The 57,671-nt window shown below is 40.0% G+C and carries 56 protein-coding genes and 1 pseudogene (1 of these 57 only partly in view); 21 read left to right on the forward strand and 36 right to left on the reverse strand.

Annotation, left to right across the window (positions count from 1 at the left end; all coding sequences use genetic code 11):
- Positions 1 to 65: 65 nt before the first annotated feature.
- The 6 genes from C7B62_RS00245 to C7B62_RS00270 all read left to right on the forward strand — a co-directional run bounded on the left by C7B62_RS00245 (position 66) and on the right by C7B62_RS00270 (position 8,453).
- On the forward strand, positions 66 to 1,538 hold the full coding sequence (locus C7B62_RS00245) for a leucyl aminopeptidase (RefSeq protein WP_106232593.1): 1,473 nt from the start codon (positions 66 to 68) through the stop codon (positions 1,536 to 1,538).
- Between the two features lie 212 nt (positions 1,539 to 1,750).
- Complete coding sequence (locus tag C7B62_RS00250; RefSeq protein WP_106232594.1) at positions 1,751 to 3,406, forward strand: iron uptake porin; 1,656 nt, start codon at positions 1,751 to 1,753, stop codon at positions 3,404 to 3,406.
- 247 nt (positions 3,407 to 3,653) lie between these two features.
- Positions 3,654 to 4,844: a methyltransferase domain-containing protein gene (locus tag C7B62_RS00255; protein ID WP_106232668.1), complete on the forward strand. Its 1,191-nt coding sequence runs from the start codon at positions 3,654 to 3,656 to the stop codon at positions 4,842 to 4,844.
- A gap of 42 nt (positions 4,845 to 4,886) precedes the next feature.
- The gene (locus tag C7B62_RS00260; RefSeq protein ID WP_106232595.1) at positions 4,887 to 5,987 is read left to right on the forward strand and encodes an inorganic phosphate transporter; all 1,101 of its coding nucleotides are present in this window, start codon (positions 4,887 to 4,889) and stop codon (positions 5,985 to 5,987) included.
- A gap of 47 nt (positions 5,988 to 6,034) precedes the next feature.
- Positions 6,035 to 7,027: an arsenosugar biosynthesis radical SAM (seleno)protein ArsS gene (gene arsS, locus C7B62_RS00265; RefSeq protein ID WP_106232596.1), complete on the forward strand. Its 993-nt coding sequence runs from the start codon at positions 6,035 to 6,037 to the stop codon at positions 7,025 to 7,027.
- 103 nt (positions 7,028 to 7,130) lie between these two features.
- Entirely contained in the window at positions 7,131 to 8,453 is a 1,323-nt protein-coding gene (locus C7B62_RS00270) for an ABC transporter substrate-binding protein (protein WP_106232597.1), read from the forward strand.
- 87 nt (positions 8,454 to 8,540) lie between these two features.
- Here the strand turns inward: C7B62_RS00270 and C7B62_RS00275 are convergent, their stop codons facing one another.
- The 3 genes from C7B62_RS00275 to C7B62_RS00285 form a co-directional block, all read right to left on the reverse strand.
- On the reverse strand, positions 8,541 to 9,068 hold the full coding sequence (locus C7B62_RS00275) for a late competence development ComFB family protein (protein ID WP_106232598.1): 528 nt from the start codon (positions 9,066 to 9,068) through the stop codon (positions 8,541 to 8,543).
- Positions 9,069 to 9,364: 296 nt separating this feature from the next.
- Positions 9,365 to 11,995 carry a cyanophycin synthetase gene (cphA, locus tag C7B62_RS00280; protein ID WP_106232599.1) on the reverse strand — a complete coding sequence of 877 codons (2,631 nt, stop codon included), beginning with the start codon at positions 11,993 to 11,995 and terminating at the stop codon, positions 9,365 to 9,367.
- 271 nt (positions 11,996 to 12,266) lie between these two features.
- Complete coding sequence (locus C7B62_RS00285) at positions 12,267 to 13,109, reverse strand: cyanophycinase (RefSeq protein WP_106232600.1); 843 nt, start codon at positions 13,107 to 13,109, stop codon at positions 12,267 to 12,269.
- 151 nt (positions 13,110 to 13,260) lie between these two features.
- On the opposite strand from C7B62_RS00285, the gene trmD reads away from it, so the two are divergent.
- Positions 13,261 to 13,965 carry a tRNA (guanosine(37)-N1)-methyltransferase TrmD gene (gene trmD, locus C7B62_RS00290; protein WP_106232601.1) on the forward strand — a complete coding sequence of 235 codons (705 nt, stop codon included), beginning with the start codon at positions 13,261 to 13,263 and terminating at the stop codon, positions 13,963 to 13,965.
- Between the two features lie 179 nt (positions 13,966 to 14,144).
- Here trmD and C7B62_RS00295 read toward each other — a convergent pair whose 3' ends face one another.
- The 3 genes from C7B62_RS00295 to C7B62_RS00305 form a co-directional block, all read right to left on the reverse strand.
- Positions 14,145 to 14,786 (reverse strand): class I SAM-dependent methyltransferase, encoded by a 642-nt coding sequence (locus C7B62_RS00295; protein WP_106232602.1) that lies wholly within the window; start codon positions 14,784 to 14,786, stop codon positions 14,145 to 14,147.
- Positions 14,787 to 14,839: 53 nt separating this feature from the next.
- Positions 14,840 to 15,160, reverse strand: coding sequence for a hypothetical protein (locus C7B62_RS00300; protein ID WP_106232603.1), 321 nt, complete (start codon positions 15,158 to 15,160; stop codon positions 14,840 to 14,842).
- Positions 15,161 to 15,318: 158 nt separating this feature from the next.
- Positions 15,319 to 15,735, reverse strand: coding sequence for a VOC family protein (locus C7B62_RS00305; protein ID WP_106232604.1), 417 nt, complete (start codon positions 15,733 to 15,735; stop codon positions 15,319 to 15,321).
- A 144-nt stretch (positions 15,736 to 15,879) separates the two neighbouring features.
- On the opposite strand from C7B62_RS00305, the gene C7B62_RS00310 reads away from it, so the two are divergent.
- The 3 genes from C7B62_RS00310 to C7B62_RS00320 all read left to right on the forward strand — a co-directional run bounded on the left by C7B62_RS00310 (position 15,880) and on the right by C7B62_RS00320 (position 18,465).
- A complete protein-coding gene (locus C7B62_RS00310; protein ID WP_106232605.1) occupies positions 15,880 to 16,359 on the forward strand; it encodes a GNAT family N-acetyltransferase in 480 nt (159 codons plus the stop codon).
- Positions 16,360 to 16,475: 116 nt separating this feature from the next.
- Complete coding sequence (locus C7B62_RS00315) at positions 16,476 to 17,408, forward strand: bifunctional riboflavin kinase/FAD synthetase (protein ID WP_106232606.1); 933 nt, start codon at positions 16,476 to 16,478, stop codon at positions 17,406 to 17,408.
- A gap of 127 nt (positions 17,409 to 17,535) precedes the next feature.
- A complete protein-coding gene (locus C7B62_RS00320; protein WP_106232607.1) occupies positions 17,536 to 18,465 on the forward strand; it encodes a phosphorylase in 930 nt (309 codons plus the stop codon).
- 115 nt (positions 18,466 to 18,580) lie between these two features.
- Here C7B62_RS00320 and C7B62_RS00325 read toward each other — a convergent pair whose 3' ends face one another.
- From C7B62_RS00325 to csaB, 7 genes are all read right to left on the reverse strand, one after another.
- Positions 18,581 to 18,760 carry a hypothetical protein gene (locus C7B62_RS00325; RefSeq protein ID WP_106232608.1) on the reverse strand — a complete coding sequence of 60 codons (180 nt, stop codon included), beginning with the start codon at positions 18,758 to 18,760 and terminating at the stop codon, positions 18,581 to 18,583.
- 101 nt (positions 18,761 to 18,861) lie between these two features.
- Positions 18,862 to 19,149 carry an RNA-binding protein gene (locus C7B62_RS00330; protein WP_106232609.1) on the reverse strand — a complete coding sequence of 96 codons (288 nt, stop codon included), beginning with the start codon at positions 19,147 to 19,149 and terminating at the stop codon, positions 18,862 to 18,864.
- A 220-nt stretch (positions 19,150 to 19,369) separates the two neighbouring features.
- Positions 19,370 to 19,909: a methylmalonic aciduria and homocystinuria type D protein gene (locus C7B62_RS00335; RefSeq protein ID WP_106232610.1), complete on the reverse strand. Its 540-nt coding sequence runs from the start codon at positions 19,907 to 19,909 to the stop codon at positions 19,370 to 19,372.
- 30 nt (positions 19,910 to 19,939) lie between these two features.
- Positions 19,940 to 21,019 carry an anthranilate phosphoribosyltransferase family protein gene (locus tag C7B62_RS00340; RefSeq protein WP_106232611.1) on the reverse strand — a complete coding sequence of 360 codons (1,080 nt, stop codon included), beginning with the start codon at positions 21,017 to 21,019 and terminating at the stop codon, positions 19,940 to 19,942.
- Positions 21,020 to 21,050: 31 nt separating this feature from the next.
- Positions 21,051 to 22,019 (reverse strand): LysR family transcriptional regulator, encoded by a 969-nt coding sequence (locus tag C7B62_RS00345; RefSeq protein ID WP_106232612.1) that lies wholly within the window; start codon positions 22,017 to 22,019, stop codon positions 21,051 to 21,053.
- A 469-nt stretch (positions 22,020 to 22,488) separates the two neighbouring features.
- On the reverse strand, positions 22,489 to 23,433 hold the full coding sequence (locus C7B62_RS00350) for a hypothetical protein (RefSeq protein WP_106232613.1): 945 nt from the start codon (positions 23,431 to 23,433) through the stop codon (positions 22,489 to 22,491).
- 242 nt (positions 23,434 to 23,675) lie between these two features.
- Complete coding sequence (gene csaB / locus C7B62_RS00355; RefSeq protein WP_106232614.1) at positions 23,676 to 24,722, reverse strand: polysaccharide pyruvyl transferase CsaB; 1,047 nt, start codon at positions 24,720 to 24,722, stop codon at positions 23,676 to 23,678.
- Between the two features lie 125 nt (positions 24,723 to 24,847).
- Between csaB and C7B62_RS00360 the strand changes: the two genes are divergently transcribed.
- On the forward strand, positions 24,848 to 26,554 hold the full coding sequence (locus tag C7B62_RS00360) for a dynamin family protein (protein WP_106232615.1): 1,707 nt from the start codon (positions 24,848 to 24,850) through the stop codon (positions 26,552 to 26,554).
- A 132-nt stretch (positions 26,555 to 26,686) separates the two neighbouring features.
- Positions 26,687 to 28,198 (forward strand): threonine ammonia-lyase, biosynthetic, encoded by a 1,512-nt coding sequence (gene ilvA, locus C7B62_RS00365; protein ID WP_106232616.1) that lies wholly within the window; start codon positions 26,687 to 26,689, stop codon positions 28,196 to 28,198.
- Between the two features lie 24 nt (positions 28,199 to 28,222).
- On the opposite strand, the gene C7B62_RS00370 is transcribed toward ilvA, so the two are convergent.
- From C7B62_RS00370 to C7B62_RS00430, 13 genes and pseudogenes are all read right to left on the reverse strand, one after another.
- On the reverse strand, positions 28,223 to 30,109 hold the full coding sequence (locus tag C7B62_RS00370) for a response regulator (RefSeq protein WP_106232617.1): 1,887 nt from the start codon (positions 30,107 to 30,109) through the stop codon (positions 28,223 to 28,225).
- A 198-nt stretch (positions 30,110 to 30,307) separates the two neighbouring features.
- The gene (locus C7B62_RS00375) at positions 30,308 to 30,688 is read right to left on the reverse strand and encodes a response regulator (protein WP_106232618.1); all 381 of its coding nucleotides are present in this window, start codon (positions 30,686 to 30,688) and stop codon (positions 30,308 to 30,310) included.
- Between the two features lie 13 nt (positions 30,689 to 30,701).
- Positions 30,702 to 32,873: a PAS domain S-box protein gene (locus C7B62_RS00380; RefSeq protein WP_106232619.1), complete on the reverse strand. Its 2,172-nt coding sequence runs from the start codon at positions 32,871 to 32,873 to the stop codon at positions 30,702 to 30,704.
- Between the two features lie 496 nt (positions 32,874 to 33,369).
- Complete coding sequence (locus tag C7B62_RS00385; protein ID WP_106232620.1) at positions 33,370 to 33,891, reverse strand: hypothetical protein; 522 nt, start codon at positions 33,889 to 33,891, stop codon at positions 33,370 to 33,372.
- 83 nt (positions 33,892 to 33,974) lie between these two features.
- A complete protein-coding gene (locus C7B62_RS00390; RefSeq protein WP_106232621.1) occupies positions 33,975 to 34,460 on the reverse strand; it encodes an allophycocyanin subunit beta in 486 nt (161 codons plus the stop codon).
- Positions 34,461 to 34,595: 135 nt separating this feature from the next.
- A complete protein-coding gene (gene apcD, locus C7B62_RS00395; RefSeq protein ID WP_106232622.1) occupies positions 34,596 to 35,069 on the reverse strand; it encodes an allophycocyanin subunit alpha-B in 474 nt (157 codons plus the stop codon).
- Between the two features lie 619 nt (positions 35,070 to 35,688).
- Positions 35,689 to 35,907, reverse strand: a pseudogene (locus C7B62_RS00400) (phycocyanobilin:ferredoxin oxidoreductase); the annotation flags it as partial.
- A 156-nt stretch (positions 35,908 to 36,063) separates the two neighbouring features.
- A complete protein-coding gene (locus C7B62_RS00405; protein WP_106232623.1) occupies positions 36,064 to 36,393 on the reverse strand; it encodes a phycobilisome linker polypeptide in 330 nt (109 codons plus the stop codon).
- Positions 36,394 to 36,406: 13 nt separating this feature from the next.
- Complete coding sequence (locus tag C7B62_RS00410) at positions 36,407 to 37,267, reverse strand: phycobilisome linker polypeptide (protein ID WP_106232624.1); 861 nt, start codon at positions 37,265 to 37,267, stop codon at positions 36,407 to 36,409.
- A gap of 28 nt (positions 37,268 to 37,295) precedes the next feature.
- Positions 37,296 to 38,111, reverse strand: coding sequence for a phycobilisome linker polypeptide (locus tag C7B62_RS00415; protein WP_106232625.1), 816 nt, complete (start codon positions 38,109 to 38,111; stop codon positions 37,296 to 37,298).
- A gap of 121 nt (positions 38,112 to 38,232) precedes the next feature.
- Entirely contained in the window at positions 38,233 to 38,721 is a 489-nt protein-coding gene (gene cpcA, locus C7B62_RS00420) for a phycocyanin subunit alpha (protein WP_106232626.1), read from the reverse strand.
- Positions 38,722 to 38,789: 68 nt separating this feature from the next.
- Complete coding sequence (locus tag C7B62_RS00425) at positions 38,790 to 39,308, reverse strand: phycocyanin subunit beta (protein WP_106232627.1); 519 nt, start codon at positions 39,306 to 39,308, stop codon at positions 38,790 to 38,792.
- A 388-nt stretch (positions 39,309 to 39,696) separates the two neighbouring features.
- Positions 39,697 to 39,924 (reverse strand): hypothetical protein, encoded by a 228-nt coding sequence (locus tag C7B62_RS00430; RefSeq protein WP_106232628.1) that lies wholly within the window; start codon positions 39,922 to 39,924, stop codon positions 39,697 to 39,699.
- 172 nt (positions 39,925 to 40,096) lie between these two features.
- Between C7B62_RS00430 and C7B62_RS00435 the strand changes: the two genes are divergently transcribed.
- The 3 genes from C7B62_RS00435 (at position 40,097) to C7B62_RS00445 (ending at position 41,571) form a co-directional block, all read left to right on the forward strand.
- Positions 40,097 to 40,705 (forward strand): hypothetical protein, encoded by a 609-nt coding sequence (locus C7B62_RS00435; protein ID WP_106232629.1) that lies wholly within the window; start codon positions 40,097 to 40,099, stop codon positions 40,703 to 40,705.
- A 56-nt stretch (positions 40,706 to 40,761) separates the two neighbouring features.
- Positions 40,762 to 41,076: a BMC domain-containing protein gene (locus tag C7B62_RS00440; protein WP_106232630.1), complete on the forward strand. Its 315-nt coding sequence runs from the start codon at positions 40,762 to 40,764 to the stop codon at positions 41,074 to 41,076.
- 141 nt (positions 41,077 to 41,217) lie between these two features.
- Positions 41,218 to 41,571 carry a carbon dioxide-concentrating mechanism protein CcmK gene (locus C7B62_RS00445; protein ID WP_106232631.1) on the forward strand — a complete coding sequence of 118 codons (354 nt, stop codon included), beginning with the start codon at positions 41,218 to 41,220 and terminating at the stop codon, positions 41,569 to 41,571.
- Positions 41,572 to 41,726: 155 nt separating this feature from the next.
- Here the strand turns inward: C7B62_RS00445 and C7B62_RS00450 are convergent, their stop codons facing one another.
- The 4 genes from C7B62_RS00450 to C7B62_RS00460 form a co-directional block, all read right to left on the reverse strand.
- Positions 41,727 to 42,275: a hypothetical protein gene (locus C7B62_RS00450; RefSeq protein ID WP_106232632.1), complete on the reverse strand. Its 549-nt coding sequence runs from the start codon at positions 42,273 to 42,275 to the stop codon at positions 41,727 to 41,729.
- Entirely contained in the window at positions 42,268 to 42,426 is a 159-nt protein-coding gene (locus C7B62_RS25545) for a hypothetical protein (protein ID WP_158260607.1), read from the reverse strand. Before C7B62_RS25545 ends, C7B62_RS00450 begins: the two co-directional genes overlap by 8 nt.
- 122 nt (positions 42,427 to 42,548) lie before the next feature.
- Entirely contained in the window at positions 42,549 to 43,010 is a 462-nt protein-coding gene (locus C7B62_RS00455; RefSeq protein WP_106232633.1) for a hypothetical protein, read from the reverse strand.
- A 119-nt stretch (positions 43,011 to 43,129) separates the two neighbouring features.
- Positions 43,130 to 44,848 carry an ABC-F family ATP-binding cassette domain-containing protein gene (locus C7B62_RS00460; protein ID WP_106232634.1) on the reverse strand — a complete coding sequence of 573 codons (1,719 nt, stop codon included), beginning with the start codon at positions 44,846 to 44,848 and terminating at the stop codon, positions 43,130 to 43,132.
- Between the two features lie 486 nt (positions 44,849 to 45,334).
- On the opposite strand from C7B62_RS00460, the gene C7B62_RS00465 reads away from it, so the two are divergent.
- Positions 45,335 to 46,156, forward strand: a complete 822-nt coding sequence (locus C7B62_RS00465; protein WP_106232635.1) for a response regulator transcription factor — start codon at positions 45,335 to 45,337, stop codon at positions 46,154 to 46,156.
- Positions 46,157 to 46,202: 46 nt separating this feature from the next.
- Here C7B62_RS00465 and C7B62_RS00470 read toward each other — a convergent pair whose 3' ends face one another.
- The 3 genes from C7B62_RS00470 to C7B62_RS00480 form a co-directional block, all read right to left on the reverse strand.
- The gene (locus tag C7B62_RS00470) at positions 46,203 to 46,646 is read right to left on the reverse strand and encodes a VOC family protein (RefSeq protein WP_233219741.1); all 444 of its coding nucleotides are present in this window, start codon (positions 46,644 to 46,646) and stop codon (positions 46,203 to 46,205) included.
- Positions 46,647 to 46,771: 125 nt separating this feature from the next.
- On the reverse strand, positions 46,772 to 47,533 hold the full coding sequence (locus C7B62_RS00475) for a DUF2232 domain-containing protein (RefSeq protein ID WP_106232637.1): 762 nt from the start codon (positions 47,531 to 47,533) through the stop codon (positions 46,772 to 46,774).
- Positions 47,534 to 47,580: 47 nt separating this feature from the next.
- Positions 47,581 to 48,288 (reverse strand): Crp/Fnr family transcriptional regulator, encoded by a 708-nt coding sequence (locus C7B62_RS00480; protein ID WP_106232638.1) that lies wholly within the window; start codon positions 48,286 to 48,288, stop codon positions 47,581 to 47,583.
- 425 nt (positions 48,289 to 48,713) lie between these two features.
- Between C7B62_RS00480 and C7B62_RS00485 the strand changes: the two genes are divergently transcribed.
- Together C7B62_RS00485 and pgsA are read left to right on the forward strand one after the other, a co-directional pair.
- Positions 48,714 to 49,394, forward strand: coding sequence for a sugar transferase (locus tag C7B62_RS00485; RefSeq protein ID WP_106232639.1), 681 nt, complete (start codon positions 48,714 to 48,716; stop codon positions 49,392 to 49,394).
- A 65-nt stretch (positions 49,395 to 49,459) separates the two neighbouring features.
- On the forward strand, positions 49,460 to 50,008 hold the full coding sequence (gene pgsA / locus C7B62_RS00490; RefSeq protein WP_106232640.1) for a CDP-diacylglycerol--glycerol-3-phosphate 3-phosphatidyltransferase: 549 nt from the start codon (positions 49,460 to 49,462) through the stop codon (positions 50,006 to 50,008).
- Here the strand turns inward: pgsA and C7B62_RS00495 are convergent.
- The 3 genes from C7B62_RS00495 to C7B62_RS00505 form a co-directional block, all read right to left on the reverse strand.
- On the reverse strand, positions 49,957 to 50,892 hold the full coding sequence (locus tag C7B62_RS00495; RefSeq protein WP_106232641.1) for an NAD-dependent epimerase/dehydratase family protein: 936 nt from the start codon (positions 50,890 to 50,892) through the stop codon (positions 49,957 to 49,959). The two genes, pgsA and C7B62_RS00495, sit on opposite strands and share 52 nt — an antisense overlap.
- Before the next feature lie 437 nt (positions 50,893 to 51,329).
- Positions 51,330 to 53,597, reverse strand: coding sequence for a PBP1A family penicillin-binding protein (locus tag C7B62_RS00500; RefSeq protein ID WP_106232642.1), 2,268 nt, complete (start codon positions 53,595 to 53,597; stop codon positions 51,330 to 51,332).
- Between the two features lie 136 nt (positions 53,598 to 53,733).
- A complete protein-coding gene (locus C7B62_RS00505) occupies positions 53,734 to 54,084 on the reverse strand; it encodes a ferredoxin (RefSeq protein ID WP_106232643.1) in 351 nt (116 codons plus the stop codon).
- 345 nt (positions 54,085 to 54,429) lie between these two features.
- Here C7B62_RS00505 and C7B62_RS00510 point away from each other — a divergent pair, with 345 nt between their 5' ends.
- The 3 genes from C7B62_RS00510 to C7B62_RS00520 form a co-directional block, all read left to right on the forward strand.
- A complete protein-coding gene (locus C7B62_RS00510; RefSeq protein WP_370303690.1) occupies positions 54,430 to 55,554 on the forward strand; it encodes a ferrochelatase in 1,125 nt (374 codons plus the stop codon).
- 246 nt (positions 55,555 to 55,800) lie between these two features.
- A complete protein-coding gene (menH, locus tag C7B62_RS00515; protein ID WP_255413968.1) occupies positions 55,801 to 56,553 on the forward strand; it encodes a 2-succinyl-6-hydroxy-2,4-cyclohexadiene-1-carboxylate synthase in 753 nt (250 codons plus the stop codon).
- A gap of 274 nt (positions 56,554 to 56,827) precedes the next feature.
- On the forward strand, positions 56,828 to 57,671 hold the 5' portion of the coding sequence (locus C7B62_RS00520) for a GAF domain-containing protein (RefSeq protein ID WP_106232646.1). 614 nt of this gene lie beyond the right edge of the window; 844 of the gene's 1,458 nt are visible here — the first part of the coding sequence; the start codon lies at positions 56,828 to 56,830; its stop codon lies off the right edge, out of view.

A 57,671-nucleotide genomic window follows, 5' to 3' on the forward strand; every position in this document is an offset into this window, starting at 1 on the left:
CGATCCCTGTTTATAGATAAACTTAAGTAATAGTTATTTCATACCAAGGATTGATTACAAAGAGGATGCAAATCAAAGCAACTGAGCAAGCATTATTAGACTGGACTGGAGATCTGCTAGCAGTGGGTATTACTGAGGGTGAAACAAAGCTCACAGGAGATTTGGCAACCCTCGATGAAAAATTAGCAGGGACAATTGCTGATTTAATTGCTGAAGATGAGTTTGAAGGTAAATCTGGCACTACCGTAGTTGGTCGTGTGGGTGGTAAAAATACCGTGCGTAAAATTGCTTTAATTGGTTTAGGCAAAGCAGAGGATTTAACTATCAATAGCTGGCGCAATGCTGCTGCGGAAATCGCCCGTTTAGCTAAGAAAGAAAAAACGTTGGGGATTAGTCTACCCCTTGGTTCAGCATCCGCTCCAGATGTCGCTCAGGCAATGACTGAAGCAATTATTTTAGCACTTCATGAAGACAATCGCTTTAAGTCTGAACCAGAATCAAAAAAACCAAAACTAGAGACTGTCGAACTAATTGGTTTAGCAGGACAAGACGAGGCGATTAGTCGAGGTTCAACCATCGCCGATGGCGTGATCTTAGCTAGGGAATTAGTTAATGCTCCAGCCAACGAAGTTACCCCTGTAACTATGGCCCAAACAGCGCAACAGTTAGCCACAGACTATGGTTTAGAAATTAAGATTTTAGAAGCAGCCGACTGCGCTCAGTTTGAACAGGGGATGGGGGCATATCTTGGGGTAGGACAAGCTTCAGAAATTCCCCCCAAGTTTATTCATCTGATTTATAAGCCTCAAGGAACAGCAAAACGCAAGGTAGCGATTGTGGGTAAGAGTCTCACCTTTGATTCTGGTGGTTTAAACCTCAAGCCTAGCGGTAGCGGTATCGAAACCATGAAGATGGATATGGGTGGCGGTGCTGCTACTCTGGGGGCAGCTAAAGCGATCGCGCAACTTAAACCAGATACCGAGGTTCACTTTATCTGTGCAGCGACAGAAAATATGATTAGCGGCAAGGCAATGCACCCAGGAGATATCCTCAAAGCTGCTAACGGCAAGACAATTGAGGTTAACAATACTGATGCTGAGGGCAGATTAACCCTAGCCGATGCCTTGATCTACGCTGAAACTTTAGAAGTAGATGCGATCGTCGATCTGGCTACTCTTACAGGTGCTTGCATTGTCGCTTTAGGTAACGATATTGCTGGGTTGTGGAGTACTGATGATGCTTTGACAGCAGAAATGAAAGCGGCTGCGGAATCAGCAGGAGAAAAATTCTGGCAGTTGCCCATGGAAGAGAAATATTTTGAAGGCTTAAAGTCGCAAATTGCTGACATGAAAAATACTGGACCTCGTGCGGGTGGCTCAATTACGGCAGCACTATTTCTCAAGCAGTTTATCAAGGATACACCTTGGATGCATTTAGACGTGGCAGGTCCAGTTTGGGCAGAGTCTTCTGGAGGGATTAATAATAAAGGAGCCACTGGTTTCCCTGTAAGAACTTTAGTTAATTGGGTGAGCAACTAAATTAACCCTGCTTGGTAGACACAGCAGATCTAGATTGGTAAGTTGACAATTTCCACAACTCCTGACACCATTGTGTCCATGTATCTAAAGATACAAAAATAATGCCATATCGTTGTTAACTTTAAGATTGTTCTGTGTGTTAACTAAGCAGTTAATAATAGAGCGATCGCATTGATAATACGAGCTAATTTTCTTTTTTAGGTGTGAGGAAAATGTCTAAATTAATCCGTAACTTATTGCTGGTTTCTCCAGCAATGCTTTGTTTTGTGCTAGGTTCTCAACTGCAAGCTTCTGCTCAAGCAACTTCAGGTGCAGACAGCAATTTTACTAGTAATTCTCCATTACTTAATCAGATTAATAATTATAGTCAGGAAGGCACAAGCAATTCGAGTAATCAGGTGACCAATGTTAACCAATTACGAGACGTATCTCCTACTGACTGGGCTTATGAAGCACTCCGTAGCTTAGTAGATCGCTATGGCTGTATTGCTGGTTTCCCCAATCAAACTTACCGTGGCAGTCAACCTTTGACACGTTATGAGTTTGCTGCTGGTTTAAACTCTTGTTTGAATCAAATTGAGCGTTTAATCGCTTCTCAAGATTCTGTATCTTCTGAAGACTTAGAAACCATAAGTCGTTTAAATCAAGAGTTTCAAGCCGAATTGGCAACTCTTGGTGGTCGCGTAGACGAAATTGAAACTCGCACTGCTGCTTTAGAAGATAGTCAGTTTTCTACTACTACTAAATTACAAGGAGAAGCTGTCTTTGGGATTAGCAATGAGTTCAATAACTCCGACTTGAATGAAGTAGTATTTCAAGACCGAGTACGTTTGAATTTTGTTTCTAGTTTCTTTGGCGAAGACTCTCTTTATACTCGTTTAGATGCAAGTAATGCAGCAGATTCTGGTTTTCAAACTACCAGCAATGAAGGCGAAGCGAATGAAGTGGCAGCGCCTTTAGATACTGGTGCTTTAACTTACCAAACTGGCCCAACTGACGGGAATAATGTAGTTCTCGGCTGGTTGGCTTATTACTTCCCTATCGGTGACAAAGTCGATGTTTATCTGCCTGCTGCTTTTCCTCTGTGGCAAGATTTTGTTCCTACTCTCAGCCCTTACTTAGACACCTTTACTGGTGCAACGGGTTCTCTCTCTAGCTTTGCTGAATCTAGCCCCATTTATAAAATTGGTCTTGCCAGCGGTGGTGGTGTTGGTTTCAATTTTAACCCCACAGATTTTGTTACTGTTAGTGCTGGTTATTTTGGCGGTGACTCTGCCAATCCGTTTGAGGCTGAGGACGGCGGTCTTTTCAACGAAGAATACTCTGCCTTAGGTCAAGTTACCCTAAGTTTCTTAGATGATAAGCTTCAGCTTGCTGGTACTTATGTATTAGGTAAGTTTGGTGCATCAGACAACACTATCTATGACTTAGGAGTTGGTACTGGCGATGCCAGACAACCTTTTGGCGAGAATGGAGGGGAAGTTTCCACTAACTCTTATGGTTTAGAGGCAGCTTTTCAACTTGGCGATCGCATTGCCTTAAATGCTTTTGGCATGTTAACCAAGGCTCAACAGTCTGACGGTCCTGATGATGCTGATATTTATTCCTATGGTGGAGGTGTGTCATTCCCCGATTTAGGTAAAGAAGGTAACTTAGCTTCCTTGTTTGTGGGTGCAGAACCATATGTTGATTCTGCTTCAAATGGTGCTGGTGAAGACGCGCCAATTCATATTGAAGGTTTGTATAAGTATCAGTTCAACGACAATATTTCGCTCACTCCAGGTGTTGTCTATGTCATCAATCCCAATGGTTCATCTGATGACGAAGATGCCTTAATTGGTGTAATGAGAACTACCTTTACGTTCTAAGACTCAAGGCGATATTCAAAGCGATCGCCAATTGATAATTTGCCAGATTTTGCCAGACTGTAGCTTAAACTATGGTCTTTTTTTTGCCAAAATATAAGATCTGGAGATTATTGAAGATTACTAAAGATTAAATCATCTAGAAGTGTTTTTTTGTTGAGTAAAAATCACTCTTATACTCTAGTAATTATTCAATTAACCTGTAAACAGACATAATTTAAATAAAAGGAATTAATTATCTGTGACTGAGATTGCAACTAGCCAGCCAAGCACGTCGCCAGTAGATTACGATATTGAATCGACAGTACTATCAAGATATCAAGAAGGTGCTAGAGAACAGCAGCCAAGTTTATGTTGTCCGACGGAATATGCAGGTAACTATACGGAAAATTTGCCAGCAGAAATTATTGCTAAAGACTATGGTTGTGGAGATCCTACCCGCTATGTTAATGAGGGAGAAATTGTCGTTGATTTAGGTTCAGGGGCGGGAAAAAACTGCTATATTTTGGCGCAAAAAGTAGGGGAGTTGGGGAAAATCATCGGTGTAGATTTTAATGATGAGATGCTGAATTTAGCGCGCAAGTATCAGCAAGAAATGGCGGATAAGCTAGGCTATGGCAACACTGAGTTTGTTAAGGGAAAAATTCAGGATTTAAAATTACCTTTAGATCAACTAGAAACCTGGTTACAGAATAATCCGGTAACATCAGTAGACCAGATGGTTGCCTATGAAGTAGAGTGCGATCGCCTCAGACAAGAACAGCCTTTAATTGCCGAAAATAGCGTTGATGTAGTAATTTCTAACTGTGTTCTCAACTTAGTTCGTCCTCAAGACAAACAGCAACTATTTAAAGAGATCTTCCGCGTACTCAAACGAGGTGGTAGAGCAGTTATTTCTGATATCGTCTGTGACGAAGATCCCACTTCTAAAATCATGCAAGATGCCGATCTGTGGAGTGGCTGCATTGCAGGGGCATTTAGAGAAGATTTGTTCTTGAAAATGTTTGAAGATGCTGGGTTTTATGGGGTAGAAATCCTGAAGCGAGAAGAAACTCCTTGGCAGGTAATTGATGGCGTTGAATTTCGTTCTATGACCGTCAGAGCCTACAAAGGCAAAGAAGGCATTTGCTTAGAAAGAAAGCAGTCTATTGTTTATAAAGGACCTTGGAAACAGGTAATAGATGATGATGGTCATGTTTTCTGTCGAGGAGAAAGAATGGCGGTTTGCGACAAGACCTATAACATTATGACTAGCTGCTGTAGTCCTTATCATAGCGATGTAATCGGGATCGAACCCTATGAGAATATTGCTTTAGAAGCAGCAGCAGAATTTAACTGTAAAACCAAAGCCATACGCCACGCTAGAGAAACTAAAGGTTTAGAATACAATCTAACCGAAACTAATAGTGATGACTGTTGTTCCCCTGGAACTTGCTGTTGATTAGTAATTAGTTAATAAGTAAGTAAGCAGTAATCAGTAATCATGTGGACTATAGCTATTTTTGCAGTCACGGTCTTTTTAGCCTACGCTAATGGTGCGAACGATAATTTTAAAGGGGTAGCAACTCTTTTTGGTAGTAAAACTACTAATTACAATGTTGCTATTTGGTGGGCGACGGCTACCACATTTGCGGGTTCACTCTGCTCGGTAATTCTTGCCAATGCCTTATTACAAAGCTTTTCAGGTAAAGGATTAGTGCCAGATGCGATCGCCGATACTAATTCTTTCCATTTAGCAGTTGCTTTCGGGGCAGCAGTTACCGTGATCTTGGCTACTGTTACAGGGTTTCCTATTTCTACCACCCACGGTATTACAGGGGCTTTAACGGGCGCTGGGTTAGCGGCAATTGGCACAGAATTAAACTTTGCTGCCTTGGGTAAATCCTTTTTTATTCCTCTGCTAATTAGTCCTCTAATGGCGATCGCTTTAGGAATAGGTATTTATAGTCTCTTGCATTATGGTCGCATTGTGTTGAAAATCGAAAAAGCTTGGTGTGTCTGTGTTGGTAGTAAACAAAAATTAGTGCCTGTTGGTAGTGAAAAACAATTCACCCAAACTTCAGAAATTACCCTTGATACAGTTGAAAACTGTAACCAGCATTATGTTGGTAATTTTTGGGGCATTAACAGTCAAAAGCTAGTGGATGGCTGTCACTTTTTGAGTGCAGGGGCAGTTAGTTTTGCTAGAGGTTTAAATGATACTCCCAAGATTGTCGCTCTACTATTAACGGTAACGGCTTTTTCGATTAAAGGAGGAATGTTAGCAGTGGGCTTAGGGATGGCAATAGGAGGCTTATTGAATGCTCGTAAAGTAGCAATGACTATGAGCAATAAGATCACTACTCTTAACCCAGGTAAAGGTTTAGCAGCCAACCTAGTTACAAGCTTTTTAGTTATTTTTGCTAGTCGCTTAGGTGTTCCCGTTTCTACAACTCATGTTTCTGTCGGTTCCATATTTGGCGTAGGGGTTGTCTCGCAAACTGCTAATTTGGGGGTATTTTCCAAGGTTTTAAGTTCATGGGTTTTAACCTTGCCGATCGCAGCTATTATCAGTGGGATTATGTACTTGGTATTGCCAAAATGAACAGTGAGTAATAAGTAATAAGCAATTAATAAAAACAAAAAATATTTATGATCAATACGAGAACTTCTATTATTCCTTTTGCGCAGAAGATCAATCTACCTTTAACCAAAAGTCAGATTACGGTATTACAAATAAACCTAGGTCGTAAATGTAACCTTGCCTGTACCCATTGTCATGTGGAGGCTAGTCCTAAACGCACCGAAGAATTATCTCCCCAAGTGTGCCGACAAATTATCGAGCTAATTAATCGCTTCCCGCAAATCCAAACTGTCGATCTAACGGGTGGTGCGCCAGAAATGAACTATGGTTTTCGTCCTTTAGTTGAAGCAGCCAAAGCTCACAGAAAAGAGGTTATTGTTCGCTCTAACTTGACGATCTTTTTTGAACCTGGGTTTGAAGACTTGCCCGAATATTTTGCCAAGCACCAACTGCGTGTAACGGCTTCTCTTCCCTGCTATCTTGAGGACAATGTAGATCGACAAAGAGGTTCAGGTGTATACAATCGCTCAATGAAAGCTATTAAGCAGTTAAATCAGCTTGGTTATGGTTGCGATCCTAATTTAGTGCTTGATTTGGTCTATAATCCACCCGTACCTACTCATAGTGATTTCTCTTTAACTCCTAATCAGCAAAAGCTAGAGCAAGACTACAAGGAGTATTTAGCCAAACATTTCCAGATTCAATTCAATAATCTATTTACCATTACTAATATTCCGATCGGTAGAACAAAACAGTTTTTGCTACGTCGAAAAATCCATGATGATTACCTCCAGTTTTTAGCAGAAAACTATAATCCTGCTACCTTAACGAGCCTTATGTGTCGCCAGGAACTATCTATTGACTATTTGGGCAATGTCTACGACTGTGACTTTAACCAGATGGAAAACATGGCGGCTACTACGGGCGATCGCGATTCCCTGACCGTGGCAAAATTATTATTATTGGATAATCTAGATGTAATTAAAGAAATTAAAACCGCTAAGTATTGCTATGGCTGCACTGCTGGTAGTGGCTCTAGCTGCGGTGGCTCTTTGTTATGATTAGTGGTGTTAGCAACATGATCATAATTAGTTTTCACGTCATTCTCTATGGCGATCGCCATAGAGAGAAGAACTAGAAATTGAATTTCCAGACAGCAAATTTATGCTAACTGCTTCAAACTGTAGGTTATTAAAGCGCGATCGGTTCAACTATTTTTCCCTGAGGATTGGCTTAATTTGCCTATTGCTATGGTTTCTACTCGTGCTTAACGGTTGCAGCAACCAAAAACAAATTAGTACAGAAGTCACTAAGATCACTTTTTGGCATGGAATTAATCCTCCAGAGAATCGAGATATTTTTCAAGAATTAGTAGACAAATTTAACCAAAATAATCCCGATCTTGAAGTTGAAGCATTATACATTGGTCAACCTGATGCTCAATTACCCAAAATACTAGCAGCGACGGTGAGCGAACAACCTCCTGATATTCTCTGGTTTGTAGCGCAAATTGCAGGTAAGCTAAATCAGTTAGGCGCATTATTACCATTAGAAGATTGGCTCAATAATTCGGCCATTAAAGCAGAAATTGACCCTGCCATGTTTGACTCGATGCAGTTAGATAATCAGATCTTATCTGTTCCCTTTGCCACTAATAATGCTGCGGTGTTTTATCGTCCCAGTTTATTTAAACAAGCAGGTATAACTGAGCAGCCTAAAACCTGGTCACAATTACACCAGGTAGCCAAAAAGCTAACTCAAGATCGCAATCATGATCATCGCCTGGATCAACACGGTATTTTCTTATCTTTGGGCAAGGATGAATGGACTGTCTTTACCTGGCTACCCTTTATTTATAGTGCGGGGGGAGATTTACTAGCTCACGGAAAACCGAATTTAGTTAATAAGGGCGCGATCGCGGCTTTGCAATTTGGTGCAGACTTAGTACAAGATGAGGTTGCCGTTTTGTCTCCACCCGAAAGAGGTTATGAAATTGATGACTTTATTGCAGGGAAGGTAGCAATGCAAATTACAGGCCCTTGGACGTTAGCTCAATTAAAATCAACTAATATTGACTATGATGTCTTTCCTATACCTATTGCCCAACAACCTGCTGCGGTAATTGGCGGAGAAAACTTATTTGTCTTTAAAACTACTCCTGCAAGGGAGCAAGCTAGTCTCAGGTTTCTGGAATATATCCTGAGTGAGGAGTTTCAAACTAGCTGGGCATTAGCAACAGGATATCTGCCCGTAAATATTAAATCTCAACAAAGTGAAGCATATCAAAACTTTGTGGCGGAAAATCCTGTAATCAAAGTATTTTTAGACCAGATGCAGTGGGCGAAATCGCGACCCATAATTCCTCAATATAATCGGCTTTCAGAAAATTTAGGTAGGGCAATTGAGGCTAGTTTACTAGGTAAGCAAACTCCCACAGCAGCCTTAAGGCGATCGCAACAGCGTTTAGAATTAATTTTTGGTAATTAATACAAATTCTCAAAATTAGTGAGAGACTTGGTGTGACTTCCCCGCAGCGGTACTAAACTAAACTAAATTTATACCCAGGGATTACATCTATTTTTTATGAACAGAATCTTCCCAAAGATTACTATTTCTCGCTTTAACTTTTTGAGTATTAACTATTTCTGAATCTTGCTCTTTTAACTCTGCTAAAATAGGTTTTACTAATCTAACTACATTTTTCCAGGTCAAATCTTTTTCTGGTAAGTAATCTGCTAATTCTTGTAGAGCAGCTTTAGCTTCTTTGATACTCTTATCAATTTCAGATTCATTTTCTGACAGTAAAGGTGTAGAGCTACGAAGTAAATCTTGTTGCACTGCTGCCAAGCCTTTACGTACTTCTTGGGTAATTTTGACACTATGTTCTGAGCGTCCTTTGAGCTTTTGCTTATTAAATCCTTGTTGCGAAGAAGCATATAAAGCAGGTAATCTATTGAGGGCATAAGTTGCCACTTCAATAGGATTAATAAATTTTTTAATATTGCTAGGAAGACGAACTATTTGCCGTTCAATTTCATCTGCAACCAATAATTCCATCACATTACGATGAATATAATCATTTTCTGACTGGCTATTTTTCATTTAATCAACTTTGCTTGTAAATGATCAGATCACTGAGCAGATAGGATTTAAAATCTTTAATCTTGCCTTTTCCATCTATACACAGATAATCATAATTGCCTAGATAGTACCACCGTAAAATAGCTGAAATTTATTTTGGGTTTATATTATCTAGTCTCAAATCTTGTGTCTCTTCACAGAAACATCAAAGCTGACTGGCAAAAAAACTAATTGAGTTGTTATATAAAACTAAGTAAATTTATTGAGATGATTAATAAGTAATTTGTGTTTAGACAATTATCCATCCTTAAAATAATTTAATTCAACAGCTCTTTTTGCCCGCGCTGTTGAACCAGGTCGATCGCCAGAGTAACTTTTTCTGGAAAAATAACCACCAGACTATTTTTTTGAGCTTGATTCAAGGCTTTGTTGATTGCCTCAGTTTCATCGAGAATAATCTCATGGCTCTTGTCTGTAGTGATTTGATAAATTCCTTTTTTGATTAAATCGGCAACTTCTCCAGGTTGTCTACCTCTAGGATCTTTATCTTCTTTGATCAATATCTGGTCGAAAATTTGAGCAGCAATATTACCTAGTAAAACTAGATCTTCATCACGGCGATCGCCTGGACCTCCCACTACGCCAATTTTACTTCCTTGCCAGTTACGAACAAAATCTCCTACCGCTTTAAATCCGTGAGGATTATGGGCATAATCGATCAGTACCTGATAATCTTCAACTTCAAACAGATTCATTCTGCCTGGAATTTGCTCTGAAGACATCTGGAAAGTACGGACGCCCTGGCGGATCTGCTCGATATCAACTCCCTGAGCAAAGGTAGCCAAGCAGCTAGCTAAAGCATTGGCAATCATAAAGGGAGCTTTGCCACCCATCGTCATCGGAATATTAATCGCTTTTTCAACTCTAAGAGTCCACTTCCCTTCTAAGATCGAAAGATAGCCGTGTTCGTAAACTGCTGCTAATCCATTACGACGAGCATGTTCGATAATAATCGGATTATCTGGGTTCATCGAGAAATACGCCACGTTGCAGTTCAGCTTTTCTGCCATTGCTGCTACTAGTGGATCGTCTGCATTAAGAATTGCGTGACCATCAGCCTTAACTGTCTCCGCAACTACTGCCTTGACTTTTGCCATTTGCTCAATAGTGTCGATCCCACCCAAACCGAGATGATCGGCAGCAACATTTAAGACTACGCCAATATCACAGCTCTCAAAAGCCAAGCCCGAACGTAAAATACCGCCTCTAGCCGTCTCTAAAACGGCAACTTCTACCGTCGGATCTTTGAGAATTGCGCTGGCACTATAAGGACCTGTATTGTCCCCCTGTTCGACTAAATATTCTTGAATATAAATACCATCTGTGGCGGTAAAGCCGACAACCTTGTCAGTTTGACGATAGATGTGAGCAGTTAACCTAGTAGTAGTAGTTTTACCGTTAGTTCCCGTAATCGCCACGATGGGGATACGGCTGGGAGTTTGATCGGGAAACAGCATTTCTAATACCGATGCACCAATATTACGAGGTAGCCCATAACTAGGGGCAGCGTGCATTCTAAAACCAGGAGCAGCATTAACTTCAACAACTACTCCTTTTGTTTCATCAAGGGGCTTACTAATATCTGAAGTGACGATATCAATTCCAGCTATGTCTAAACCGATTATTTTGGCTACTCTTTGAGCTAACCAAATATTTCGCGGGTGAATCTCGTCGGTGCGATCAATCGCAATACCGCCAGTACTTAAGTTAGCCGTAGCGCGTAGATAGGCCACTGCTTGAGTGGGTAAAACCGAATCCAGGTCATAACCCTGCTTTTTCAAAACTGCCAAAGACGTTTGATCGACAATAATTTTGGTTAGAACATTATCATGTCCGTTTCCTCTTCTAGAGTCTTGGTTAGTCAGATCAATTAGCTCCTTAATCGTATTCTTACCATTGCCAATCACGTGAGCGGGAACTCTTTCGGCTACGGCTACTACCTTATTATCAATAACTAATACTCGATGGTCGTTGCCCTGATAATATTGCTCAACAATCACAGATCTGGTTTTAGAAGCATCACTTGCTAAATCATAAGCTGCTTCTGCCTCCTCTACACTGTTGATATTAATGGTAATTCCGCGACCATGGTTACCATCTAAAGGCTTAATTACAATCGGGAAACCACCTACATCAGCGATCGCCTGTTCTAATTCATCTAAATATTCAATGAGTGTACCTCTAGGTACGGGTACGCCGGCATTACCCAAAATATTTTTGGTACCTTCCTTATCACAGGCCAGCTCTACCGCGAGGATGCTGGTATTGTTGCTTAAGGTAGCCTGAATTCGCTTTTGCCTTGCTCCATAACCAAGCTGCAACATGGCACGGGCACTTAGCCACATCCAGGGAATTTTTCTGGCCTCAGCTTCCTTAATAATTGTCTCAGTAGATGGACCCAAAGCACTGCTGGCGTGCAGCTCTTTAAGATCTCTTAGATCCTGCTCCAACTCAGCCGTTGAATACGTGCCTGTTTCCACAATTGACTGGCATAATCTAACTGCCGCTCTGCCTGCATAACGCCCTGCCTGTTCTTCAACATATTCAAAGGCGACGTTAAACACTCCTAGAGTTGAGGTTTCTCTAGTACGACCAAAACCTACAGGCATTCCTGCCAATTCTTGAAGCTCTAAAGCAATATGCTCGACAATATGACCCATTAAGGTCCCTTCTTTAATTCTTTCTAGAAAACCACCACGATGTCCACGGGAGCAGTGATGTTCAATCAAGCTAGGTAAGACTTTAATTATACCCTCATAAAATCCAGGAATCTGATCAGACGTTTTTTCAGTCAATTCTTCCAAAGCTAGCTGCATCACAATCAATTTATTGCGTCGAATGCTCCAGTAGTTAGGACCCCGTAAGGTTTGAGTTTGTAAAATTCTCATGATGTTTGCTGTTCTTTGCTTTGGGGCAGCTTAGAGAGGAAGTTTATTAGTTAGCTTATCATCTCGTTTCAACCAATAATCAAACTGTTCTCAGTGAACAATTTACTTAAGTAGCTGGGTGGAATTAAATATAAAATAACGGATTCTTATTTTTCTCCCCTACTCCCCTATCTCCACTACTCCACCACCTCATATCAGTCTTTAAATTAATTATGCCTAGCTACTTACTTGCGATTACATACTGACTATTATGTGCGCTTATGTGTCCTAATTAATGCAAAGGAAGATGACGCTGTAGATCATAGCGATCGCCGTAGCCTAAGATGTGCAGCTTGAGATTGTGTAAACTTAAAGGCTGATTACCAATAGCTTGTTCTTGGTTAGAGTAAGACATGGTTGTGGCATCAACAATAGTTACCGCCCCCTTGCCAATTACCTGAATCATGCCGTCACTTTCAAACATGGCACAGGTGTCTTCATCAATTCCAATCCCTAGTAGTTCAGGATGAGCGCCAACAGCACTCAATAACCGAGCTAAACGATTACGATTGTAAAAGTGCTGGTCGATCAGTACTCCAGGAAGAATATCCAAACCTTTAGCCATATCTACCAAAGCGCGATTAGGACATTCAGCACTACTACCTCCAGAAATCATATGATGACCCATAATGGCTGCGCCTGCGCTAGTTCCTGCCAGGCTAATCTGCTGCTTTTGCGCCCTGGCGACAATTCGGTTCATTAAGGGAGTGTCGGCGAGTAAACCACAAAGACGAAGCTGATCGCCACCAGTCAGAAAGATTCCCGTACAGTTTTCCACGAAATTAAGATAATCTAGATTTTCTGCGCCTGGGCGATCGCGTATATCTAAAACTTTAATTTCTTTTGCACCCATCTCTTCAAAGAGCCGATAGTATCTCTCCCCAATCAAACCAGGTTCGCGGGAAGCGCAAGGGACAATTCCAATTAGGGCATCTGTTCCTCCTGAACGCTGGACAAAAGTTTGCAGTATTTCTTTGCCATGTACTTTATCTTCCGCCCCACCAATAACTAAAATAGCGTTCTTAGTAGATTGAGAAGATAAGCTGGTGTGTTGTTTTACTTCGGTGTTGATCATAATTGGATTAACGGGCAAGAGACATATCTATGATACTGATAGATGATCGTAGCGATGTTCGTTACGCAACTACTGTGTCAAAGACTACTTAAATTTTTGAGTCAGCCAGACTTATACTTATTATTCTTAATAAATTGGTAAACTTTTAATCGTGCGTTTTGATATTATCACTCTTTTCCCCGACTTTTTTGACACTCCCCTCAATTGCAGTTTGCTAGGTAAAGCGATCGCCAGGAAAATTGCCACCGTAAATTTAGTTAATCCTCGCGACTTTACTACAGATAAGCACCGCAAAGTAGATGACATTACTTATGGTGGTGGGGTGGGGATGTTGCTTAAGCCTGAACCGATGTTTGCTGCGGTGGAATCTTTGCCTGTTTTGCCCAAGCGGGAAATTATTTTAATGACTCCTCAAGGACAACCCCTGAATCAGCCTTTGCTTAAAGATCTGGCTACTAACTATCAGCAGCTTGTGTTAATCTGTGGTCACTATGAAGGAGTAGATGAGCGAATAAGAGAGCATCTGGTCACTAAAGAGATATCTTTGGGGGATTTTGTCCTAACCTGTGGCGAAATTCCAGCTCTTACCCTGATTAACGGCGTTACTAGACTTTTGCCAGGAACAGTCGGCAAAGAAGCGTCCCTCAAAACTGAAAGCTTTGAAACCGAATTATTAGACTATCCTCAATATACTAGACCCGTAGAATATCGTGGTTGGCAAGTCCCTGAAGTACTGAGATCGGGGAATCACAAGTTAATTGACGAGTGGCGTAGAGAAGAACAGATCAAGCGTACTCGCGATCGCCGTCCTGATTTGTGGGAGCAATGGCAAGATAAAGTCAAAGGGGAAGAGTAGGTAGTAGGTAGTAGGTAGTAGGTAGTAGGTAGTAGGTAGTAGGTAGTAGGTAGTAGGTTAAAACTTTTGACTTTTGTACTAACTATCCCTCAAAACAAATTTGATGCCCTAGTAGTTTCTCGCCTTGTAGTTTTAAATAGCTCAACAGCAGATCAATTTTTTCCAGCACTCTTTTGACTTCAAAGCCTACGCAGGACGACATCATTATACATTCGTCCCTGAAGTGCAAAATATATAAGTTCAAAATTATGCTCTAAACAAAACTCATTGACAGCTTCAATCACGCCGTATTTGACCAAATCTAAAGAACCTAAAAAAATATAGTCATTCATGGCGATTAAGCCATCGGGCTTTAACTTTAGCCGCGTAGCATTCAAGTCTTGCTTTACTCCTTCATAGGAATGATCGCCATCAATATAAACCCAATCAAAATAATGATCTGGCATTGACAAAATAATTTCATATGAGTTGCCGAGTTCTACGGCAACTGTCCCGTTTGATATCTCTTGAGCAAATTTTTGATGGGCAATTTCTATAGCCGCATGATCAATATCAATTAAGTGTATTTTTTTAGGCTGCGTTGTCTTCAGGATTTTATCGGAAAATTCACACCTAAAAATACCTACTTCTGCACAGGTTGCTTCCTTGGGCATATATTCGAGCATTTTGTCTCGACTCTCGACTAATTTGCAGTTCCGAAGATATTTTTCTGCCAATGGTTTAGCTGGTGGCAACATTACCCTTCTTTGCTCTACTGTCGAGCCTACAAGAAATTTTAGTCTTGCCATTTTTTGAGTCAATTTGCGAAATCCATCTGTCATCTAAAAACTTACCTTATTCCTTAATGGTAGGATTCATTTTAAGCGATCAACGGTTACAAATCGGGAAGATACTCAGCATACTTTTGGTAGGCGTTCCAGCCTGGAATATCTTGTTTAAACTCAGCAGGAACGGTGTATTTATCCTCAGTATATTCTTTGCGGACTAGAGCGATCGCTTTATAGGGAGTTTCCTGCAAACTATCCAGCATTTCATCATCGCTTTCTTTTTGGGCTAATTGATCCGTCTCAATTGCGATCGCCATTAATTCCACTGTTACAGGAAGACTAGAAGCAGAGGAAATATCAATACTAGTTAGACTTAAAATCAGTAAAATTGTCGCCCCAGAAATATGTTGCAGCTTTGTTTTGCCCATTGGTACTATTAAAAATTCTTTTAATATCTAAAGTTCCCAGGTAGTGCAAAAAAATCATAAAATATTTAAGTATTATTTGAGTAATGCTTTGAGCTAATTTTCGCTTGCAATAGCTATGACGGTATGGTCTATAGTTTCGTAACGCTATCTACTTTTCATTAGCTAGTTTTTGCCACTGTCAAACCAATTTCCTGTCCGTAAGATAGTTCGAGAGTGTGACCATCTGGATCGCGTAAAAATGCCCAATAACCGATTGGATATCCAGAGTCTTTCGGTTCTTCAATCAGTACACCTGACTGGCTAGCCCGCTGACAAAGTGTATCCATCTCTGCGCGACTTTTACAACCAACTCCCAAATGTGCCAACGGAGACAACACAGGATGTACGGCATCTGTCTGAATTAAAACAATTACAAAAGGTCGAGTATTGTCAGTGAGCCAAACTACGGCAACACCTGTTGCTGCATCAATGCGTCGATGAACAACCTCCATTCCTGCGTAGGTCGAATAGAATTCGATACTCCGCTCTACATTTGAGACAGGAAGAGCGATATGAGTAAGTCCAATATCAATCATTGTTAATCACCGAAAATGCTAACTAATAGCCTTCCTGTTAAAACTATCAATAGTATATAGCGGATACAGTAGAAATTAAGATAGTCCTGTAATATCTGTAACTCCTAACGAAATGAAAACTTAATCTTTTGTAGTTTTACTAAAATGCAAATTGAACCATTCGCTTCCCATCATCTTGATGCCATTGTTGATCTTTCCCTTCGAGCATGGACTCCTGTATTTGCTTCGATTCAGAACGCGATGGACACCGATGTGTACCAGGCATTTTATCCCGATAATTGGCGTGTGAGTCAGCAAAAAGCTGTTGAGGATGTCTGCACCACCGAAGATACAAATGTATGGGTTGCTCTTGATGCAGATTCAATTGTGGGTTTTATCGTAGTAAAACTACACTCAGAGGATAGCATGGGTGAAATTTACATGGTCGCTGTCGATCCAGACTTTCAAGGTCAGGGTATTGGCACTGCTCTAATAGAATTTGCTCTTACTTCGATGAAAGATGCGGGGATGTCTATTGCTATGGTTGAGACTGGGGGTGATGACGGTCATGCTCCAGCACGTCGCACTTATGAAAAAGTGGGCTTCGGGTTATTACCGATTGCTAGATATTTTAAAAAGCTTTAGGTACGCGAGAATTAACGAGAATTAAATTGTGCATTCTGGGTAAGTGCCTACGCTCTATTTCTAGCCATTGATATTTAATGATGCATCCCAACATAAATTGTGTAAAAATGTAAAGCGTGTTGATAGCATCTTCAAGCGAACAAATTAAAACCCCTACAGCGATCGCTCTTGGCAATTTTGATGGCATTCATCAAGGGCATCGTACTGTATTGCGACCAATTATTGATTCGTTTAAGTCTACTCAGCAGCCTCATATATATCCCTCCGTCGTTAGTTTTACTCCTCATCCCCGCGAGTTTTTTACAGGTGGTAAACTACAGCTATTAACCCCCATTCCCCAAAAAGCCGAATTATTATCAAATCTTGGCATTGAGCAGTTAGTTTTGTTGCCTTTTAACAGCGATTTAGCATCCCTGACTCCCCAGCAATTTGTCCAACAGATTATAGTTGAAAAATTACAGGCTACCTTTATTAGTGTTGGTGAAGATTTCCGTTTTGGTTATCAGCGCAAAGGTACAGCAGCAGATTTAAAAAACATCGCTGCTGATTATGATATTGAAGTACAGCTTAACTCACTGTATAAATATGGCGATCGCCATCATCAGCAAGTTCGTGTCAGTAGCTCTTTGATTCGTCAGGCTTTATCTGAGGGAGACATGAAAACTGCTAACTTGATGTTAGATAGACCCTATAGTTTATGGGGAACAGTAGTTACAGGACAACAGCTTGGTCGCACCATTGGCTTTCCTACGGCAAATTTACAGCTTCCTCGGGAAAAGTTCTTACCGCGCTTTGGAGTCTATGCAGCGAAAGTTCTGTTTGCACAAACAATCCTTAAAGGGGTTATGAATATTGGCTGTCGTCCCACCGTAGCAGGAGTCGCTCCAACTATTGAAGTACATCTGCTCAATTGGTCGGGAGATCTTTATGGTCAGACTCTTAAAGTAAACTTGATTGAGTTTTTGCGACCAGAACAAAAGTTTGATTCATTAGCAGCACTAAAGCAGCAAATTAGCCAAGATTGTCAATCAGTGTTAGAAAGCGACTAAAATTATTGGCGTTAATAATCAAATGTATACCATAAAACTACAATATGAAATTAAGAGCAATACTGTTTGTAGTTATTAGTTGCTAGTTATTAGCTCTCATAATTTTGACTGTCAAACAAAAATCATCATGGAAGAATCTGTAAATCAACCCACAGCAAGATTTTTATTACAGCCTGGTACTTTGTTGTCTAAAACGACTGAGCAGACAGAATTTGCTCGTCAATGTGGTGCGCTAAAATCGATTGAAACTGAGTACCATTTGATTCAGCAGCAAGATATTTCTTTTGTGGTTCGCACTTTATCTAATTTAGCCCGCAAAGAACAGGCTAGTAAAAAACAGCATCAACAAGAACATAAAACTGGGAAGAAAATAGATCCTTTTTTACCTTACGAAAACGATTTATTTGTCGGCGATCTTTCTTCTTCTCATATTTGCTTGCTAAATAAGTTTAATGTAGTCAATAATCATCTGCTGATTGTGACTCGCAATTTTGAATTACAAACAGATCTGCTCAATCTTGAGGATTTTAGAGCGCTATGGCGTTGCCTCAAGGAAATAGATGGACTAGCCTTCTTCAACGGTGGCAAGACTGCTGGCGCTTCCCAAAGTCATAAACATTTACAGCTTATTCCCCTGCCTTTTTTACCTAATGTCATGCACCAACCGTTAGAGGAGGCGATCGCCAAGATAACTTTTAAAAACTCTTTGGGTAAATTAGACAGCTTTGCTTTTCGTCACGGTATTGCAACTTTGAATATATCGAAGCAGCATTCTGATCGAGAGGCAGTTGAAATCATGCTACAGAAATATCGTGCTTTATTAGATTATGTCGGGTTTGAAATCTCTCCTCAGACTCATAAACAACCTGGCGCATATAACTTTTTAGCCACAAGAGAATGGATGATGATTGTACCGCGATCGCGCGAATCTTTCCGCAATATTCCCATTAATTCCCTTGGCTTTGCTGGCTCTTTGTTTGTGCGCGATCGCTCTGATTTAGAACTACTCAAAAAATTAACTCCCCTCCAACTTTTGACTAAAGTAGCTATTGTTTGAGATAAATTTTTGAGATCAATTATTTTCTGTTTTCTAGTCACAAAAAAAGCTCTACCAAGAAGCTATCATTTCTCATTAGTAGAGCTGAACTAAAAATAGAGGCGAATTTAATCGACTAATTATCTCCAGAATCAGAGTCGCCGTTATTAGCATCTGCTGTCTCTTTGTTGTCGCTGTTGCCGTTATAGTTCCTTTTGCCACGATTTCCGAAGCGACTAGTTTGCTTACGGAATTTGCGTGCATTGATCTTATTACGAGCAGCCTTTTCTTTTTTCGCGTTACGACGTTTAGCCATTTAGATATGATTCCTCATTACACAATAAAACGCTTCTGGGAGTTTCTAGCATCATAATCTAGTTGCCCCCCAAAAGCGCAATTTCGATTCAGTTTTGCAGCTTAGAAGCGATCTCGACGACCACCTCCACCAAAAGAACTTTTGTTTTCGCGAGGTCTTGCCTTGTTGACTTTAATCTCGCGACCCATCCATTCTGCTCCATCTAGAGTCTCAATTGCTTTATCCTCTTCTGCTTCTGTTTCCATTTCTACAAAGCCGAAACCACGTTTGCGACCTGTTTCACGGTCAGTAGGAAGATGAACTCGTTTAACTTTACCGTATTCTGAAAATACTTCGCTTAAATCTTCTGGGCTAACCTCATAGTTGAGATTACCAACGTAAATTGACATGGACTGAATGTCTCCTGAATGCACATTAGATGTAGAGAGTTTAAATTTCGGAAAAAAACCAAATCAATACTATATGGAAAAACCTATCAATACTGAATACAAACTGGGTTGCCGATCTTTATCTCAATATGAATCCTAACACTTTATGCTAGAAAAAAAAATCTTCTAGCAAATGCAATATTTTTTTACATAATTTGATGATTATTTTATTATTTATTAATTATTTGAGCTGCCAATTTTGTGTGGCGATAGCTTGTTTTAAACCTGATTCGACCAAAACTTGAGGAGCAGTTGTAGCAATGGTTGAAGGATAGACATGATCTTCCCAAATTGGATGGGTGATTAAAGAACATTGCTGATAGTTCACTACAGGATAGTTGAGTACAGCTTTGACCGCTGCATTGTCATCCCAGGTCATGTCCTGACTAGCTAGTAGAGGATAACCAGTACGAGGATCGAATAAATCGCTGTTATATCCTCGATCTTGTAGGGTAAAAAGCAAACTACAGCCAAAACGAATAAATTCTGCTCGTAGTCGCTCCTTTTCCGCTGCAACTTCCAGCGTAGATTCTTTTAGGGAAATAGATGACTGCTGTAACACTAAGATTAAATAACTTAGAGGAGTTGACCAACTCGGTAAGAACTGCTGTTGATGCTCAAGGGCAAACTGGTGCGGAGATGCCACGCAGACATCAACTTTTGTTTTTGATGATGGGTTGAAAATATTTAATTTAAATACTAGATTAGGTGGCGATCGCATGATTACTGATTATTTGCCCTAAAGGATTCCCTACTCAAATCGAAGCTTATACCACAAGGGTACAACGTCCTTAAGGACTGATTGAAGCTCAGATAGTTTATGGGCAACTTTTCTGGTGGTCAACATTTGTTCGGCTAGAGCAAAACCTGATTCTAAGGTGTTGGTAAGATTAAAGCGCCAGAGATAGAAACCGCCATTAAAAATTGCCGTCGGGAATAGTTGATTATTTTGACCTTGAATAGTTTCTTTGATTAAAGCGATCGCGGCAGGATTTGATTCAAAAGTAGAATCACAACCGCCAAAGCCAGATTGATAGGGGTCTAATAAAAGACGCTCAAAATCTTTTTCTGCCCGACTTAAAGCCATAATTCCCGTGCGGCTACGAGCAAGATCGCAACTACCTTCTGACCCTTTAACGAGAGTATAGTTTCTTGTTCCTCTAATCTTAAAAGTCTCTCGAAAACGCTCTTCTGTGGGAGGATGAACAAATCCAGCTACTAGATGAACATCACCCGCAATCGGACTCCAAATTAGCTCTGCGGTGGCAAAAGGAGGACGCTTGCCAATTTGCTCGCGAAAAGTTACAAAGCTGTGAGCAGCAGGAAAGTGCTGCGGGAGATAAACTAAGCCAAGATTAGTTTGATTATAAACACTTTGTGTCTGAGCTAGATTTAGAGCCGAAAAATCAACTCCTAACTGCTGCCAAATATCAACTAAGGGAATGCCATATTTAGTTGGCATACAGTCACCACCGTGTAAGATAACAGGGACGTTAGCCGTTGCTAGGATAAGCGCTGTGATAATAGTTACAGGGACGGTACGCGATCGCCCATCATAAGGAGTGCCTAACACTACTGGCTGATATTGATGAGTAGGACAGATTTCCAGCTTATTGCTTAAGCGATCAAATGTATCTAAAATACCCGCTAGCTCTTCTGGGGTTGGGCGTTTAATGCGATGGGCAATCATGAATGCGCCTATCTGAGCAGGAGTTGCTATCTGTAACAGCATCATTTCTGTCGCCGTGGCTGCCTCGGCACGGGTTAGGTTCTTGCTGGTATGAGTCCCACTGCCGACTCTTTTGAGTAATTCTCGAAACTCACTGCTCATGGGTGCTACTAAAAATTACTTTAAAAATTACTTACTTACTTACTAACTGTGATTGTCCTGTCTGGGATGATTTGCTCAAATCTTTAACTAAATTAAAAAAATGGGCAATGGGAGGAATCATCAGGCGATCGCTTGTTGTCACCATTACTACCTGGCGAGTAAGAACATTATCAGAGTCCAGCTTTCCATTCATGTCTGAGATCAATGCAGGTGATTGGAGCGGACGAATTGCTAAAGTGGGGTCGTTGTAAGAATCGGTTAAAGCTTTATGAGGCAACAGGGCAATCATTTCTCCTTGGCGAATTACGCCCCGAAAGGCATCTAAGGTATTTAACTCCATCGCCGTTTTGAACTGCACATTTTGATCGTCAAACCATTGCTGTACTAATCTTTGCATTCCATAGCCGTCTTTAAAGACCACTTGAGGATATTTAACTAGCTCTAAGGGGGAAATCCGCGACTGCTTGCTTAAAGGGTGGTTAGCTGCCATTAGAACATCAATCTGTTCTTCATATAATACGGCTAACTCTATTTCGGCTGAATTGGTTAAAAAGCGATTGTTCATGACGATCGCCACATCAACTAAACCATCCCTCAGTACTTTTAGAGCGCGATCGCTGCCCAACGCTGTAACTCTCAACTGAACTTCTGGATAGTCTTGACAAAACTGCTGCAAAATTGGCGGTAAATAGTGAGCGCAAACGGAATGGATCGCGGCAATACAAAGTTCAGGCTGCTTACCTGCCATTAGTTCAGCAAATTCTTGAGTAGCTTTGTACCATTCTTGACAAATTCTTTGAGCGCGAGGCAAAAGTTTTTCCCCGCCCATGGTTAATTTGGCTTGAGCGCTGCGATGAAATAAAGTCAAGCCTAAATCTTGTTCTAAGGACTGTATTTGACGACTAATCGTTGATTGGGTTACGCCACATTTTTTTGCTGCTTGTCCAAAACTCCCTGTTTCCGTAATTGCTAAAAAGGCTTGCAATTGCTCGATTCGCATATTTTCTCTTTGGGCAAACGGCTATACATTATGAGCAACTTGCCCCTTAATTGAACATAGCTGATTAAGTAAGATACATTTAGTATCAATTGCAACATTCATTTGTTCTGATCTTTGCACTGTCAGCTAATTGCTGTAGTTTTCAACAGCACGGTTGAATATGCGGCCGCAGGTGGCGCATCCCCCCGCTCAAATGAGTAGACCACAATTGTAAAATTCAAATGTCAAATTCAAAAAAGCTAATAGCTATCTGCCCCAAAGGACGAATAGTCATCTTTTGTACGACATGACTTAATCAGCAATGCCTAACAACGTAGTCTATTCAGCTGAAAATAGCTGTACGTGCCAAAGCTTTAACTGATTGCCTTTGAGCGAGAATCTAATAGACGTGGGCGTAAATAAAACAATCCTTAATTTAGCTTAAAACCTTGACGATATCTTACTTATTACTTCCGCGTAGCGGTACTAGCTACTGGGGACGAGGAAAAGTTGGTAAATCAACTGCTGCCAAAGACTGTGGTTTTTTGCTCTGGTTGGTTTTACTTGTTTGAGCCTGAGCAACTTTATTACGAGATGTTGCGGTAGCTGACCAGGTAGCAATTTCCGCTGCCGTTTTGATAGTTGTGGCCGTGTTCCCAGTTGTCTTTTGGACTTTAGTGAATTGAGACTTATTTTTAGGTAGAGCAATCTTTGGCTCAGGAATAATTGAGGTTGACCAAGGCTGAATAAAGCGATTATGGGGATAATTTTGGTTACGACTAACAGCTTTTTCTTTACGGGATGCAGCCTCTTGATAGCTTTTTAATTTGGCTTCTTGTTGCAAAACGCTGTGTTGTTGTTGGCTTAGTTCGTTTTGTAATTTTTGGCTTTCTTGTTCTTTTGTTGCTAATTCAAAAGCTTTTTGATTATATTTTTCCTGTAACAGAGTACATTCCCTTTCTAGCTGCGCTGTTTGCTGCAAAGAAAGTTCATGTTGATTAGATACTTGCTTAATGAGCAATTCTTGATTTTCGATTTGTTGTTGAGAGCCTGCTAATTGCTGCATTAGTAAAGCGACTTGTTCTTGATAGCTTTCCAATTCTTCTGCTTGTCGAGCCAATAACATATCGTTATTGCGCGACTTTTCAACGTATTTGTTAAACTTATTGTCAATTTCGGCTAATTCTTCTTCAAGACGATTGACCTTTTTGAGCAGCTTACGGTTGTACTCTCGCAGTTTATGGGCTACTCGTTGCCAATTCATAATTCCAGTCAATGATTCATTTTCGGCTGTAGTTGCTATTTGAGGGGAACAATGTTGTGGCGAATCATCATTGCTCATTGTTGATTCACTAACTAATTCTTGGGGATGGTTGGGATGGGAAACTGTAGCTTCAGCATCGCAGGAATTAAAATTTTGGTTGGATTGGTTCATAGTTTTGGTACTTTCTATGTATTAATAATAGAGCAATAACTAAATCTAAAGTATGTGCGTATTTTCGCGCAATTAGCTGGTATTAATTATTATTTAATTGCATTTAATTGCTTGAGCTGCTAAGAATTGCAAATATATTATAAATATAAAATAAGACGATTTTTCTTTATTTTCTCTTTTGCTTATGCTTTAGATTTGATTAGATATAGCTTAAACCTTGCGTCAAAAAATGCCAAGGTTTGTTAATCTTTGATAATTGTTTCCCTCAATAGTTGTTGATGTATTAAAGCTCGATCCACTAGTGATTGAATCTTTAAAGCTTCACCTGCTGGCTGCTCTAATTGTGCTAACCAAGTAGCAGTAATTATTTCTGGCTCATGAGGCAGCTCTGTTAGCTCATATCCTGGCAAACTGAGTTCCGACATTAGTTGGGAAACTTTGGGATCGTAGCTTAAGGCAAAACAGCGACAACCTTCAGCTGCTGCCATAATTAAACTATGTAATCGCATACCAATCGCCATATGCACTTCTTTAAATAATCCTTTTAATTGTTGAGGATTGGGAATCGACATGATTGTGCAGTCTTGTGGTATTCTAACAGCAATTTGTTCGGCGATCGCGCGATCTTGAGCGGGTTGAAAAGGGATTAATAAAATAAAGCAGTTGCTTTTAAGTTGAAAATCCTCAAGAGCCTGAATTAAAATCTGAAGTCGGTTGACTGTTAATAAAGGATGAGATCGCAATACCACCGCCACAATTGCTTTATCGGTAGCGGGTAAGGCTGGTGGAGTATCACTTTGTAAAGCCCAAACAGGATCGGGGGCAACTATGGGTTCTATCTGCCAATTACTAAGAAGCTCTGCTGAAGCATTGTCTCTCACGCTAATAGCATTACAGCCCAATAATACCTGTTTAGTTAACCAGCGAGTTAAAGATCTGTTTAAAGGGCCAATTCCCTGCGCCCATGCAATAGTTTTCAAGCCTCTTTGTTGCGCCAATGCCATCAAACCTGCATAGTAAATTGGGCTGGCAATACTAGTAGCATCCTGCATCAAGCTGCCACCACCCCAAATAAACACATCAGACTGTTGCAGAATTTTTAAAAGAGCAAGCGATTTGCGATCGCAACTTGCCACACCATAACTTTTTTTTGTCGCCTGGGGATTACCAGATAAGACAATTGGCTCAACCGCTTCGGGCAGCATTTGTAACAGTGACACCAATAATGCTTCATCTCCTGCATTACCCATGCCATAATATCCACACAATACTGCTCTAGTAGGACTCATTTGTTCTGTTAACTTTGTAGTGTTGAGTTGAAGATAGCATTATCTTTAGCTCTTAACTATTAGCTTTCAGTAAAATTAAAATTTGTATTCTTAAACTTATTATTTATAATACTCACTTGCTTACTATGGATAATCTTATTGTCGCTCAGGGGTTGGTTCAAGATCAATCAAGTTTAGACAGTCTTTTAAAACGACTACAGATATTTGCCACGGAAATTAATAATCAGCAGCTACAGGTAACAATTCGTAATTTACGAGTCAATATTAATGAGCCATTTTTGTTTGTGGTGGTAGGAGAAGTTAAGGCAGGTAAAAGTAGCTTCGTGAATGCTTTGTTGCAGGCAGATATTTGTAAAACCGCAGCGGATCCTTGCACCGATGTGATTCAACAGCTTGTCTACAGTAAGGAACAGTTTGAGCAGCCTGTAAGTCAACATTTGCGTAAGATTGGTTTGCCCAACGAGATTCTCAAAACTCTATCGGTAGTGGATACTCCTGGGACAAACACCATCGTGGAAAATCATCAGGAAATTACTAAAGATTTTATCCCTAACAGTGATTTGATTTTCTTTGTCTTCTTTGCTAAAAATCCCTATACTCGCAGCGCTTGGGAATTATTAGACTTTGTCAATAGTGAGTGGCGTAAAAAGGTCGTATTTGTGCTACAACAGGCAGATTTAGCCAAACCAGAAGAATTAGCCAAAAACAAGGAAAAACTAGCAGAATTAGCCGTACAAAAGGGCATCGAGTCTCCTGTAGTCTTTGCCACTTCCGTTGAGTGGGAAGTCAGCGGCGAACAAGATCTTAGTGGATTTAAAGAAGTCAGAAATTATATTCAGCAAACTCTCAAAGATGGCAGCACTAAAAAATTAAAACTTCAGGGAGTAAAGAAAACTAGTGAGCAAATTATTGACTTACTGAGAAAAGACTTGGTTATGGTGCAGCATCAACTTATTAAAGATCAGGCAGGTGTCAGCAAGATCAAAACTAAGCTACTGCAAAATAAACGACAGTCAGGCTTTGAACTAGAATCTTTGATTAACCGACTGCTCACTAAATACGATCTAATCACCGCCAGAGTTAAAGCAGATTTTCGCGAACAACTATCGCTGTTTACTTTAGTAAAAGGCTCATTTGCCGTACTGTTTCGTACCAAAAAATCTGCTCCCACCTGGATGGATGAGCTTAAGCAAAGCTGCGAGAATGAACTTAAGAATTCCCTGGGAGAAATATCTCAAGATGGGATTAAACACTTTGTCGGGGGAATTAGAGATTTACTCCAAAGTCTGGTAGATGACTTGCAGGATATCAAAGTCAACCACGTCACTACTAATACCATCACCGTTAACACGATTGAAAGTCGCCAAGAAATAGTTGAGGATGTGCAGCAAAAAGTTGCCACTCTCCTAGACGATCAAAGTTTCCTGCATTCCATTGAATCAGTTAATGCCAGTGTTGCCCCTAGATTTCTGGGGGGTAGTGCAGCTACCGTTGCGGGTACAGCGATCGCTGCCCTGACAGAAATAGTATTATTAGATATTATCGGTACTGCTTTTGCTGGAGTTGGCTTGTTGTTTGCTGGTGGAACTTTAGTTTTGAAAAAGCGCAAGATTATTAAGCAGTTTGAAGAGAAGCTAGATCATGAAAAAGTCCGTTTTGAAAGTGAGCTATCTGCTAAGTTAACTTCTAAGTTAGATATTATTTACGAAGAAATCGAACGCAACTTTGCCAACATTTATAGTTACGTTGCCGAAGAAGAGCAAAAGATTATGCCTTTAGTAGAGCAGTTTAAGCAAATTGAGCAAGAGGCAGCACAATTAACCATCAAGTAATCAAGTAATCAATTGCACTGTACCTACTACCCATCAATTAATATTTGACAGACTACTAGTACTGGTTGAGCAAATTTAAACTAATAATTTTTGATAGAATCTTAAGACTATCTATACATAGCAACTCCGCCCATGAAATCCGACTATCTGGAGAGGATTCTGAATGCCCGCGTTTATGATGTTGCCCAAGAATCTCCCTTAGAATATGCGCCTAATTTGTCAGCTAGGCTAAATAATAAGCTGCTGCTAAAGCGAGAAGATATGCAGTCGGTATTTTCGTTTAAACTTAGGGGGGCTTACAACAAAATGGCAAAACTGCCCCCAGATGTTCTCCAGCAAGGCGTAATTGCAGCTTCTGCTGGCAATCATGCTCAGGGTGTAGCTTTAGCTGCCCAGCATTTAGGCACTACGGCAATTATTGTCATGCCTATAACTACTCCCCAGGTAAAGATAGATGCGGTCAAAGCCCGTGGGGGTCATGTAGTATTGTGGGGAGATACCTATGATGATGCCTGCGCCCATGCCAAGCAACTATGTCAACAGAAGGGTTTGACCTTTATTCATCCTTTTGACGATCCTGACGTAATTGCTGGACAAGGAACTATTGGGATGGAGATCTTAAGGCAATATCAGCAACCAATTCACGCTATCTTTGTCGCCATTGGTGGTGGTGGCTTAATCGGGGGCATTTCAGCATATATCAAGCGATTACGACCCGAAATTAAAATTATTGGGGTTGAGCCTGTAGATGCCGATGCCATGTATCGATCCCTTAAGGCAGGATACCGTGTTTGTCTACCTAGAGTTGGTTTATTTGCCGATGGGGTAGCAGTACGGGAAGTGGGAGAGGAAACTTTTCGCTTGTGTCAAGACTACGTAGACGAGATTATTTTAGTTGATACAGACGATACTTGTGCTGCCATTAAAGATGTGTTTCAGGATACCCGCTCGATCTTAGAGCCTGCTGGAGCATTAGCGATCGCTGGGGCTAAAGCCTATGTAGAAAGAGAAAATATTACAGGAGAAACTTTAGTGGCGATCGCTTGTGGGGCAAACATGAACTTTGATCGCCTCAGATTTGTCTCGGAAAGAGCAGAGTTTGGTGAGCGACGCGAGGCAATTTTTGCCGTAACTATTCCTGAAGAAAGGGGCAGCTTTCGCAAATTTTGTGAGTGTATCGGTAAACGTAATTTGACAGAATTTAACTATCGTATTTCTAACGAACAGAAAGCCTATATTTTTGTGGGTATTCAGATCGAAAATCGCGCCGATGCAGCCTCCATAGTCGAAACTTTTGTAGCCCAAGGATTTGAAACTATCGATCTCACAGATGACGAACTAGCCAAAATGCACCTGCGTCATATGGTTGGCGGGCGATCGCCCCTCTCAGAAAACGAACTGCTCTATCGTTTTGAATTTCCCGAACGTCCAGGGGCGTTAATCAAGTTCTTAAGCTGTATGAGTCCTAATTGGAACATTAGTCTGTTTCACTATCGCAACAACGGTGCAGATTATGGACGTATTGCAGTAGGAATGCAAGTTCCACCAGAAGAAATGGCTCAATGGCAAAAGTTTCTCAACTCCATCGGCTATCGCCATTGGGATGAAAGCTCAAACCCTTCCTACAAACTATTTCTTAGCTGATCGCTGATCATTGATCGGTAAATTTCATCTTTTAAGATTGAGGCGATTAAGAATTCGATTAGCAAGTTGTTGAGCAAGAACTGGTTTGATGACTAGATCATTAGCACCACTAGCAAATACTTCCGTGGAAATCGAGTCATCACGATGAATACTCAGAAAGAGAACTGGTAACTTACACCAGTATGAATGAGTTCTGAGAACTTTACACAGTTCAATTCCGCTCCGATGAGGCATTTCTATATCCAGTACGAGTAGATCGGGTGCAACCGCTTGAAGTACATCCCAAAATTGTCGCGGATCGTCTAGGGTAGTAAGTTTAAATCCCCAGGGTTTCAGTAGAGTTGGTAAGGTTTGCAAAAATTCTATGTCGTCATCGACAATCATAATTTTTTTATCTAGAGATGAATATTGTGCTGCTTTTTGGCAAACAGTAATGACTTGCTTAGGATTAACTGGCTGGGTAAGATAAAACTTGCCTCCGTGCCGTGCCACGAGTAAACGATCTTCAAAGCGATCGCGATCGGCAATGACGATTACTGGTATAGATGGTGTAAGTAGTTTAAATTCTGCAATTAAGCCCAAATACTCTTCTTTAGTAGGTGATTGAGCAGCATCTTCAGCAAAAAATACTTTGAGTACCACCGCATGGGGAAGTTGTTCCCCTCTGATTTGTTTTTCTTCCAGCCAATGCTTAGCTTTTTCTGGAGTAGAAATTGTCTTGGTACGAATTTCTCGATCTATTGCTTCAGAACTCAACTGCTCGATAAATTGCTCATCTTCGCCAATGATTAATAGTAAAGGCAAATTATCGGCAAATTTTTGGGATATTTGCTCAACAATATTTTGTTTGAGGGCCAATTCTTGTCGTAAAGACTCAAATTTATGTGACAGTAGCAGTAATTGATTTGAGTCTTGACTAAAATCCTCTTGGAGTAATTGTTCTATATCTTTAGCTAATTCAGAAGCTCGGTCTAGGCCAAATTGTCCTAGGTTTCCCGCCAAAGTATGAGCGGTAATAATTGCCGAGAGGCGATCGCTAATCTCTAGATTGCCCGCATCTAATGCGGCGATTGCTTGAGCTAATATTGCTAACTGTTGTTCTCTTTTGGACTGATGTTTTGACCAAATAGAAGTTAAAGCGGCAATGTGTTGCGATCGCTTATTTGGTTGCTCAGGAGAAACTGAAGCTGTATTGGGGGTGGTTTGCCGCTCATCTGTACCAACATTATTATCTTCAGGAAAAGCTCTCAGACAATAGCCTTGTCCCCTGACAGTGGTAATTAAATTATCAGGAAAGCCCTTTTCCTTTAATTTTTGGCGTAAGCGTCGCAAATGAGAACGGACTGTGGCGATCGCTGGATATTCCGTAGATGACCAGAGGCGATCAATAATATCTTCAACCGAAAAGACTTCTTGACTATGACGTAAAAACAACTCCAGCAATCGGTATTCTTTAGCGGTTAGAAATAACGATTGTCCCTGATAAATAACTTCGCTAGTACAAGGATTTAATTTGAGATCTCCCCAATGCAAGATAGGTAAAAAATCACAGGTCAATCGACGTAATAAAGCTCGGATACGCGCAGCTAACTCTTCCACATCAAAAGGTTTACAAATATAATCATCTGCCCCAGCATCAAGACCACGTATTTTATTTTGACTACCACTACGAGAGGTCAACAAGATAATGGGAGTATCATAATCATGAGCGCGAAAACGTTGGCATAACTGAATTCCATCCAGCTTGGGCAAAGACCAATCGAGGATAATTAAATCATAGGTATAGGTAGAGCCGTAAATCCAGCCTTGTTCCCCATCTGTTGCCACGTCCAGGGCATAATTTTGTTGGGCAAGAGTTTTGGTCAACAATTCTACTAAAGCTTCATCGTCATCAACTAATAAAATTCTCATTTTTAAATAATAAATAATAAGTTTATTTTGATTTTAATTTATTGATTGTTGAAGTCAGAATTTTGATGATTTCCACCTAAGCTTTAATAACTCAAATAGCAAAATCTTCCGTTCTTTGTTGAATAGTTTTTTCATAGTTAGTCATCTTTAAAATCAAGTTGAGCCACTAAAAATAAATAACTTATTACTTATTACTTATTAAATTTCCCATCTCAATATTTTGGCTATTTGACTAGCCAGGGTCATAGAATTAAAGGGTTTGGTAATTACATCCACCACACCTAAGCTTTGAAACTGCTTTTTTTCCACAGCTTGGGCTTTTGCCGTTAAAAAAATAACGGGGATAGTACTAGTTTTGTCGTTGTTTTTGAGGTGTGATAAAGTATCAATGCCGTCCATTCCAGGCATCATGACATCGAGTAGAATTAGGTCAGGCTGATGGTTTTGAGCCAAATCAATTCCTACCAAACCAGAAGAAGCGATCTCAACTTGCCAACCTGCTTCGATGCTGATGCCCACCTGAACTACCTCCTGAATCGTTTCTTCATCGTCGATGAGTAAGATATTTTTTTTAGTCATGGCGATCGCTCTTTTACTGAATTAGTTCGGGTAAGGTGAAATAAAAAGTACTGCCGTTCTCTAAACCACTTTCAGCCCAAATTTGCCCGCCATGTCCTTCAACTATCTGGCGACAAATAGCCAAGCCTAAACCAGTACCCCCTTTCTTACGAGAATCAGAAGAATCTACCTGTTGAAACCTCTCGAAGATTGTTTCTAGACGATCTTGGGGAATACCCTGTCCTCGATCCTGAACAGCAAAAGTAATGTAGGAGATTGATTGATTTTGGCGATGAGGCAAAGCCTCTGCTAGATGCGAAGCGCGAAAAAGCGTTGGCGGGGTTTCCCCGCTTGAGCTTATTGAGCAAGAAGCGGTATCTTTGAGGACGCGATCGCGATTTTTCTGAGGACTTGCAAAGAGCATTACAGTACTTTTAGGCGGAGAAAACTTGATTGCATTGCTGACCAAATTAGTCAGAGTTTGCACTATGTAATCTCGATCTGCCCACACAATCAGATCGTTGGGTTTAAACGATAGCTGAATCCCCTGTTCTTGAGCTAAGTTTTTCATGGCTTGAACAGCTTCGACCATCAATTCTTTAGTTTGACAGGCTTGTTTGTTCATGTTGATTTTGCCTGACTGAATTCTTTGGAGATCGAGAACATTATTGACTAGATGTACTAGTCGCTCAGTTTGTTCGTCGGCAATTTTCAGCATCCGCTTTCCTTGATGAGAAAGACTACCTAGTTTGCCCGTGGCTAAAATTTTTAGCGAACTATGTATGGAAGTTAAAGGCGTTCGCAGTTCGTGGCTAACAACAGAAAGAAATTCGTCTTTCATCCGTTCGATCGCTTTGCGATCGCTAATATCACTACTCAAAGCAAAAAAACCTTGAATTGTATTCTGTGATTGAAGATGAGGAATATAAGTAACGCTGAGAGAATGTACACATCCATCCTGCAAGACTAAATCTCGCTCGTAGGTAACGGTTTCACCCTTAAGTGCTGTGGCTACGTACTGGCTAATTTGTTGGTATTCGTCTTTGCCATGAACTTGGGCAAGATGGCGATCGCTCATCTCTTCGGGAGATAGTCCCAACCAAGTTTGATAAGCCTGATTGTTAAAGCGATAATGCTGTTGGCAATCTACATAGGCAATCAATACAGGTAAACCATTGGCAATTAAGCGTAGTTGCTCTTCACTGTGACGTAGTGCTGTTTCTGCTTTGGTGCGTTCACGGAGTGCGGCTTGTCGTTCGCTAATTTCCTGCCTCAATTTAGCGGTACGTTCAGCAACTATACCTTCCAAATTTTCTAGCAATTCCCCTTGAAATAGAGCAATGCCAATTTGATCGGCTAATTGTTGCATTAGTTCCTGTTCAAACTCAGTCCACTCTCTCGGTGCTTGACATTGATGGGCAATTAATAAGCCCCAGAGATGTTCGCCCTTGCTTGAAGACTTAGTATTTTGGAGGATCGGCACAACCAGCTTGCTTTTTATTTGCCACTCCTTCATAAACTCAATGAGGCATTCGGCTAATCCCGCATCAGGTGCATGAACATTAGCGATCGCTCTGATTCTTCCCTGAGTATATAGCTGGCGATAATCTGCGGGAAATACTTCTTCAGGAAACTCTACGCCTAAAATTGGCTTGAAGTCTGGTAATACAGCTTCTTTAATCGGCATCCCTGTACCATTACTAAATACCTGATAAATTAAGACGCGATCGGCTTGTAAGATTCTTTGTACTTCGCTTACGGCAGTTTGAAGAATTTCTGGTAGCTGTAAAGATTGACGAATTTTGAGGGTAACTTCAGCAAATAGTTCTACCCGTTGGTGATGGAGATTTAGTTCTGTTGCTTCTTGCTGTATAGAATCTGTAATGTCTCTAAAAACTAGTAAGTTATGGTGGGGGAGGAAATCTTTAACCAGGCTATATTCAGCCACCTTAGTTTTTCCCTGTGGTTGTTTGAGCTGAATTTTGGCTCGCTTTTGTACCTGTTGACTATCTATAGATGACAGCAAGAAATCACCGATTAATTTACCAATCAGCTTTTTTTTTGTTGCGCCAAATAACTTACAAGCAGCAGGATTGAGTTCTACTATGTGATCTTGGCGATCAAGAATGGCGATCGCTTCTGAAGAATGTTTATATACTGCTTCTAAGAATAACTTTTTGGTTGGAGATTTTTTTGCTCCCGCCATGATTAAATTTGTAATTATTTTTATATAATTATTTTTATTAAATAAGTTTAACTTGAATTAAACTTTGTTATATCAAGGCGACACTAAAATTAACTAACTATATTAAATAATGTCTCGCACCAAAGATTACCGTTTGCAGCTATAAGCTTTTTTGATAACAGTTTCTTGTCAAAGAGATAGAAGCTTGCTCAATAGCATTATAGTTAAGTAATATCATTTTTTTGGTATTAATCGCATTAAAGACAAAGACCACTCCTTGAATTCGATAGCTATCTTTAATTCGACTTCTGCTTCTATGATATTGTTGGTTGTTACTTGATATTTTCTTTACCTTTGCATATACGGAAGAGATAAGCTTTTGCCTTAAGCACCAAGCTTATCTCAATCTCATTAAGCTCCAGATAGTTGAATCGTTAATTTAGAAATATCAACTTATTGGATCTAGTTATTCTATTGCCTCAAAGGTTGTCACTTCAGAAATCGAAGTTTTTCCTAATTAGTTGTGATTATGTTTGGGTTCATAAAACACGGTTTCTATTGGTTGAGAATAAGCCAACGCTTTAGTCCGAGTCTTGGGCTGTTCGTACAGTTGCGTCGAGTTATTGTTACCGTATCCAAACATTTCCTGAGCCTTTGACGGCTTAGAAGCCTGATATAAACTGTACTTTTGGGTTTGATAAGTAGTTTGATACAGTGTATTTTCAACACCATTAATCCTTGTCAAATCAGGTTGCTCAATTCCCTGAGACGGACGATAAAAGTAATCTCCAAAGGGTTGCTTTTGTTTGAGATAGGGTTGAGACTCAGCTTGAGGTATTCTATATTGTAGCCAGGGAAAAGGTTGAGGCTGTGAATTTATTGGCTGCTGATACACTAACTGCGGATTTTCATCTGCTAACATCAGATTCCACTGCCAGTTTTTGAACATTTTGCCGATAAAGGTGTTAGATAAGTCAATAAATCGGGCAATTGCTGCCCACCAGGGATATCGCTCCTGGGTTTTATTAGAAGCGTACATAGTAATAGTTTGACTTTAGCAGTAATTTTTCAAGTAGGCTCACCCGTAACTGAGGGTAGGCTTTAAAAGTAAGTTTTCAAGACCTATTTCAGACCATTAATTATATGATCGAGATAGACATCCATTTCTTGTCCCGCTTCAGTCCCCACCCGTTGAGTTACTACTTCTTTCATAGCCTGGAGAGCCTGAATTATCGGCTCAATAGGAACTCCAAGTGATGAGTAGGTGTCGTTTAAACCATTTAGTACTCGCTCATCTAGAATCGAGGTATCAGCTGCCAGCATCGCATAAGTGGCGTAACGCAAAAAGTAAGTTAAATCCCGTAGACAAGCTGCATAGCGTCTTGTGGGGTACATATTGCCCCCAGGGAGTGTAATATCTCCATATAGCAGGCTTTTTTCAACTGTTTGACTAATAATACTGGCAGCACTAGATCCGATTTTATTAGCTGCATTGACCCGTAAATTACCAGTTTGAAAGTATTTTTTGAGCTGGTCTAGTCGGTTACCCTCAAGATATTGACCTTTCTCATCAGCAGGGTTAATAAGGGAAGTAATTGTGTCTTGCATGAGTGTTTATTATTTTAATTACGAAGTTAGGTACAGAAAAAATGCGCTCTTGTATGCTTTAACTTGTCTCTCCTCAGAGCCTAGATTTTTTACGCTTAAACCAAGTCCTCAAGAGGTTTAAAAGAGATACATCTCCTAAAAGGCACGTATGAGCTGATCGAAATAAGGACCAGCTAAGGCAGCTTCCTCTGAAGTTAATAGACCCATCGCAACTGACTTTAAGCAGCGCATTGCTAACTTCAGATTAGCTAGGGGAACTTGTAGAGAGGTATACATATCGCGCATCCCATCTAGTCCAATGTCTTCTAAGGGCTTAGAATTACCAGCCAGAACGCAATAACTGACTAGGCGAATGTACCATCCTTGATCTCGTTGGCAAAGGGCTGTTTTTTGTGAATCGCCGCTGTTGCTAGGAGTATTAGAACACTGAGACCAGAACTGCTTACTGCCTTGGTCGACAATTTTCTGTTCGTTAGCTGCCAGTTTTTGGGCAGCACTAATACGTACACCACCTTTGTTGAAAAAATCTTGAAGCTGAGTTAGCTCGGCGCTACTCAAAAATCGATCGGACATATCTGATTGAGCAATTACTTTAGCTACAATACTCATTGATGAATTTTCCTCTAAATTGATACTACTTTCTCTGGGCAAATTTTCATTTGAAAACTTACCTCCAAACCGAAATAAATTTTTAAAATAAACTCTAAAAATTTATCGATCTACTAAACAAACAAGGATTAAAAATGATTCGGAAAAATGTTTCTATTAATAATCACTTTTTTGTTTAAATTGGTGCTTTTTTAAAGCCGTTTTATAAAATTTAAACGTTTTCTTTTCTATGTTTAGAATATCATATCTAAATTCTTATTTAATAAAGGTTAACATATATTTTGGGGATTTAAAAAACTATAAAACTTGCTATTTTTCTGTGTTTTCAGCATTTTTATCGAATTAATGCTTTTGCTCAAAGTTATTGATACTTAATAAATAAAATGCTTAAAGTTAAATAAACTAAACATTTTTTGAGTTAGTTTTTTACCAAATCATAGATTTTTATCAATTATTTTATATAAGATTAAGAAATGAAATTACCTCAGTCATTGGTAGGGGTATTTCATTCTAAAGAGAGACAAAATATGGTTATTTCAAGCAGCTATATGTCAAAAGTTTTAAGGGCAATTAAACAGCATTTGAGTTACATAACGATCTGTCCAAGCCTTACCCATATAAAATTAATTTGGGGTAGATTAGCCAGACCTTGACTGTAAGCAGGAGCTAGAGTGCGATCGCGATTGACAGGAGACAGATCGACAATTGCTGCTGCGATACCAGACTGGCTTCCCACCAAATCTACGCCAAATATAGGTAGGTCGTAGTTAGTGCGGGGGAACATGACACAGTGCAGAATATCCAGGCGATCGCCTACTTGAGCTAACTCTAAATAGAGAAGACTTAAATTGAGTAACCATTGGCTCTGTTATATTTTAAAATTTAAGCAAAATTCAAACAAAATTCAAAGTTAATTTAAAACCATCAATCGTAGGAGCTTTATCGAGCAAGCCCCTACAGCTAAATGACTTAAAATTATTTTGGACGAGCAAAATCAATTTTGATGATCTTTAGCAGCTGGTTTTTTTGGGTGTCTAGTAGCTTCAGTTTCTTCAAGTGCTTCAGTATTATCCTTTTGTTCCTGCTGCTTCAAAGCTTCGAGAGATTGAATACTGACAATAGTTCCTCCCATTTTGCCAATACGCTGCATCTCTTCGTTCATCCGACTATAAGGAACAGATACAAAGGCGCTGCTACTGCTGCGAAAAGCATAGTCATTGCTATCATTGGCTTGATTTTGCTTCAATCCCGTAACTTCATACACAAAAATACGATTGTTTGATGAAGAACTCGATCGCCCGCTAATTACTGATTTTCCTAACATCTTTTTAAGTCCTTTAAGCTAAGGTAACGCTGGCAACCTTTCCACCCATTTTGTTAATTTTTTTCAACGTGGGGGTAAGTTTATCGTAGGGTACTAAAATGGCTCGACTAACTCGACGCACCTTGGGATATCTAGGCAAATTCATTGCTGATATTTCAATGCGATAAATACGATTATCTTGATTTGCAGTTCTGAATGCTTTGTTGGGTGCGTTTCCTTGACTAGATTCTTGATAACCCCAGCCAGTTCCTCCACCTGAAGGTGCGATCACCGCAGAAGAAGCATTTTGCGCCAAGTCTTTAGCTAAGCGGGATGTTTTTCCTGCAATCTGAGAGCGATCGCTATTGGCATAACCCCGATATAGTTGGAACATACGGGTGAAACCCACCATTTTCTGTGCTGGTTGAGTTGCAAAACCGATGTAATAGGGAACTATATTGTCACCAAAGTTGGCTTCATATTCTGCCGAGTCGATATAGTCGTCGATATCTGCCTCATAACCCTTATTTTGATAAAGATCGAGGTGATAAATCACTTCAGACTCGTCATAAGCTGCTCGCCCTAGCAAATGCTTGAGATTTAACTCAATTACTCTAGTTTGAAAATTGTCATAAAAGAACTTGGTTTTATAGAGTTCTGATTTAGCTACCGCCCGCACAAATTCTCGCACCGTCAGCGAACCATTACACAGTAAAGATTCTGTAGCGGTTAACCGCTCGGACTGCATAATATAGTCGTTGCCCAGAACCTGACGATAGACAGCATTAATTACTGTTTTGGCGTCGTCTTGAGTCCAATTGGAACGTAATTCTAAAGGTTTGCGATCGTTAAAAGCAGAAACCCCTAAACGAGAAGCTGCTGTTGTAATTGCCACTTACTATTCTCCTGATTATTAATTAAAACTAAGCATTGGTAATGCTGAGAATGCGACTACCCTGCTTGTTTAGCTTTTGCATAGTTGCAGAAAGTCTTTCGTAAGGAACGACATATTCCTGCATACTGCGACGTACTTGGGGTGCGCGTCCCACTGTTCCTTTAGTAACTTTTACCCGATATAATCCGCCTCGATCCGTAATGGTTGTACCAGAAAGAGAACCATTGCCTCCAGGACTACGCACGGCAGTTGCCATATTACGAGCTAAATCATAGGTTAAGCGAGGGCTACCTGTGTTACCTTGAGAGCGATCGCTATTGGCATAACCTTGATATAGTTGGAACATTCTGGTAAACCCAACAGTTTTTTGTCCTGCTTGGGTGGAAAAACCCCGATAAAAGGGAACAATATTATCGCCAAAGCTCTGCACATATTCCTCAGAATCGATATAAGAATCGATATCTGCTTCAAAGCCCTGATTTTGATAGAGATCGAGATGTTCGATGATTTCCGATTCATCGTAGGGGGCACGACCGAGTAAGTGTTTGAAGTTCAACTCAATCGTACGAACCTGATAGTTGTTATAAAAGAATTTTGATTTATAAAGTTCTGATTTTGCTACTGCTCTAACAAAGTCACGCACTGAGATTGAACCATCTGCGAGCAGAGATTCCGCACCGCTTAGACGTTCTGATTTCATCAAATGCTCGTTGCCTAAAACGTGTCGATACACTGCGGCGATCGCCGTGACAGCATCTTCTTTATTCCAATTGGGACGTAGTTCTACTATGTTAGTCTCGTCGAAAGCAGAAATTCCTAGGCGTGATGCTGCTGTAATTGCCATTGGTTATACTCCTGATTTTTTTTTGATAGGTACATTAAAAAAAGTGCCTGGAATTACAGTTGACCATTAAACAAACTAGTAAAGCTCAATAGTCATCTGGGATTCCAAGCTACTAGAAAATCTAGCTTAGAGCGTTAATTGCATACTCAATGTAGGAGTTAGCTTCCACAGCAGGATCGCCACTTAAACCATGATTAGCTTTAATGTATTTAAGAGCTTCTACATACCAGCTAGGAGAAAGCTCGAAAGTAGTGTTAATTTCCGCAACTCCCGCAATTAGATAATCATCCATAGGGCCCGTGCCACCAGCAACTAGACAGTAGGTGATCATTCGTAAATAATAACCAATGTCGCGAGCGCATTTAGCTTTACCTTCAGGAGTAGAGGCATAATTTGGTCCCTGCATTTGAGTAGTGTAGGGAAACTTGGTGTAAACTGCTTGCGCTGCACCTTCAACTAGTTTGTCTGCTTGATTAGTTAATCCTTGAGCAGCTTCTAAACTTGCGTTAGCCTGGCGAAAACGACCAAAGGCAGTTTGAATTTCGCTACTACTTAAGAAACGACCTTGAGAATCAGCAGCCGATACTGCTTCGGTTATAGGAGTCTTCATGGATAAAATACCTCTGGGAATAATGTTTTACTATGTTTAACTAAAAGATGAATTGAGGTAGGAATAAATTAACCTACAGCAGAAGCAGCACGATCAAAGTAACTGGATACTTCTGACATTAGAGAACTACAGTCTCCTTGAGTTACACCATTCTTGTCATTAGCTAAAGCGATCGCCGCTGCCTTCATTTTGTTTACAGCTTCCGCTACAGAACCACCAGGAACACCTAATGCTACATAAGTTTCTCTTAAACCATTTAAGCAACGATCTTCTAAAACACTGCCATCGCCAGAAAAAGTAGCATATGTAACATAGCGCAAGATAATTTCCATGTCTCTTAAACAAGCAGCCATGCGACGGTTAGTATAGGCGTTACCACCAGGGGCAATTAACTGAGGCTGTTCAGCAAACAGAACACGAGCAGCATTAGCAACAATAGCGGAAGAGTTTCCTGTGATGCGGTTTACAACATCCATTCGTTTGTTGCTATCTGCCACCATACTTTTAAGTGCATCAAACTGACCTTGATTGAGATAGTCACCTCTAGCATCAGCTTGAGAAATCACTCTGGTAAATGCGTCAAACATCAATATTTCTCCTAAATCTTAGATTTACACCAAATGATTTTTTTAGAAAACTGATTCCTAACTTTGCTTTACAGAATAGAAGTTTTCAACTCTTTAAAAAGTTAGGAGATTCAGTGACATTTGGATAACACTTATTCAATCAAAGTCTTTGTGCAGTTCTTGTGCAATCAGGTCTTGAGAAAATAAAGTTTTGTATGTTTTTGTGATGATAAGTTTATTTTTTACCGTGTCTAATATCATTAATCCTTTCTGAGATAATTTGGTAATCCTGTTTTTTGTTGATTGACCAGAATTACCACGATTTACTCTTGGTTAGCTTTAGAGATTTTTTCTTCGTCTTGTTGCGCGAATGAGGAGTAATTACTAATCACCAATCATCAATCACTAATCATTCTTGTTTAAAAGTAACTGGCTGATAGCTATCTGTAGGCTGAATTGCCGAAATTTTATCCACATCTTGATTAATACAGCCATCCCGCTTACCTGCCACATATTGACAAACTCTTGCCCAAAGCCTTGTGCGATCGCCTGGTTTCCCAGAACTAAATATTACCTCGCGATCATTTTTGATTTGAACTTGACAAACGGGGCAAATTTCGATGTTTTCTGAGGACATAAAACCTTACCAACTACTATTGATTGCCTTATTATCATACGTATTTTTGTCGTTAATGCTAACTATTACCCTACGATCTCGTTCAAACATAAAGTCGATCTGTTTTTATTGGCTTGCATTGACTGGAGCAGCGCTACAATGCAAATAATGCCGTCTTAGTCGCCTTGGATTGATGACATATACTACCGACGAACTAATTAAAATATTAGACTGTGAGCTAAAAGAAAATTGGAAGGGTAAGCGTGTAGTCTTATCCTCGGCACAGCGTATTAATGATCCAGTAGTTGCTAAAGCTCTTAATATGGATCAGGTAAATAAGGTTTTTGCCTATCGTGATTTTCGTAGCCAAATTCATGAATACCAACAGCAACACGGAGTTTCGGGCATAATTTGGCGTTCTTGCACTTTCAAGCAACAGAGTATTACTTATCCTGAAATTCACAATCAATTGATTCCAGTAGAGGGAGATAAAGAAATACTAATTGCTGCTCGAACTAAAATCTTAAATTTTTGGGAACGGGTTACTTCCCAGATGAAGTTTTGGTTAGTTAACCATCAAAAAGATCGTCAAGGCAATCACCATCAACTAATATCCAAGGAATATCTGCGTAAATTAATTAGTCAAACAGAATGGGCAGAAATTGATGCTGCCCGTACTGAAATCTATCTGGGCTTATGCTGGGGCGATCCGCAAGAATCTCAGTATCAGTGGGCCAAGCCAAAATCAGGTTGCGATCGCATTATCGCTACAGTATCGGAACCGAGCGCAATCAAGATATAGTAGTCTAAGCTAATATCTGATCTGCCTCAATTAACTAAAATTTTGTACTGAAATTTATGTCTCAACAACACGCAGTAGGGGTAATTCAAACTTTGGGTTTTCCCTCTATTTTAGCAGCTGCGGATGCTATGTTAAAAGCTGCTCGCGTTACTCTAGTGTATTTTGATAAGGGCGAAAGTGGTACTTTTGTAATTGCGATTCGTGGTCCAATTTCTGAAGTAAGACCTTCGATGGCAGCAGGAATAATAGCAGCCGAAAATACTTTTGGGGGAGAGGTAATAACTCACTATACTGTGCCTAATCCCCCAGACAATGTAGTTGCTGTTTTGCCAATTGAATATACTCCAGAGGTAGAGCAATATCGCTTTTAAGCAATGACTAATAGATAGCTGAATCTATGTTAAAACTACCCCTAGTCAGCTAAGATTAGTATTCGTATCAAGTAATTTTGAATTACTAAATTTGTATTTGTAATTAATTTTGTAATTAAATAATTTAAGGAGCAAAAATTTATGCCATCTCAATCTGCTGTAGGCTCGATTGAAACAAAAGGATTTCCAGGTATTCTTGCCGCTGCTGATGCTATGGTAAAAGCTGGTCGTGTTACTCTAGTCGGCTATATTCGTGTCGGTAGCGCCCGTTTTAGCGTTAATATTCGTGGAGATGTCTCAGAAGTTAAAACCGCTATGGCTGCGGGGATCGAGGCGGTCAAAAAAGCTGAAGGAGCTACTTTAGAGTCGTGGGTAATTATTCCTCGTCCCCATGAAAATGTTTGTGCTGTTCTGCCAATTGACTACACCGAAGCTGTTATGCCCTATCTAGATCAAGTAGAAGGCAGAACTTTACCCGTTGCCCCAAATAATTAAACTCAGCTCAAGTAGCAATATTGAACTGAGTGGCGTTGTTCTTCTGATTATTCTCTATAGCTGCAAACTTCATTTCCTAGAGATTATTATTGCGCAACCTCACCTTATAAGTCTCTGATGGATTGGACTTTGCTTTCTACCCATTAGAGACTTAGTTAACTCAAACTCATGCTACTTAGCAGTTTTCTTTTGATAGCTCTAACATAAAGAAAAATTGGAAATTGATAATACTCGATAATTAGCCAGATTACGCAAAATAGATGAGCGCAGAAAGTTAAGATTGTCCACATTAAAGGAAGCCAGGATAACAAGCTACCGTTCATGGGTGGAAACAGGTATACTCCAAGAGCAATAATGGCGGTAGGAATCAGCACAAAAGCGATCGCCAGCAAAATATAAACCACTCCGACTTGTGATCCCTCTCGGTAAATCCCCTTCCAAACTTTACCATTCCAATACCAGGTCAAAGGTAGTTGGCTATCTGCCATCTTTAGCAATTGTTTATCGAAGTTGGTAGTGAAAATATGCTGACAAAAGCTACAGGCAAAAGTTTCCATTAAGGGCATTTCTGCCACTTTGCCATGACGACAGACAGGACAAGGATATGTTCCTTGGCAGTGAAAACGGTTGAATTGTGACCATTCTTGTTGTAAAAGATCGGTACTAGGGTGGAGTGAGCGCTGAAAATTATGAACGTTAGACATATAACTTGATAATGCCGTTAATACTTGTGACCGTGCTGCTAGCTATGAGAATCATCCAGCTGCTAGGTGGCATGGAGATAAACAAGAGATTGCTTGGTCGTATCGACAAGGTAAAGCGATCAAAATGTTGCCCCATATCAACTGTGATCATTATGACTAATCCTAGTCCTAGATTGTAATTATAGCTAGCTAGCTATGACTGCTGAACAGTCGTAACCATTTTCGATATAAATGTCAATATTAATTTGCAAAATAAACTTTTGTTGCCGATATTTAAGCTAAATCAGGGGGAATTTTGGTTAGCTGCTCAATCTGCTGTCGAATTAGCTGGGATAAGCGATCGCGTTTTATTTCAACTCCGTGATTGAGATTTAGCGAATTCTCTAGGAAAATGATGCTGTCTACTTGCTCTAGGGAAAAGAGTCGAAACAAAAGCTGCACCACAGAAATTGGCATGGCGATCAAATTTGGATTGGCTGTACCTTGAAAAGTTGCTGCATCCTGTACGGAGACGAAGGCATAAATTACTGTTTTTGACTGCTGTAGTTGAGGATTAGCAATTGTGGTTAAAACCCAATCCTCATCTAGGTTTTGCAGAACATAATATTCGAGATGCTGCAACTGTTGGGCAAATGATTTTAAGACAGGAGCGATCGCGCCTTCGACAACTGCGCTGGGTACGCCATAGTTAGCGGCATCGTTGATAATTATTTGTAACTGTTGCTCCAGTGTCATTGGTAGCTGCGGTGAGTTGTTCCTCATGGATAAGGATAAGTAATTTTTAGTTTTCAGTTGAGTAATTTTATCTTGTGTAAATAACAGGGAATTACTCAACAAATAAAGTCGCTCTGAAATTAAGCTTTGGCTTTTTTTTGCTTATTTTTCTTTTTGTCGGCTTGTTTGGCTTGTTTTGCCTCTTTTTTCGCTGCCTTTAAATTTGCTTCAGCCTCTTGTCTGGCTTTCTCTTTTTCTTCGGCAATTTTATCAAGATAGTAGTGATAATCTCCACGATAAACAACCAATTCTCCATCACGAATTTCCACAATTTTATTAGCCGTCTGAGAAATAAAATAGCGATCGTGAGACACAATTAACACAGTGCCATCATAATGCTGTAAAGCTTCTTCCAGCATTTCTTTCGCAGGAATATCAAGGTGGTTAGTCGGCTCGTCTAAAATCAAGAAATTAGCAGGCTTGAGGAGCATTTTCGCTAAAGCTAATCGCGCTTTCTCTCCACCACTTAAAGCTTCTACTTTGTTAAAGGCGCTGTCCCCACTAAACAAAAACTGTCCTAATAGAGTCCGTACCTGCTCGTTTTTCCAGTCAGGAACTTCATCATGGATCGTATCCATGACGGTTTTATTCAAGTCCAAAGCTTCGGCTTGATTCTGCTCAAAATAGCCAGGAACAACGTTATGTTTACCCAGTTCAATCTTGCCCTCATCAAACTTTTCCATCCCCATTGCCATCCGCAACAGAGTCGATTTTCCTGCACCATTAGGACCCAAAATAGCGATGCGATCGCCTCGTTCAATGGTTAACCCTGCCCCTAAAAATAAAATATTATTATTATAAGCATGGACTAAATCCTCAATAATCAGCACTTCTCGACCACTTCTAGGTGATGGTGGAAAGCGAAACTTAAGAGTTCTTAGGTTAGCTACTGGTGCTTCAACCAACTCAACCTTATCTAGCTGCTTTTCTCTACTTTTTGCTTGAGTACTACGGGTGGCGCTGGCTCTGAATTTTTCGATAAATTCTTGTTGTTTAGCAATTTCTTTTTGCTGTCGTTCATAAGTCGATCCCTGAGCTAGTCGAGCTTCGGCTTTCTGCTGAAGGTAGGAGGAATAATTGCCTAAATAGGTAGTGGAGACACCTCGTTCCGTTTCCACAATTTTGGTGCAAAGGCGATCGAGAAACTCACGGTCATGAGAGACAATCACCATCGGCGTATTAATCCCTCTTAAATAGTTTTCTAACCACTCAATTGTTTCTAAATCTAGGTGGTTAGTCGGCTCATCCAGTAGCAGCAAATCTGGCTCTTGCAGCAAAATTTTTCCCAAACTCATTCGCATTTGCCAACCGCCACTATAAGAACTTACTAGGCGATCGCCATCTTCTGAACCAAACCCCATCTCAGGCAAAATCTTCTCGATTTGAGCATCCAGAGTATAACCTTCTAAAGCTTCAAATTGACGCTGTAGCTTATCTAACTTATGAATTAAACGATCAAGTTGTTCGCCATCAGCCGTTTCCATATCCTGCTGCACCTGATGCATCTGCTGCTGAATCTCGTTGGCTTCCACAAAAACCGTCCAAAATTCTTCGTAAACGGTGCGGGTTGGCTCTACCTCAAATTCCTGGGTTAGATAAGCAATCTTGAGGCTGGTGGGGCGAATTACTTCTCCTGATGTGGCTTCAATTTCACCACTAATAATTTTAAGTTGAGTCGATTTTCCTGCGCCATTGACTCCCACTAACCCTACTCTTTCGCCAGGTTTGACTTCCCAAGTAACATCTTTGAGAACTTCTCCCGTCGTATAAGTTTTACTGATATGTTCAAGTCGCAACATGGATGTCTCCTGTAATGATTGCAATGTAGCAGGGCAAAATACTTGGCTTTAATATTTATTTTTGTTACATTTTTGTCTGAATTTATATTATATGATTAATGAATTGAAATGTTTAACTATTTTGCCGATCACTTGGCTGCCGAACTGAAGATAAAAGTAATAGTGCAGTAATATTGTATTGCTGACGTTTTTTAAAAGCGATGATTGTTAGCTTCAACTATAAAATTAGTTTAAAGATAGTAGCATCTGCACAAATAATTTTTGTGTAATTTTTGCAGCAATCAGATATTATTAATATTTATGAAATAAATTGAATACACAGGCAAAATAACTAGTTATTAAAATGTGTCCAGCGCTTAATCTGCTTGAAAAAGGTAGTTGTTTTTACTATTTTTCAGACTAATCTTTATGAGCTAATTTTCCAATAAATCTATAAGTCTATAAGTCTAATTTAGTTTCATTGATATATTTATTATTTTTGTTGCGATGACTACAGTTTTAATAGTTGATGACCTAGGCAGTATTAGAGAATTTTTGAAAATCAATTTATCTAGTGAACCAGATCTGAAGGTAGTTGGTTTAGCCGATAATGGTCAAGGAGCGATCGCTCAGACAGAAGAACATCAACCAGATATTATCCTAATGGATATTAATATGCCAGGGGAGATTGATGGGATAGAGGCAACAGAGAGAATTGTAAACCGTTTTCCTCAGAGCAAGATTTTGCTCCTGACTACCCAAGATGATAAAAAGCAGTTGGAACGCGCTCTTAAAGCAGGGTCTAGAGGCTATATTCTCAAAAATACCAGCATTAAAGATCTGGCTAATATCATTCGTTTAACAGAAAAAGGCTTTTTTCAAATTGGTCCTGTATTGGGTGATTGGGATGGCACACTGCATCAGGTTGCGCAGGTAGGCGCTGGAAATTTAGAAATAACTAAAATCGGTGGAGCAAATGCCATCATGTCTCATGATTTTGATTATCCTCTAGAAGCTCGTCAAACTAAGCAAATGAATCATTCTCTGTCTAACTTCAGTGCAGAGCTGGTGCAATTGCAGGCAACGATTAAATCTCAAGAAAATACAATTATGAATCTGACTCATCAATATTCTCAGGTTCAACAAGAAATCAACAGTAAATTCAGAAACAAGCGCTCCCCAGGCAAAAATCTCAATTCGATTTACTATGGTTCTATCTTCACCAAAAGCCGATCTCAAAATCAACGTCATCTTTTGTTTATTGGCAGTTTTTTCTTGGGAGTTATCAGTGTAATGTTTTTGATGCTGCTCGTTATGGTAATCGGCTAAATATAATTAACCTCAGTTCGGGTTAAGAACATTAATCGGTGGAGGTTTAGTTGCTTAAGGCGGTGTCACCAATTAACTTAGATTCCCTTGCGCCAAAAATTACTTCAGGCTGACTGTAATATTTAAATTCCAGCAAATTATAAAATGGATCTTCGAGAAAAAAGCAGTGATGCTCTAAAGGCTGATGGGGAAAACGCAACTTGGGAGGGTGATAAAAGGTAATATTTTTTGCTTGAGCGCGATCGCATAATTGTTGCCAAGCTGATTTAGTCGGTAAGATTAAACCTAGATGTCGAGGATAAATTCCAGGCTGTCTGGTCAATGGGTCTTGAGTAACATGACCGACTAATTGAGTACCGTAAAAATTAAAAATTACCGCTGATTTATTTTCACGACCAACTGCACAACCTAAACTATCGGCATAAAATTCCTTAGCTCGAGCCACATTATCTATAGGAATAGCTAAATGAAAAATAGCTGTAGTCATCATAATTTTAAAGCTAGCAACTATAAATGTAGTTGAGGCTTATATTCTAGCTATTTTCTGGCTTGTGTGAAGCATTAATCAAGATTCTCATCTTACTTTTTCTGGTTGTATTAAAATTATCGCCCTGATTAATAATCCAGTAACACTCTAACCCACTCAGGAGGAGGAGGAATGGGATTATCTAAGCGATCGAGCAACATTAATGCCACCAGGTGTACGGCGAACAAATAAACTAAGTTCTGAACTATGACTGAGCCAATCGCTAAGGTTTGAATCAAAGCAAAATTTGGTTGAGCCAAAATTCCTAATTGAAAAAATCCCCAATCGAGTAACTTAGTAATGTTAGTAATTACATATACCCAGAGATTTTCGCCAATGAGAATCGAATTGAGCCAAAACCGAAAAAACAACCCTAAAGAGCCAATCACAGCGCCTGAGACAATTGATACGAGCCAACTCAGGCGACGCTGCCAACATGTTCCTAACGCTACTCCCATCAATCCATAAGGCATCAAAAAAAACAGACTACGGATAGGTCCCATTAAGACCAACAGCAGCAATGAAGATACAATTGCTGCCATCCAAGCAGCACGATTACCCCGCCTCAAATAGATCAAGGCGATGGGAATGGGGAAAAAAATTTTGAGAACTGGACCTACAGGAAAATAAAAGTTTATTAGCCAAACCAAACTGGCTGTACTAGCTAGAAAAGCAGTTTCGACCATCACTACTGTATCAGTAGTAACTTTAGTCTGTTTGCTAGCTTTGGTTGGCAAGGACACTGGATAAGTATGAGTTACCTCAGCATCCTCTTGATCGACCCAATTAATTTCGTCTTCATCAACCTGATTTGTAACGTCAGACAATGAATCTTTGTAGTCTTTGGACATAGTAATTTGATTGGCTAAACCAAAGAAATATTGGAGGTTTGAATATACTAGCAGATAGTGTCTTCTAACGCTGGTAAGTTAGGAATACGCATAGAATCGGCATTCCTTTCAATTAAACCTTTTTTTTCTAGCTTAGTTAATACTCTGGTCACAGTTTCTCTGGCTAATCCGCTGAGGCTGCTAATTTCACGGTGGGGTAAATTGGGAATTTCCGTACCTCGATCGCCTGCGGTTCCTTGTCCTTCCACTAAAAATAAGATGGCATCAGCAACTCTAGAGATACTGCTAGCTTCTCGCAGTTGTAGCCGTCGATTCACTTGGCGCAAACGCTTTGCCATTAGCTGAACTAACTGAACTCCTGCCATTGGTTCAGTGTTAATTAAGTTAACAAAATCTTCAGCGGGAATTCTTCCAATCAATGTTTTGGTTAGAGAAATAGCATCCGTAGAACGAGGCATCTTGTCCATTGCTGCCATTTCACCAAATATTTCTCCTCTACCCAAAATATTGAGGGTAACTTCTTTGCCATCCAGATTATAAGTACGAATTTTTACCCATCCTTCGAGGATAAAATACACCGATCCGCCCCAATCATTTTCTAGTAATAGTACCTGATTAGGCGGATGAGAAATAGTGACAAAATGAGCAGCTATTTTATGAATACTGTCTTCTGGTAAATCAGTCATAAATGGAACTAATTGGATTAATTCATCATGATTGATATTAGACTCTAAATAACGAGATTGATCTTCCATGGAGAGTTGAGCTTACAGTTCTCTAGAAACATCTCCTTTGTATCATTAAAAAACGAATAATACCTTTAGTGAATATAGCTAGAAGAGATATAATTTCTTTTTCGATATCAGTAATACACAGTAAATCTAATCTTTTATTTCTAGCTTTAAACTAAATCTAACTATTTTAATTAGCCTAAATTACCATCTAAAAATTAACTTTGGTATAACTTATTACTGAAGCTTATCAATGCAATAACCATCTATTTAAAGATTTTTTAAATTAAATAATATCTGGTCTTCAAAAACATGATATTTTTCGGTAAAGATTTGGTAAAGAGACTCTTTAATCCTGGTATTTAAGCATCTTGAACAAATAATATTGCATAAAGAACATTGTCAAATTGTATTGATAATTAAACTTATTTTATTTAATTCTTTATTTTATGACTTCTCCTGCTAATCTTTATCCCAGAAATACTAGTACTAGGGTTCAGCCTTTGCGGGTAGAACGCCAAGTTCATGCTTCCGTGGTTAGCAAAACCAAACGAGCATTAGATATATTTGGTGCAATCGTTGGCTTGATGATTACAGGTTTGATTGCTATTCCCATTGCGATCGCCATGCAGTTTGACGATCCCGGTAAAATATTTTATAGTCAAACTCGCTGTGGATTTAGCGGTAAGCCTTTCACAATTTGGAAATTTCGCTCGATGATTGCTAATGCAGAGCAAAAAAGACATTTAGTTGAAAACCAAGCAATAGGACATATTTTTAAAAATGAAAACGATCCTCGTGTCACACGAGTAGGTCGTTTCTTACGTCGCACGAGCATAGATGAGTTTCCTCAGTTTTGGAATGTGCTTAAAGGTGAGATGAGCTTGGTTGGCACTCGACCACCGACAACTGCTGAAGTGGCCATGTACGAAGATCATCACTTTGAGCGCTTAAAAGTAAAGCCTGGGATTACAGGTGAATGGCAGGTTAGAGGTCGTTCAGAAATATTAGACTTTGAAGATATTGTCCGCCTGGATCTTGAATATCAGCAAAAATGGTCTTTCTTTTACGATCTTAAGTTGATTTTCCAAACTATCGCTGTCGTTTTGGCCCGTAAAGGAGCTTGTTGAATTGGGAATCTGGAACACACTATGATAAAACTTCCAGGTTTTACTCATCAACTGGTCAATACTTTATGAATCTACCAACTTGGATTACTCTATCTCGCCTGTTAGGACTGCCTTTTATTCTTTATCTACTCAACTACCCCACAACAGACAATCGTTGGCTCTGTGTGGGGATTTTTGTCGTTGCCGCTGGAACAGATTGGGTCGATGGTTATCTGGCTCGTCAACTCAATCAGGTGACCGAATTAGGTAAATTTCTCGATCCTCTAGTTGACAAATTATTAGTCTTAGGTACTTTTTTGGCATTAATTGAACTGCAACTTGTACCTGCTTGGGGAGTATTTATTATTTTAGCTAGAGAATTAGCGATCGCTGGATGGCGAGTTAATCCCAAACTAACAGGTAATGCCAGTATTTCAGGGGCAAATATCTGGGGAAAACTCAAAACCGTCATGCAAATTATCGCGATCGCTTTTTTAATTGCGCCTCTTTCTGCCGAATGGGTCACCACAACCAGCATTTTGTTTTGGCTAGCGGTAGCCTTAAGCCTTATCTCTGGCTGGATTTATATTGCGCCCAATATTTCATCATCTAAAGAAAAATCGATCTCAGAGTGATCTCTGCCTGATGCGAGATAGTCATGCTGGAAAGAATCTTTTAAACCAGATACCAGGTCATATTTTGGTTGCCAATCCAAGTCGGTTTTTGCCTGCTGGATGTCAGTAAAGAAGTGCTGTTGACGCATCGGGAAAGCCTTGCGTTTACCAAAGTCAAACTGAGCAGGATCGTAATGAACTAGTTGAATTTTTTCAAGAGATTTTCCCGCAGCCTCGGCACAGGCATAAGCTAATCCATCAAAAGTCACGTAGCGATCGCCTGAAAGATTGTAAATTTTGTTAATTGCAGTTTCATTGCCTAAAATCTTTGCCATGGCGATCGCCAAATCTTGAACATGACCAAACTGAGTCATATATTTACCGTTACCTGGAATAGGTAACGGGCGATCTCGGACAATACGATCAAAAAACCAGGCTTCTAAATCGTTATAGTTTTGAGGGCCGTAAATATAACAAGGGCGTACCGATGTCCAGGGAATACCTGATTCAGCCAGATATGCCTCGGTGTGATGTTTACCCTTATGGCGACTATTAGGATCGACAGGATCGCCTTCTCGGTGGGGCATTTGCTCAGTGGGGAGATATACCCCCGCCGAACTTACATAGACAAAATGCTGAAGCTGACCATGAAAGATTTCTACCAGAGGTTGAGTGTCGCTTAACTCTCTACCGTTGTTATCAAAGATGGCATCAAAGTTTTCTGCTGATAGTTTTTCTTTAAGTTGATTAGTATCTTTGCGATCGCCTTGAATCTGCTTGATTCCTGTTACTGGAGTAGGATGATTACCTCGATTAAACAAAACCACCTCATGTCCCTGTTCAACCAAAACTTTTGTGAGATAAACTCCAATAAAACGAGTCCCCCCCATAATTAAAATTCGCATGACCTACCTCTTTTAGCACTAACACTACATCCTAAAACGTTGCCGACCATTGTGGACTATTTTAGAGGGATCAACATCTTGATCTAACTTTTAACTTGTACGGGCGAACGCCCTCAAGGATTCCCTAAAGGGTATATGCGAAGCGGGACGCGATCTGCGGAGCGGTATCTCCAACTATGCGACTTGTACCGCTTAGTTCGGTAGACAAGTCCTTTAGGACGTAAGGAGCTAATCCTTATGCGAAGCGGCTTGCACTTATCGCATTGAGTGTATCCTAAAGGATACCTTCGGACGATGCCCAGCTTATACTAAAGGATACCGCTTCGCATATGCTTTAGTATAAGCTGAGTCTAACGACTTGAAGAGCGCAATCGCGTCGCCGTTCGTCCCTGACCTGAGTTTTGACTTAGCCAATATCTTTAAACCCTGCAAGAAATCTAATTATTAACTGCCTGTTTCATATATTTTCCCCACAAACTAGCTGCTTGATAGCTACTACCACTAGTAGGAGAGTTATCATCATTTCCTAGCCAAATCCCTGTTACCAAGTCTCGATCTGGGAGATAGCCAATAAACCAAAGATCGACGTTTTGATCTGTTGTCCCAGTTTTACCTGCTGCACCCTGGTCGATATAAGCTGCTTTCCCCGTACCTTCTTCTACTGCTATTTGCAACATATCTGTTAGCTCATCGGTGACATCTTGAGCGATCGCATCATGATAAGTCTCTTTGTCATCCTCATAGGTATAAATTACCCGACAAGTATCGCTTTTTTTAGAATCTTTGCAGTCACTACCATCCAAAATACGGTTAATAGCATGGGGTTTATTCCAAATACCGTCATTAGCGATGGTGGCATAAGCGCCAGTCATTTCTAGTACAGTCGCTTCACTTTGCCCGATCACCAATCCAGGAGCTTCTGTGAGGGGGGAAGCTACGCCAAATCGTTGCGCTACATCCATAACCTTTTGCAGCCCGACCTCTTGGGCTACTCGCAGGGCAACAACGTTTTCTGACTGAGCTAAACCCTGGTATATATCAATATCGCCACTGCTGCGCTCACAACCCCGATATTGCTGTCCTTGCCAAGATAGAGGCGCACAAGAATATTCTGTATTGGGATCTATGCCCTCTTCAAGAGCTGCGGCATAGGCAAAGATTTTAAAAGTTGAACCAGGCTGTCTTTTTGCCTGTACTACCCGATTAAATTGACTTTCTCCGTAGTTTACGCCTCCAACTAAAGCCAAAATATTACCGTTTTTACGATCCAATGTTACTACTGCCCCTTGAGCATACCCGAGGCGATCGCCGTCATTGCTAATAGAAGATTCTAGAGATTGTTCCGCTTCTTGTTGTAAGGTAGGATCGAGGGCTGTTTCGATAATAAAATTACCTTCCTCCGCTACGTCTGAACCTAATAATTCTTGCAGTTCATCGATGACGTAACTGTAAAAATAGGGTGCTATAGTACTGGAGAAACTTTCACGAGCGCTAGGACTTACTTCAATACGCGATCGCCTTGCCCGATCTGCTTCTTCTTTATTTACCATGCCTAGTTTGACCATGCGATCGATAATACGGTTTCGCAGAGCGATGGCAGTATCATAGTCTTTAACAGGGTTATAGGCATTAGGTGCGGGCAAAATAGCCACTAAGGTTGCTGCTTCTGAAAGATCTAGATCCTTTGCCGACTTGTCAAAATAAAACTGGGCTGCATCTTCAAAACCATAGCTACCGATACCTAAATAAACTCGATTGAGATAGGTTTTTAGAATAAAATCTTTGCTATAAAAAGTTTCTAGTTTTAAAGCTACTATAGCTTCTCGCAGTTTTCGTCCCGCTGTGTTTTGTCTGCCAACTTCAGCAAACAGACTACGAGCTAGCTGTTGTGTCAAAGTACTTGCACCTTGACGCAATTCAGAAGATGTGAAGTTAATGACTAATGCCCGCGTCACACCAATGGGATCGACGCCAAAATGCCAATAAAAGCGACTGTCTTCCGAGGCGATCGCCGCATCGGGTAAATAAGGGGAAAAATCTGAGAGTTTTTTTAGCTCACGGTGAGTATTATTGCTGGCGGTAGGATTAATCGGAGTTTCACCATCTTCGGCATAAACCACAATTGGCAGAGTCGATTCTTGAGGAATTGGATAGACAGGTACTTTAAACCACTCAATACTCAAAAATAATAATAGCAGCCCCAATATGCCCACCAAACTATAAAGACAATAGCGGAGCAAGTAGATCCACCAAGGAGGCGGATTAAAATACTCGACAGTCACCCCCGCAGCCAATTCTGGAGGGCCCAGGGTAAAACTTTCTCCATGAAACAAAGATAGAGTTTGCAGACGACGTTTACCGCGATAGATCCCATTAGTAGATTTTTCGTCCTGAATAATAAAAGACCTGGGCTTTTTACGGTTTCTTTTAATAGTCAAATGAGTTTGACTAACGACAGGGTTGCGGATACTAATATCACAGCGAGAACTTCTGCCTAAAGTATAGCGATCGCCCACCAACGGATATTTTTGTTTTTTGCCGTTCGCTTCTTTAATTCTCAATTCTGGGGTTACTGTCCCTGATTTAAAATTGGCAGCATTAAAATTAACCTTAGACTGAATTCGCTGCACTACTTGAGTAACAGCTTTACTAATAGGTGATTTAGCATTGTCGTTGTCACCATTGGCAGGAGGTTTACTAGTCATTGAGTCAACTCGCTTCAAGAACACCAGAATGGTAAATTATCCTAATTGTAAGAAATTTCACCACAGGTTGATTTTGCCAGTTAATCTTCTTTTTGTCTGTTTTGAAATTAATTTGAAATTAAATGACACAGCCCAATCAAGATCGCTGAATTGATTGATGAAATTTGGAGTATAACATTGCCTTGACAGGAGATTTACCAATAATGTGTTGCTGAATTACAGTTTCAACTTCCTCTGGATGAACTTGGGAATACCAGGTTTGGTCTGGTTCAACCACAACCATTGACCCATTACCACACTGTCCTAAACAGGGAACAGACATCAGTTCGACATCAGAAGGTAAGTTTTGGGCAAAATTATCCCAGACAGCTTCTGCTTGATATTTACGGCAGCTACGCCCGCGACATACCACTACTTTTGCTGTTGATGAGGTTGATGAAGATGCTGAACTTTTAGCGATCGCTGGTAACTCTATTTCTGACGTCATTACTGCACAATTAAAGTAAATATAATTTTGCTTTTAGTTACAATAGTTACAATTCTGTCAATTTTAAAACAGCTTTCGGAAGATATAATTCGCCTTCACTTTAGAACTTCAGATCGGCAAATTCTTAACTGAATTAATGAAATATTTAATTTATGCTGCTAAATCTTAACTTTTTCAATACCCCAGGGGGGCATTTAGGTAAAATGTGCTAGCTTAATTAGTAATCAGGAATTGGATTTTAGTTTATCTCTGCAAAATACGGCATATATCTCCTCTAAATCTGACTCACAACTTAATTCAACTTATTAAAGGAAGTAGTAAGTGGTTACAATCCCTCATCAATCAATATCGACAGTTCATGAGCATCACCATCATCATGAATCTGAACATAACCAAAACAATCGAGTAGCCGTATTATTAATGGGCTATGGCGAAGTGGAAAGTTATGCAGACTTTGCTAACTATAACGAACAGGCACTCAATCTTTTGACGGCTAAATTTGCCCCTGTTCCTACCTGGATTTATCCAGCGATCGCTAAATTATTAGCAATTTTTGATCTTCATGAGTGGAGTCATCAGCACAATAATTTTATTTCCCCTCACAACGCTATCTTTGAAGAGCAAAGAGCAGGTATTGAAAAAGAACTTCAAGAAACCTGGGGAGATAAGGTAACTGTTTTCAAAGCGTTTAACTTTTGTGCGCCTCATTTGCCTGAACAGGTACTAGCTGAAATTAAAGAGCAAGGCTTTGAGAAGATTTTAATTTATCCTTTGCTAGTAGTGGATTCTATTTTCACTAGCGGTATTGCTGTCGAGCAGGTGAATAAAGCCTTGGCACAGCAAGCCGATGGGGATGCTCATTGGTTGAAAAGTTCTCGCTATATTCCTTCCTTCTTCAACAAGCCAGAATATATTGATTTAATGGCGCAGATGGTGGAAGAAAAAATTGAGGCAGAATTAGCTCAAGGGCATCTAGCTTCGCAAATCGGCATCATTCTCATGAATCATGGTTGTCCCCATAAAGCCAAGGGATTTACTTCAGGTATTGACGAAAGCCAAGCTATGTATGAATTGGTCAGAGAAAAACTGATTGATAAATATCCGCTTATTTCTGTCGGTTGGCTCAATCACGATACCCCTTTAATTGAGTGGACACAGCCAAATGCTAAACTAGCTGCTCAAAACTTGATGGAGTTGGGAGCAAGCGCAATTATAATGATGCCCATTGGTTTCGCGACTGAAAACCACGAAACTCTGCTAGATGTGGATCATATTATCCATAGCCTCCAGCATAAGCATTCTGACGTTACCTTTATTCAGATGCCTTGCGTCAATAGTCGTCCTGAATTTATGCACATGGCAGCGGAGTGGGCAAATCCTCAGATTGAAGCTTTGTTAGGGGAGTCTGGAAATACAGTCAATCCTCAGCTAGCTAAAACTCAAGCTACTCATCACCATCATCATCACTAAACCTTCCCTGTAAATTATCTTCGTTTAAATTAGATAGTTTTTAGCTTTTAGCTCTTAGCTTTAGAAAACTAAGGTAAACAACACAGAGATGGCAGGGGTGAATGATCATTCACCCCAACAATAATTATCGATCATGTTTGCAAATTAGGCTGATATTATTTATCAACTACTAACTAACTATCAACCAAAAATATTAATTTAACTCAATTTAACTATGTACTGAAGGGAGATCGCCATCAACCAACGATCTTGTTTTTGCATGGTTTTATGGGAAACTGTGATGATTTTGCTCAGGTTATTAGTAACCTGGAGGAGTTTTGCTGTTTGATGGTAGATTTACCTGGTCATGGTCAGACTACAGTACAGCAGGATAGTGATTATCAGATGCCGAATGTTGCTCAAGCACTAGTTCAATTATTAATCGCGCTAAACATTAAGCAATGCATTCTGGTGGGTTATTCGATGGGAGGCAGAATTGCTCTTTATCTAGCTATTCATTTTACTCAGTATTTTCAGGGAGTAATTTTGGAATCTGCGTCCCCAGGATTGTCTATTCAGCTAGAGCGCGATCGCCGCATAGCTCAAGATTTAAAGCTGGCAGAGCAGCTAGAGACATCAGATTTGGCTGATTTTATCCAACAGTGGTATGGCAAGCCTTTATTTGCATCCTTCGTGGGACATTCTGATTATCCCCAGGCGATCGCCAGAAGACTATGTAACGATCCATACAAGCTAGCCAAGTCCTTACGATTGATTGGATTGGGGATTCAGCCATCACTATGGAAAAGTCTGCCAAAAATACAAATTCCCCTGCTGCTAATTGTGGGAGAGTTAGACACCAAATTTGTCCAGATTAATCAAATGATGGCTAATTCCTGCCCTCATGCCACTCTACAAAGCGCTAATAATACTGGACACAATGTTCATTTTGAAGATCCCTTCCAGTTCACTCAACTCCTTAAAGATTTTATTGCCAGATTATCTTCAACAATTGACTAGTAGCAAACATTTAAGTATTTCATATAACTACATGTTTCAATTTTGGTTAAACAGCTGATTTTAAGCGATTTTTTGTTGATTTTGCTTTAAATGTACAGAAGATATTTTTATTCAAATAAGTTAAGATCCTCAGTAGTAACACATAAACATAAAAGTAACAAATATATCTTTATTCTTGAGGAAGTAGCATCGATTCCTTTATAACTAGTTCAAATGTTCTGCTTTTTAGGGTAGACAAGACATTTAACAATATTAATAATTATTAATAATCAAGATGAATATGCAACCATCATTATCTTTGACGCAGTTATCATCTAACGGTTCGGTAGATGGCACAACTTTGCTCGATTTGAGCGAACTGTTGAGTAATCTACGTGAGGCTAAGACAGAAGCAGATATTCTGCAAGCGGGAGTGAAGATTGCTTACCGAGCATTGAAATGCGATCGCGTCGTTGTCTATAGTATGCAACCAGAATCTTACTGTAAAATCGTGGCAGAAGCTGTCACTCCTGGTTACACTCAAACTTTAGGTAGGACGCTCAAAGACCCTTGTTTTGAGGCGAGCTATATTGAAAAGTATAGTAAAGGTCGAGTCCGAGCAATTACTGATATTCATAAATCGGGGATGAATCCCTGTCATATTGAAAGCCTCGAAAAAATTGAGATTAAATCAAACTTAGTTGTACCAATTGTCCGTCAAGATGATTCCCTGTACGGATTGCTGGTTATGCATCAATGTTCGAGAACTAGAGAATGGCAACAGTTAGACGTAGAATTTGTTCTCCAAATTTCTAGCTGGCTGATTACAGAACTTGCGAGAAAGCATTATTATGCTAGTTTAGAGTCGCAGGTAGAAAACGCCAGGCAAGCTAGACAGCTAATCACCACAGCAACACAAAAAATTAACCAAGCCCTAACTAGTCAAGAAGTTCTTGAGCAGAGTGTATCACAGGCAAAAGAAATAATTAATTGCGATCGCGTGGTGGTTTATGGACTACAAGCAGGAAATATGGGAGAAATTGTCGCTGAGGCAACTATTCCTGCTTTAGCTTCGATTTTGGGTAATGTCATTAAAGATCCTTGTTTTGAATATCGTTATTTGGAGCAATATCAAAGTG

The organism is Pleurocapsa sp. CCALA 161 (assembly GCF_003003995.1).
In the GTDB taxonomy this organism is placed as follows: domain Bacteria; phylum Cyanobacteriota; class Cyanobacteriia; order Cyanobacteriales; family Xenococcaceae; genus Waterburya.

Excerpts from the sequence above, each read along its gene's own strand:
- cpcA (WP_106232626.1), bottom strand. The coding sequence starts at position 38,721 with ATGAAGACTCCTATAACCGAAGCAGTATCGGCTGCTGATTCTCAAGGT.
- C7B62_RS00370 (WP_106232617.1), bottom strand. The coding sequence starts at position 30,109 with ATGAGAATTTTATTAGTTGATGACGATGAAGCTTTAGTAGAATTGTTG.
- C7B62_RS00425 (WP_106232627.1), bottom strand. The coding sequence starts at position 39,308 with ATGTTTGACGCATTTACCAGAGTGATTTCTCAAGCTGATGCTAGAGGT.
- C7B62_RS00250 (WP_106232594.1), top strand. The coding sequence starts at position 1,751 with ATGTCTAAATTAATCCGTAACTTATTGCTGGTTTCTCCAGCAATGCTT.
- C7B62_RS00385 (WP_106232620.1), bottom strand. The coding sequence starts at position 33,891 with ATGTACGCTTCTAATAAAACCCAGGAGCGATATCCCTGGTGGGCAGCA.
- C7B62_RS00440 (WP_106232630.1), top strand. The coding sequence starts at position 40,762 with ATGTCTCAACAACACGCAGTAGGGGTAATTCAAACTTTGGGTTTTCCC.
- C7B62_RS00500 (WP_106232642.1), bottom strand. The coding sequence starts at position 53,597 with ATGACTAGTAAACCTCCTGCCAATGGTGACAACGACAATGCTAAATCA.
- C7B62_RS00330 (WP_106232609.1), bottom strand. The coding sequence starts at position 19,149 with ATGTCAATTTACGTTGGTAATCTCAACTATGAGGTTAGCCCAGAAGAT.
- C7B62_RS00275 (WP_106232598.1), bottom strand. The coding sequence starts at position 9,068 with ATGAAAAATAGCCAGTCAGAAAATGATTATATTCATCGTAATGTGATG.
- C7B62_RS00445 (WP_106232631.1), top strand. The coding sequence starts at position 41,218 with ATGCCATCTCAATCTGCTGTAGGCTCGATTGAAACAAAAGGATTTCCA.
- C7B62_RS00360 (WP_106232615.1), top strand. The coding sequence starts at position 24,848 with ATGGATAATCTTATTGTCGCTCAGGGGTTGGTTCAAGATCAATCAAGT.
- C7B62_RS00455 (WP_106232633.1), bottom strand. The coding sequence starts at position 43,010 with ATGACACTGGAGCAACAGTTACAAATAATTATCAACGATGCCGCTAAC.
- C7B62_RS00300 (WP_106232603.1), bottom strand. The coding sequence starts at position 15,160 with ATGGGCAAAACAAAGCTGCAACATATTTCTGGGGCGACAATTTTACTG.
- C7B62_RS00325 (WP_106232608.1), bottom strand. The coding sequence starts at position 18,760 with ATGGCTAAACGTCGTAACGCGAAAAAAGAAAAGGCTGCTCGTAATAAG.
- arsS (WP_106232596.1), top strand. The coding sequence starts at position 6,035 with ATGATCAATACGAGAACTTCTATTATTCCTTTTGCGCAGAAGATCAAT.
- C7B62_RS00485 (WP_106232639.1), top strand. The coding sequence starts at position 48,714 with ATGACTTCTCCTGCTAATCTTTATCCCAGAAATACTAGTACTAGGGTT.
- C7B62_RS00305 (WP_106232604.1), bottom strand. The coding sequence starts at position 15,735 with ATGATTGATATTGGACTTACTCATATCGCTCTTCCTGTCTCAAATGTA.
- C7B62_RS00505 (WP_106232643.1), bottom strand. The coding sequence starts at position 54,084 with ATGACGTCAGAAATAGAGTTACCAGCGATCGCTAAAAGTTCAGCATCT.
- C7B62_RS00435 (WP_106232629.1), top strand. The coding sequence starts at position 40,097 with ATGACATATACTACCGACGAACTAATTAAAATATTAGACTGTGAGCTA.
- C7B62_RS00260 (WP_106232595.1), top strand. The coding sequence starts at position 4,887 with ATGTGGACTATAGCTATTTTTGCAGTCACGGTCTTTTTAGCCTACGCT.
- C7B62_RS00380 (WP_106232619.1), bottom strand. The coding sequence starts at position 32,873 with ATGGCGGGAGCAAAAAAATCTCCAACCAAAAAGTTATTCTTAGAAGCA.
- C7B62_RS00460 (WP_106232634.1), bottom strand. The coding sequence starts at position 44,848 with ATGTTGCGACTTGAACATATCAGTAAAACTTATACGACGGGAGAAGTT.
- C7B62_RS00285 (WP_106232600.1), bottom strand. The coding sequence starts at position 13,109 with ATGATCAACACCGAAGTAAAACAACACACCAGCTTATCTTCTCAATCT.
- cphA (WP_106232599.1), bottom strand. The coding sequence starts at position 11,995 with ATGAGAATTTTACAAACTCAAACCTTACGGGGTCCTAACTACTGGAGC.
- csaB (WP_106232614.1), bottom strand. The coding sequence starts at position 24,722 with ATGAGTCCTACTAGAGCAGTATTGTGTGGATATTATGGCATGGGTAAT.
- ilvA (WP_106232616.1), top strand. The coding sequence starts at position 26,687 with ATGAAATCCGACTATCTGGAGAGGATTCTGAATGCCCGCGTTTATGAT.
- C7B62_RS00340 (WP_106232611.1), bottom strand. The coding sequence starts at position 21,019 with ATGAGCAGTGAGTTTCGAGAATTACTCAAAAGAGTCGGCAGTGGGACT.
- C7B62_RS25545 (WP_158260607.1), bottom strand. The coding sequence starts at position 42,426 with ATGATCACAGTTGATATGGGGCAACATTTTGATCGCTTTACCTTGTCG.
- C7B62_RS00245 (WP_106232593.1), top strand. The coding sequence starts at position 66 with ATGCAAATCAAAGCAACTGAGCAAGCATTATTAGACTGGACTGGAGAT.
- C7B62_RS00375 (WP_106232618.1), bottom strand. The coding sequence starts at position 30,688 with ATGACTAAAAAAAATATCTTACTCATCGACGATGAAGAAACGATTCAG.
- C7B62_RS00270 (WP_106232597.1), top strand. The coding sequence starts at position 7,131 with ATGCTAACTGCTTCAAACTGTAGGTTATTAAAGCGCGATCGGTTCAAC.
- C7B62_RS00470 (WP_233219741.1), bottom strand. The coding sequence starts at position 46,646 with ATGATGACTACAGCTATTTTTCATTTAGCTATTCCTATAGATAATGTG.
- C7B62_RS00450 (WP_106232632.1), bottom strand. The coding sequence starts at position 42,275 with ATGTCTAACGTTCATAATTTTCAGCGCTCACTCCACCCTAGTACCGAT.
- C7B62_RS00295 (WP_106232602.1), bottom strand. The coding sequence starts at position 14,786 with ATGACAGATGGATTTCGCAAATTGACTCAAAAAATGGCAAGACTAAAA.
- C7B62_RS00320 (WP_106232607.1), top strand. The coding sequence starts at position 17,536 with ATGGAAGAATCTGTAAATCAACCCACAGCAAGATTTTTATTACAGCCT.
- C7B62_RS00350 (WP_106232613.1), bottom strand. The coding sequence starts at position 23,433 with ATGAACCAATCCAACCAAAATTTTAATTCCTGCGATGCTGAAGCTACA.
- C7B62_RS00405 (WP_106232623.1), bottom strand. The coding sequence starts at position 36,393 with ATGTTAGGAAAATCAGTAATTAGCGGGCGATCGAGTTCTTCATCAAAC.
- C7B62_RS00465 (WP_106232635.1), top strand. The coding sequence starts at position 45,335 with ATGACTACAGTTTTAATAGTTGATGACCTAGGCAGTATTAGAGAATTT.
- C7B62_RS00480 (WP_106232638.1), bottom strand. The coding sequence starts at position 48,288 with ATGGAAGATCAATCTCGTTATTTAGAGTCTAATATCAATCATGATGAA.
- apcD (WP_106232622.1), bottom strand. The coding sequence starts at position 35,069 with ATGAGTATTGTAGCTAAAGTAATTGCTCAATCAGATATGTCCGATCGA.
- C7B62_RS00335 (WP_106232610.1), bottom strand. The coding sequence starts at position 19,909 with ATGCGATCGCCACCTAATCTAGTATTTAAATTAAATATTTTCAACCCA.
- C7B62_RS00345 (WP_106232612.1), bottom strand. The coding sequence starts at position 22,019 with ATGCGAATCGAGCAATTGCAAGCCTTTTTAGCAATTACGGAAACAGGG.
- C7B62_RS00495 (WP_106232641.1), bottom strand. The coding sequence starts at position 50,892 with ATGCGAATTTTAATTATGGGGGGGACTCGTTTTATTGGAGTTTATCTC.
- C7B62_RS00430 (WP_106232628.1), bottom strand. The coding sequence starts at position 39,924 with ATGTCCTCAGAAAACATCGAAATTTGCCCCGTTTGTCAAGTTCAAATC.
- C7B62_RS00415 (WP_106232625.1), bottom strand. The coding sequence starts at position 38,111 with ATGGCAATTACAGCAGCATCACGCCTAGGAATTTCTGCTTTCGACGAG.
- C7B62_RS00475 (WP_106232637.1), bottom strand. The coding sequence starts at position 47,533 with ATGTCCAAAGACTACAAAGATTCATTGTCTGACGTTACAAATCAGGTT.
- pgsA (WP_106232640.1), top strand. The coding sequence starts at position 49,460 with ATGAATCTACCAACTTGGATTACTCTATCTCGCCTGTTAGGACTGCCT.
- C7B62_RS00390 (WP_106232621.1), bottom strand. The coding sequence starts at position 34,460 with ATGCAAGACACAATTACTTCCCTTATTAACCCTGCTGATGAGAAAGGT.
- C7B62_RS00310 (WP_106232605.1), top strand. The coding sequence starts at position 15,880 with ATGCAAATTGAACCATTCGCTTCCCATCATCTTGATGCCATTGTTGAT.